Raw genomic sequence first — 55,510 nt, 5'->3', positions numbered from 1 at the left:
TCTCAACCGAAGGACAGCGATCCACGACGTTGTCCACCACTTGCGCGATGGTGCCGATGGAGGTGCAGATGACGGCCTTGATGGAAGCACCGTTCAGGCGATACTCCAGGTCGTGCTCCTTGAGCATGAAGGTAGCCGGCACCATGACGGCGCCGAGCTTGGCAAGCGCGGTGGCCACGAACCAGAACTGATAATGACGGCGCAAGATCACCATGACCATGTCGCCCTTGCCGACACCATGCGCGGCAAGGTAGTTCGCCGTCTTATCCGACCAGATCTTCATGTCGGCGAACGTGAACAGATGTTCCTCGCCTTCGGGGTTGCACCACATCATGGCGCGGCGTTCGGGGTCGTTATCCGCGATGTCGTCCACCACGTCGTAGCCGAAGTTGAAGGTATCGGGGCACTTCACCTTGAAATCGGTGAGCACGCCCTGCTCGTCGTAGGTTTCCTCGCAGTAACGCAGATTGATGTTTCTCATGATGTTGCCGAACTTCCTTGAAATATGGTGCGCGAAACCAGGCCGCGCACGATGCGGTCGATAAGAAGGTTGGTTTTTGGCAAGCAACCCTAGGCGAGCGCTTGCCTAGATAATGTCTTCCTTCGCCTTCAGAACGACAGCCAGGAATTTGCACGGTGCGCCATCGATGGCGATCATGCCGTGCCCACGGCCGGAATCATAGAGCAGCATATCGCCGGGGCCGAGCTCCTCGGTGTGCTCCTCGTACTGGAAGCGCATGCGGCCTTCCAGGATGTAATCGAGCTCCTGTCCGCTGTGATAGGACAGATGGATGGGCTTGTCCTGCAGCTCAGGGCGGTAATCGGCCGTCACGAAGAACGGCTCGCACAGCTTGTTGCGGTAATGCGGGGCCTTGTGCAGGTACTCAAGGCCGCTGCGGCGCTTGACGGCCAGACCCTCATCGGCGCGCGTAAGGGTATAGCCCGTCAGGTGCGGGGTTTCGCCGGTGAGCAGCTCGATGGGGTCGACGCCCAGGTTCGCCGCGCACTTATACAAGAAAGTGAATGAAAGCTCCTCTGCCCCTGATTCCTGCGCCTGGTACTCGGCCAGGCTGCGGCCGGTGGCATCAGCCATCTCCTGCATGGTCAGGCCCATATCCTCGCGCAGCGCGCGGATCCTGTTCGCCACCTCTTGATAATTCGGCTCCATGAAAACCTGACCTCCTCACATGCAATTACGTCAAAATCATAGTAAATAAATGGTACGCGCGAAATTGTTTCCAATATGTTTCATGCCGGCGAAGAAGCCTTCGCCGGCATGAAAACGGGATCTTATATTATTCCTGCGGCTTACGGACGAAGCGCACGGCGAAGTGCGCATCCGACGAGCCGGGGGCAAGGCGGGTTGCAAGGCAGTTGCGACCGCACAGCTGATCGAGCGTGAAGCCGGCGCCCTCCTCGCTGTCCAGGAACGCCTTCACCACACCAGCGTTCTCCTCGCGCGTGACCGTGCACGTGGAATACCCCAGCGCACCGCCCGGGGCCACGTGGCCCGCCGCGGCCTTGAGCATGCCCAGCTGGGTTTCCACGAAACCGGCCAGGTCCTCCTCGCTCGTGCGCCAGCGGATCTCGGGGTGACGACGGAGCGTGCCCATACCCGAACACGGGGCGTCCACGAAGATGAACGAGAACATGCGGTCGGGCATGATGTTGTCCAGCTCGAGCGCATTGCCGGTGAAGGCCTCGGTCACCACGACGCCGTACTGTTCGGCTCGCTTCTCGAGCAGACGCGTCTTGTAGGCGTGGTTGTCGATGGTGACGTACTCCTCGATCTGCGACCCGTACTTGCGGCAGGCGTTGGACTGCAGCAGGATGGTCTTCGTGGCGCGGCCGGCGCCGATCTCGAGCACGCTTTCGGGCTTCTCATCGGGAAGCACGTTGGCGGCCACCATCTGCGCGGCGGCGTCGGAGACCAGGATCTTGCCCTGGTCGAGCTGACGGGCAAGCGCGGGCACCAGCAGAGCACGGCTTTCGGGCACGCGCAGGCAACCCTGCACGTTCATGTCGCCGAGCGCAACCGGCTGCACTTCCTCTTCCGCACGCTCAAAGGCCTTGAGCACATGGTCATCGTCCACCTTGCAGGCGTTGACGGCCACATACAGCGGCGCCTGCTCGTTGGATGCGCGCATGAACTCGATGGCGGCCTGCGGGCCCATCTCCTCCATGAGCTTCTTGGCCATCCACGTGGGGAACGCCTGGGTGCGGGCAAGCGCATCAAGGTCGGTAGCCGGGTTTCCGAACGGGAAATCAATACGCAGGCGCACGATCTTGTGCAGCACGGCATTGGCCACACGTGCCGCGGGGCCCGGGCTGAACGACTTCACCATTTCCACGCCCTGGTCGACCGCCGCATGAGCCTCCTTGCCCAGGAAGATGAGCTCGTACGTGGAGATCTGCAGCGCGTCGCGCGTCTCGCGGAAGATGTCCTCGGGCGTGTCGAGCGCACGGTCGATGATCTCGTCGAGCGTGCCGCGGGCGCTTACCGTGCCAAGGGCGAGCAGCGTGGCGAACGCGCGGTCTTCCACGGACATGGTGGACTTGTCGATCACCTGGGCGATGACGTCCTGCGCGAACGCGTTGCGCTCGCGGACGGTGCGCACCACGTCGAGCGCCGCCAAGCGAGCAGGCGTTGCGTTGGACTTGCGACGCGGGCGTGCCGGCTTGGCAGAACCGCGGAAGCCGCCCTTTTCGCCGCCGCGCGGCGCGCCCTGGGCGCCCTGCTCAGGCTTGCGACGCGGGTCGCGAGCAGTATTACGGCCGCGGAAATCGGGCTTCGGCTCGCGCGCGGGACGATCGGAGCCGGCATGCTGCGCGGCCTCGGGACGCTGGCCGCCCTCGCCGCCCTCGCGCTTGAAGTCGGGCTTGCCGTCGCGCTTGAAATCGCGCTTCGGGCCGCGATCGCCCTTATATCCGCCGCGACGGTCGTCACGGCCGCCGTTGTAGCCGCCGCGGCGCTCGTCGCGCCCGCCGTTGCCGCGATACTCGCGCTTCTCACCGTCGCGACCGCCGTTACCGCGGAAATCCCGCTTCTCGCCGTCACGGCCGCGGTATCCGCCCTTTCCGCCATCGCGGCGCTGGCCATCTCGGCCACTCTGACCGCGATTACCGCCACGACGGTCGTCGCGACCGCCGAAGCCGCCTTTGCCGCCATCGCGGCGCGGGCCGCCCTGGCGATTGCCGTGGCCGCCGTGCTGGCCGCCCTTTCGATAGCCGCCGTTGCCGCCTTCGCGGCGCTGACGCGGCGCGCCTTCGTTGTTATGCTGTTCAGCCACGCGGGCCCTCCCAAGTCTTAGTGTCTTCCTTGATTCCCTGAATGCCTGCGGCAAACGCCTTGGCCGCCATGGCCGCCTTGCCTGCAGGCTTCACTTCCATAAGCTCGATCGCGCCGTCCGCTGCACCCAGATACAAGCGCTTGGCGACGAATCGCACGCTGCCGGGCCCCATGCCCGCGCAAACCGCATCCGCTTGATCTGCGGGTGCCGGACGGACGGCAAGCACGGTCACGTCCTTGCCGGCGATGGTGGCATGCGCCGGATGCGCCGCGCTTGACGCGCGCACCTTGCGGCATGCCTGCTCCACCGTGTCGGCCGGGCTAAGCGATAGCTCGTCCTTGCCGATCTTCTCGGCGTAGGTGACGTGTTCCTCTTCCTGGCGCGTCCAGCGGATGCATCCCGCCTCCAGCTGCGTCAACGCCGTGAGCAACGCATGCGCGCCCAGGTCGGCGAGCAGGTCGGTGAGCAGAGCGACGTCCTTGTCGCCCACCTCAAGCGATCGGCACACGCAGTAATCGCCCGTGTCGAGCCCTTCCTCCATGCGCATGATGCACACGCCGGCCTCCTCGTCGCCGGACAAGATGGCGCGCTCGATGGGAGCGGCGCCACGCCAGCGCGGCAACAGCGAGGCGTGCACGTTCAGGCAGCCATGCTTGGGGATGGACAGCACCTCGGCAGGAAGCAGCATGCCGTAAGCGGCCACGCAGATGACATCGGGCTCGAGCGCCGCAAGCGCATGCTGCTCGTCGGCATCGCGCAGCGTCTTCGGCGTGAACACGGGGATGCCGCGCTCGCACGCCTCCGCCTTCACCGGGCTGGGCACCAGCTGCTTGCCGCGGCCGCGCACGGCGTCGGGGCGCGTATAGACGGCCACCACGTCGTGCTGCGAGGCAAGTTCGGAAAGCACCGATGCGGCGAAGTCGGGCGTGCCCATGAATACGATGCGCATGCCCCCTACGCCTCCACCGAAGTCTCGCCGGGGCGCGCACCGGCTGCCAGGGCGCGCTCGTAATCCTCAAGGGCCTTCAGGCGTGCCATGGGCTCGGCGCGCTCGAACATGGTGACGCCGTCAAGGTGGTCGGTCTCATGCTGCAGGCAGCGACCGAGCAGCCCGTCGCCCTCGATCTCCCAAAGCTGGCCGTCAAGATCGTAGTAACGGCAGCGGGCGAACGGCGGGCGCGCGATGGGCACGGAGATGCCGGGGATGGAAAGGCAGCCCTCGTCCTCCGCGACCGGGTCGCCCTCGCGGGCGACGATGACGGGGTTGAGCATGACGATGGGCTCGCGGGCGCCGTCCTCCTGGTCGCAGTCGATGACCACGAGGCGCTTGAGCACGCCCACCTGGGGCGCGGCAAGGCCGCAGCCGGCGTTCTTGTACATAACGTGGGCCATCTGCTTGGCCAGGCGCTTCAAGCTCTTGTCATTGAAATCGCAGGGCTCGCACACCGTATTGAGCAGCGGGTCGGGCGATTGCACGATTGAAAGCATATGCATTTCCTTTAGCGGGTAGGTATTGTTGGCGGCGGGTGCGCAAAACGCCCGCCTTTCTAATCCGATTATTGTGACATGCGCGCGCACCTAACGCCCTTGCGGGTGCAAAGTTCCACAAAACCCCTGCTCGGCATGAATGGAAACGAAGGTCTCCCAAAGGCGGCCGACAAGAAGGGTCGCACCATGCGAGCGCGACGCAGGGAAGCGCGAAAGCCCTACCTGCCAGAAGCCGCGCTTTCGGCATGGGCCCTTTTGCGGGCGGTCAGCTCGCGCTGCATGGCGGCCACGGTCTCGAACATAAGCTCATAGTCCTCAGGCGACATGGACGCGGGGGCAGACATCTGCGCGCGCATAGCCGCAACGGCCTCTTCGGCATCGCCGATGGAAAGCTCCTCGACCAAAAACGCCGCCAAGTCCTCGGGCACCGCTGATTCGGGAACGCCCCTTGTCAGGAAGCCGGCAGCACGAGGCTCGGCCATGCTCGCCACGCCCACGATGGCGGCCGGCGCCGCCCCGGGATCTTCGGCCAAGGTATCGAGCATGCTGGCGGATACGGCTGCGCACGCCGGATCGTGCCACTGCACCGAGGCAAGGGCGTCGGCGTGGACCAGGGCCAGATCGGTACGTGCGGCGCACAGCGCCAGCAGCTGACGCTCGAACCTGCGCCGGTTCATCTCGGACTGGGGTAGGCGGCGACGCGCCGGGGCCGCAGGGGCTCCGTGATCGACGCGACCGCCGGAAGCAGGCGCTTCCGCATCGAAAACGCGCGGGGGTTTAAGGGCCGCCAACTGCTCCAACACGTCCTTCTCGTCCGCGCGGGCACGGCTGGCGATCTGCCGTGCGTAGTCTTTCGCGAGCAGCGAATCCTTGATGGGCGCAAGCACGCTCAATGCATCGGCGACGGCGCCGGAGCGGCCTTCGGCACGCGAGAGGTCCCAGTTTTCCAACCTTCGGTCGATGCCGTATTCCAGCAAGGGCTTCGCCTGGTCTATCAGGACCTGCAGCTCCTGGCCGCCGTGGGCGTCGATGAACTCGGCAGGGTCGAGGTTGTCGGGCAGCGTGACGGCGAACAGGTCGATGCGCGCCGCACCCGCCTCGGGCGTCATGGAGGAGTCGATGAACTGCAAAGCGCGATCGGCGGCGCGCTGACCTGCGGCATCGCCGTCGAACAGATACACGATGCGGTTGCGGGCATGGCGCGAGAGCACGCGGATGTGCGTGCGGGTGAGCGCCGTTCCCAGGGTGGCGACCGCATTGCGGATGCCGGCCTCGTGCATGGCGATGACGTCGGTGTAGCCCTCCGAAACCACCGCCACGCCCGTGGACGCCATAGCGGCCTTCGCCTTATCAAGCGCATAGAGCATGCGGCCTTTGTGGAACAGGGGCGTTTCCTGGCTGTTCAGGTACTTCGGCTCGCCCTTGCCGATCACGCGACCGCCGAAGGCGATGCATTGCCCCTGCTCATCTTTGATGGGGAACATCACGCGGTTAAAGAATCGGTCGCGCACCCGCCCGTCGGAGCCGACGACGGCCACGTTGGCCTGGATCATCTCGTTGGATTGAAAGCCCTTCGACGCCAGATGGCGCACGAGCGCGCCTTGGCCGGGCGCGAAGCCGAGCATCCAGGTTTTCGGGATATCGCCGCCCAGCCCGCGCTGCGAAAGGTATGCGCGCGCGGCGCCGGCCTGCGGGCTTTTACTGCGCATAAGCTGCATATGGAAGAACTCCGCAGCCTCCGCGCACACGGCGCGCAGCCGTGCTTTTGCGCCCTGCCCCATGCCGGGTCCACGTTTCGCCTGGTCATCGGCGATGTCGATATGGGCGCGCTCTGCCAGGTAGCGCACCGATTCGGGAAACGACAGGTCTTGGGACTTCATGATGAAGGCGAACACGTCGCCGCCTTCGCCGCAGCCGAAGCAATGCCACAGCTGCAGGGCCGGGTCGATCTTGCACGACGGGGTTTTCTCGTTATGGAACGGGCAGCACAGCCAGAAATCGCGGCCGCGCTGCTTGACCGGGCCCGTCTCGCCCATGATGGCCACCAAGTCGCTGGCCTCGCGGACCTTTTGGATATCCTCATCGCTGATCGCCATGGATGTGACCGAACCCCCGCCTTGTGCCCGTGTTCCCGATTCCGGCCGCACAAAGGCGTGCCGGTTGCTTTTCCGAGTAAAGTATACCGCATAGAACCTATGTTCCCGTATGTTACGCGCGTGCGATACAATAAGCCCGTAACATCTCGACATGCGGAAAGGAAGCGCCGTGAGCGAACCCGCATACCTGCAACTTAACCCCGACGTGGAACAGGCAATAGCCGAGAACCTGCGCTCCGGGCGCATGCATCCGCGCAGCTTCCCCGACGAACAGGTGCTCCGACGTGAGGACAACCCTCACGATGCGGCAACGCTGACGCGTCCGGCGTTCTCGCGCGACATCGACAAGATCATGAACATCCCCGCCTACAACCGCTATGCAGGGAAAACGCAGGTGTTCAGCCTGGTGGAGAACGACGACATTTGCCGCCGCGGGCTGCATGTGCAGCTGGTCGGGCGCATCGCGCGAAACATCGGGCGGCTGCTCGGATTGAACTGCCAGCTCATCGAGGCCATCGCGCTTGGCCACGACCTCGGGCACACGCCCTTCGGCCATGCCGGCGAGAAATTCCTCTCGAAGTGCCTGCAAAGCCGCACGGGTCGCCGCTTTCACCACAACGTCCACTCCGTGCGGGTAATGGACCGACTCTATCCTCGCAACATCAGCCTGCAGGTGCTCGACGGTGCGCTGTGCCACAACGGCGAGTTCGCTCAACAGGTGCTTCACCAAGGCGATACGGAATCGTTCGCACAGCTCGATGCGCTGGTCGAGGAATGCGCGCTTGACGAGTCCGCCATCAAGCGCCTGCGCCCCTCAACGCTGGAAGGCTGCGTGGTCCGCCTGGCCGACATGATCGCCTACCTGGGAAAAGACCGTGACGACGCCATGGCCATGGGCGTGCTGCCCTCCCTTGACGGCTTCGAAACCGACGTCATCGGGCGCGACAACGCGCGCATCATCAACAACATCACCGTCGATGTGGTCAACCATAGCCTCGGGCAGGACGATATCCGCATGAGTCGCCAGGTTTTCGAGGACGTCAAGCGCGCAAAACGCCAAAACTACGAGCGCATCTATGATTGCGAAGGCTGGCGCGCCGGAAGCGGCAACGCCGTCGGCGAGATGTTCGAGGACATGTACGACAGGCTTTTGACCGACCTGGAAACCGGTGACGAGCGGTCACCGGTTGTATCGCACCATGCCAAACAGCTGGCGACGAAGTCGCGCAGCATCATCGTGGAGGATTATCTTGCGCATACCGACCGCAATCAGGTGGTTGTGGACTACATGGCGTCCATGACCGACCGGTACTTCATGGAGCTGTACCATTATCTGTTCCCCGACAGCGAAAAGCACATCTTGGCACGAGGCTACTGCGCCGACCTGCCACCTATCGAAAGGAATGACCAGTGAAGTTCGTCATCGCATCCGACCTGCATGGCGCGGCGCCCGCCGTCCGCACTTTGATGGAACGCATCGACCAGGAAACGCCCGACCGCGTGCTCCTGCTCGGCGACCTGCTCTATCACGGCCCACGAAACGACCTGCCCGAGGGATACGCGCCCAAAGAAGTGCTCGCCGACCTTAACGGCATTGCCAAGCACATCGTAGCCGTTCGGGGCAATTGCGATGCGGAAGTCGACCAGATGGTGCTCGATTTCCCCTGCTTGAGCGATTTCTCCCAGGTGTGGGCAGATGGGCATCTGCTGCATCTGAGCCATGGGCACTTGGCAGGCAACTCGCCTGATCAGCCGCCGGCGCTGCCGCAAGGAAGCGCGTTGCTGACCGGCCACACGCACATTAAGCGGCTCGAACTTGTCGACGGCGTGATGTTCGTGAACCCCGGGAGCACCTCCATCCCCAAGGACGGCTGCGCAAGCTATGCCGTCTACGAAAACGGCGCATTCGCACTAAAGTCGCTTGACGGAGAAACGCTGCTGGAAGCGAGCTGGGAATAACGGAAGCATCTGACCGAACCGAAGGTACTGACACCCGGACGGGTTCAGAAGTCGGTACACAGCGGCGTAGCCTTTATGCAAGCCGTCCTTATCTTGTGCCGCAGCTCGCAGCTGCGGCCCTTCTTTCTTTATGCGATTCGCGAGCGCTCGGCTACGACAGCCTTCCGCGCTCAACGGTGTAGGAGACATCGCAGATGGCGGCCGTGGACGCGCGATGGCTCACCAGCACCACCGTCTTGCCCTGACGGGCATCGAGCAACGCCCGCAAAACCGCCGCCTCGTTGAGACTGTCGAGGTTGCTGGTAGGCTCGTCGAGCAGCACGAACGGTGCATCATGCAAGAACATGCGCGCAAGGCCGATGCGCTGGCGCTCGCCGCCCGACAACGTATCGCCCAATTCGCCGACCGGCGTGTCCAGACCTTGCGGCAGACGCTCGATCAAAACGGTCAACGCCGCCTTCCTGCAAGCCTTCGCAAGCTCCTCGGGCGTAGCATCGGGCTTGGCAAGCGCGATGTTGTCCCCCACCGTGCCGGAGAACAGGTGCGTCTCCTGCGTCATATAGCCTTCAATAGCGCGCAGGCTTTCCGTGTTCACACCTCGGATATCCTGCCCGGATACGCGTATGCAACCGTCGCTTGGATCCCAGAACCGCATGAACAGCTTGCAAAGCGTCGATTTCCCCGAACCGCTCTTTCCCGCCAAATGCACGATCGAACCAGGCGTCACCTCAAGGGATACGTCCTTGAGCACCGAACTTGCGCCATACGAGAAGTCGACATGTTCGGCGGCCGCACCCGAGAACGCATCTACCTTGCAGCCGTCCGCCACATCCCGGGTTTGCGGCTGCTCGTCAAGCAGGTCAAGTACGCGCGCTCCGCTGGCCAACGTCTGCTGCAAGCCGCTGCCCAGGTTCGCAACGGCGATCACCGGGCCGAAAGACGACATCAACGCGGCCACGCACACGAACGCCTGCCCGGAATCGATGACGCCATGCGTGCACAGCGCGCAGGCTAGCGCGACCATGGCAACGTCAAGCCCCAACACCAGACCGTTCGTGGCCGCCATGCTGCGCGCCGCACGGCTCTTCAGGCGATGCTCCACCTTCGAAAGCGAATCCATCCGAACATCAAGCTGCTCGGCTCGCGCATGCTCCTGACCGAATTGCAGCGTTTCGCGAAGGCCGCGCAAGCTATCGAGCACGAACGAGTTCATGCCGCCAAGGGCATCGCGCAGCTCCCTGCCGCCATCCCCCGCCGCACGTGATGCAACCCACGGCGCCACAGCTCCAACCAGGACGTATGCGACGAACGCGCCGATGGCAAGCTGCCAGCAGACGCTGCCGATGAAGGCGATCATAACGCCGCAGACCAGCACGGCGATGAGCACCGGGGAGAGGGTGTGCGCATAGAACACCTCGAGCAGCTCAACGTCCGAGGTAACGAGCGACACCAGATCGCCTTTGCTTCGGCCCTCGAGCTTCGCCGGGGCAAGCGTGCGCAGCTTGCCGAACACGCGATCGCGGACAAGCGCCAAGATCTTGAACGCCAGATAGTGATTGCACATCTGCTCGCCATAATGCAAGGGACCGCGCAAAAGGCCGCAAGCGGCGACCAGGGCGATACCCGCGCCCACGCCGATCGCCGGACCGAATCCCGCGATGCCCGTAAGCACCAAAGCGGCGCCTACCGTAAGGAAGATGGCGCACAAAAAGCCGACGACGCCTAAAATCACCGCGGCGATCATAACCGGCACAAGCGGCTTGACCAACTTCACCATACGGCACATGATCGAGATGTTCGACCTACGGCGCGTCTGAGGCTCGCCGACAACCGCGGCAGTTCCATCAGCGCCGGCACCTTGCGCCTCGTCGGCTTCGCCAACTTCAGCGGTATGTTGCTCTGCCCGCGACGCGAACGCCTCGAGTTCCATCTGCCGATCCCATAGCTTCGCGTACGCCCCATCGGCGGCGCGGAGCTGCTCGTGCGAACCGCTTTCAGCCACATGACCGTTTGCCAGCACGAAGATGCGGTCGGCTTTAGAAACCGATGCCAAGCGATGCGAGATCATGATGACGGTGCGGCTTTTCGCCAGCTCATGGATAACGCCGACGATGGCTTGCTCGCTGTCCGCATCCACGTTCGAGGTGGCCTCATCGAAAATGTAGACGGGAGTATCGTGCAAAAGCGCCCGGGCGAGCGCCAAACGCTGGCGCTGCCCGACGGAGAAGTTGCCGCCCTGCTCGGACACAGGGGCATCAAGCCCGCCCGATGCACGAACGAACCCGTCGATGCGGCAGCGCCTCAAAACGTCCCAAAGCTCGTCGTCGGTCGCCTTGGGGCGCGCCATCAGCAAGTTCGAACGCACCGTTCCAGAGAACAGGTAGCTGGAGAACGGGACGACGGTGACCGTTTGGGCCATGCTTTCGCGGGAAACCTGGCCAAGCGGCACGCCACCGATCTCCACATCGCCATCAAAACCAAGATTACGCCCGCACAGGATGCCGGCCAACGTGGATTTGCCCGAACCGCTCTCGCCCACAATGCCGGTGAAGCTACCGGCAGGGGCGGCGAAATCGACATGCTCGAGCACCGTACGCTGCCCGTCATAGGAGTACGAGACATCGCGAACAACGATGCCCGCGCGCTCAGGATCGATGCTGCGCGTCCCCTGCTCGGGCTCGGGCGCATCAAGGATGGCGAACATCTTCTCGGCAACGGCCATGCCGTTCATGGCGGTATGGAAAAACGAACCCAGGGCACGCATGGGGATAAAGAACTCCGCTGACAGGAACACCACGCAAAACGCCGCGTAAAACGGGACCTGGCCGTTGGCGAACTGCACCATCGCCGCGATGATGCCCACGGCAGCGCCGCCGAAAGCGAACACGTCCATCACGGTAATGGAGTTGAGCTGCATGGTCAGCAGCCGCATGGTCGCCCTTCGGAAGCTCTCGGCCTGTTCGTTCATCTGACGGTGGCACGCCTCATCGGCTTGATAGATCTTCAAGGTGGTCAAACCTTGCAGGTTCTCGAGAAACGCACCGCCAAGATCGGTATAGGCGCCCCAATACCTGCCCATGACACGCTTAGCGATCTTCTGCACCGCCACGATGGAAATCGGGATGAGCGGCACGCAAACCAACAAGGCGATGGCGGCAGGCAAACACAGCGGCGTCAGGAACGCGAACACGGTAAGCGGGGCCAGCACGGCGTAAAACAGCTGCGGCAGATACTGGCCGAAGTAGCTTTCCAGCTGCTCGCATCCCTCAACACCGACTTGCACCGCCTCGCTTGTGGCGATGTGCTCGGAATAGCCGGGGCCCATGCGCACCAGCTTGTCGTATACCTCACGGCGAACCGAGCGTTTTGCGGCCATGGCGGCCGCCACCCCCATGCGCTGCGCGAAGGTCAAGCACACCATGCGCACCGCGATAACGGCAACGCCTGCGCACAGAAGCATCGCAACCCAGCCATCCACGGCAACGCCGTCGAAAAGACGCTGTAGGAACAGCCCGATGAGGAGCATGAGCACGATATTCGCCACGAGCGCCACCCATTGCGCCGCCGCATTGCGCACGATATATCGCATAGCCTGCGGCACCATCGATATCAACCGTTTATTGAACACGGAACATGGCTTCCTTTCGAACTCGAAGACGGCACAGCGCCTGCTACGGAGCAGCGCTTCCGTCGATTCAAACAGTCGAATGGTACCATTGGGAAACTTTGATAGCCAGAGCAAACTATCGGATATCGATTATTGTTACACAAGACTAATCTAAGCCGTGAAAAAGCCCGGCGTACGCCGGGCTAACCTGTTCGATATATTATTGCGGTCCGAAAATCCGCTTGCAGAGCAAGCGCGTCCAAGAGGACCTTCTACCGAACCTTCCGATTCTTCTCGTGCAACAAAATCAACCCTTTGAGCGTGAGCTGATCATCGGCAACCTCGATGCGTCGGGAAAGCCCGACCATGGCCTGGGCGTCATCGCCGGTGGCCACAACACGCGTTTCGTAGCCAAGTTCGTCCCATACCGCTTGAATCAAGCCATCGATGCGGGCGACTTCCCCGATCACGATGCCCGCCTGCATGGCATCGCGTGTGGATTTGCCGATCACGCTACGCGGCGCATGCAGCCCGATCACGGGAAGCTGGGCCGCAGCATCGGCCACAGCGCGGGCAGCCAAACGCAGACCCGGAGCGATAAGCCCGCCCTGCACGACGCCCGCATCATCGATGACCTCAAGCGTAGTTGCAGTCCCAAAGTCGACGACGATCAGCGGGAATCCATAGAGCTGCTTTGAGGCGACGCAATCCGCCACACGATCGGCGCCGAAATCGGCAGGGCTGTTCAGATGCAGCTTCAAACCGGATTTCAAACCCGGCCCCACCACCAAAGGGCGCACGCCGCAAAGCGCATACAAGGCTTCAACCCAAGCATCGGTAAGCCCGGGAACCACGGAGGCCACGATGGCGTCGCGAACCTGCCCATCGCAGCCGCGAACCTGCAAAAACGACGTCACGCACATGAGCGCTTCGTCTGCGGTCAAGCGATCGGGGGTGGTCACGCTCCAGGTGAAAACCAAATCCCCTTCGCAAGACAACCCAAGGTTAGTGACGGAATTCCCTACATCGACGGCAAGCACGAAACCCGATCCGCATTGGCCCGATCGCGCCATTACGCAACCGCCTTCCTCGCCTTGAACACCTTGAACGCGACCGCGCCGAGGAAGCCGCCGACAATGGCGAACGGCAGCCAGCTAAAGCCCAGGTCGGTGAAGGGAAGCTGTTTGATGGCGGGCAGCACACCACAGGTGTCGTCAAGCGTGGCGAGCAAACTGATGACGAACGCCCCGAGGGCGGCGCCCTTGATCGGCCACGTGGTGCCCATCCGCTTTTTGAACAGCACCATGACCACGCACACCATGAACGGCGGGCAGACGACGGACAAGATCGGGGCGGCAAACGCCACGATGGCGTTGAGCCCCAAGTTGCAGATGGCGAAGGACACCAACACAGTGACGATGACACCGGTGCGATACGAGATCTTGCCGTGCGTGGTGCGCTCGAAATACGATGCCGATGCGCCGGTAAGGCCGATGGCGGTGGTCAGGCACGCAAGCCCCACGATGATGCCGAGGATGACCACGCCGGTGTTGCCGAGCAGGTGCTTGGTGATCTCCACGATAAGCGTGGAGCGATCCATGCCGGCGCCGAAAGCAAGCGCGCTCGAAGCGCCCAGATAAGTCAACCCGCCGTAGATCACAGCCAGAAGGACACCGGCAACCACGGAAGCACCGGCGATGACCTTAAGCTGATCCTCGCGGCGCGTATAGCCGGCGGTGCGCGCAGCGTTCTCCATGACGATGGCGAAGCCGACGCAGGCGAGCACGTCCATAGCCTGGTAACCGGCCAAGATGCCATCCTGTGCAGCATGGTTGGAAAGCGGGGCCCCGATCTCGCCGAGCGGATGCACGATGCCGACCGCGATGATAACGAACACGCAGATGACCAACAGCGGGGTGAGCACCTTGCCGATGATGTTGACCAAACGCGTTTGGCGAATGGACAGCGCAAGCACCACCGCGAAGAACAGCGCGGAGAACACCAACATGTTCACGGAATCGCCGAACAACGGCACGATGGACATCTCATACGTGGTAGCAGCCGTACGCGGCTCCGCGATGATCATGCCCGTGCACAGGATGACAGCGGTATTGAGCACCAATCCCGGTACTCGGCCCAACGACCCTTCGACCGCCACGTTCGCGCCGCCGGCAGCGTTAAGCGCGAAGATGCCCAAACAGGAAAGCGCCACATCGATCAAGATGAAGCACAGAAAGCCGATCACCCAATCGGTTCCGCTTTCCATGCCCAGAAACGGCGGGAAGATCAGGTTTCCAGCACCGAAGAACATGGCGAACAGCGCCAATCCGGTAACCAAAGTGTTTTTCTTCAAGAATGCTCCTTTATGGATTTTCACTCGAATTTATTATTATGACGCAATCCGTTCGAAAAAAGAAGCAGGTAACTCGCTGCAATACCGAATCGTTGCCGCAAAAAAAGACCTGCAGGAGCAGGTCTTTTCCACTTGGTGCCTAGTTGAACTTGAAAATCCTCTGAGCCACATGGTACCCGGTGATGCCGATCTTGCGCCCCAGATTCGTGGGCAGATTCGTGCCCATATTCAACACGCTGTGCCTCACGCGGCGGTACACGTCGGAGTTGTTCTCCTTCAGATAGCGCCAAATCGCATCGCGCTCATCCTCGGCGTCGACGGTGTTGATCATGCGCAGGAAGATGCTGCAGATGCACATCATCATGGAAAGATAGTTCTCCATGTAGCGCTCCAGGCGCTTCTCGGGAACATCGCCGGGAAGCTGCACGGCGTCGATCATGATGCGCGTGACGCGCAGCTGCTGGTCGATGCGGCCCATCATGACCGACTCGTTGACGCTTTGGTCGTCGCGGCCGATGAAGTAGCGGTACATGTCCACGTCTAGGTAATAGATGGTCTTGACGTGCGGCAGCGGCACGTATACGAAGATGTTATCAACGTAGAAGGTGTGCTTGGGCAGCTGAAGACCCATGCCACGCAGCAGCTCGGTGCGGTAGATGACCGAGTGCATAAGCAGGTATTGGCTGGGGTTGAAATGCCCTACCTCGGACCAACCGAACTCGCGCCCCTCGGGGAACACGTTGCGGTAATGCATGATGGTGCGCGTGCTCTCGTGCACCTTCTCGTACACGTAATTGGCGATGACCAGATCGGTCGGAGCGCTGCGCCCGACTTGGCTGCGCACATATGCCATGACATCTTCCATAGCACGGCGATCAAGCCAGTCATCGGAGTCGACCACCTTGAAGTACAAGCCCGAGGCGTTTGCCAAACCGGTGTTCACCGCTTGCCCATGGCCGCCGTTCTCCTGGTGGACGGCCTTGATGATACCCGGATGGAGCTCCTCCCAGCGATCGGCCTTTTCCGCGGTGTCGTCTTTGACCGACCCATCATCGACGATGATGATCTCGATGTCATCGCAGCCCTTATCGCCCCCGCATGCAAGGATGGACTCGATGCACTTATCCATATATGCCGCGGAGTTATAGCACGGGATGGCGAAGGTGATGCTTTTCATGCCTGTCCTTTCCTGGAAACAACGGCGCGGATGCGGTTGGAAAACGCCGCCGTTCATATGGTTCGCCCGCCATTTTACCGGTAGCAGGCCGCGCAGCTGCCCTATGATGGGACAATATGGATAAAATCCAAGTGAACAGCTCGGGCGCAGCCGAAACCAAGCGCAAATCGAAAGACCGCGCCCGGCACATCGCGAAGAAAGGGTACGAACATGAGCTCGTTTTTGGACACCATGCTTGAGCGCGCCAAAGCCGACAAGCAGACCATCGTGCTACCCGAGGGCGACGACCCGCGCACGCTCGAAGCTGCCGAGACCATCTTGGCCCAAGGCGTCGCAAACCTGATCATCCTGGGCAACGTTGCCGCCATCAAGGAATCCGGCCGCGCGCTCGACGGTGCCACGCTGATCGACCCGCAGGACTCCGATCTGCACGACGAGTTCGCGAACACCCTGTATGAGCTGCGCAAGCACAAGGGCATGACCCTCGAGCAAGCCGCCGAGAAGGTGCGCGACGTGCTGTTCTTCGGCGTGCTCATGGTGAAGACCGGCCGCGCCGACGGCATGGTCTCCGGCGCATGCCACTCCACCGGCGACGTGCTGCGCCCCAGCCTGCAGATTCTCAAAACCGCCCCGGGCGTTAAGCTGGTTAGCAGCTTCTTCATCATGGTGGTGCCCAACTGCGAGTACGGCCAGAACGGCACGTTCCTGTTCAGCGACTGCGGCCTGGAGATCCAGCCCACCGCCGAGAAGCTCGCGCACATCGCCGTGAACTCCGCGCAGTCTTGGAAAACCCTTATCGGCACCGAGCCCGTGGTGGCCATGCTCTCCCACTCCACCTACGGCTCCGCCAAAAACGACGACGCGAACAAGGTGGTCGAGGCTGCCGCCATCGCCCGTGAGCTGGCACCTGAACTGGCGCTCGACGGCGAGCTGCAAGCCGATGCAGCCATGGTGCCCTCCGTGGGCGCATCGAAGGCCCCCGACAGCAAGGTGGCCGGCAAGGCGAACTGCCTGATCTTCCCCGACCTTGACGCAGGCAACATCGGCTACAAGCTGGTACAGCGTCTGGCGCACGCCGAGGCCTTCGGCCCGGTCACCCAGGGAATCGCGGCCCCGGTCAACGACCTATCCCGTGGCTGCAGCGCACATGACATCGTGGGCGTCATCGCCATCACGTGCGTGCAGGCCCAAGCGAAGAAGGCCACCGACGCGCAGTAGCCGAAGCCTGCGCGAAGGGGTTCGAGTAATCGGAACCTAGAACCGAAACCGAAGTGCCCCGCTTCCCGAACCGATCTCGAGGTTCGGGAAGCGGGGCCTTCTTGTCGAATCCGCAGATAGCCAGGCCGCTGAGAGGCTCACGCAAACCCGCATACCCCGAAGGCGCCGATGGCGGCCATCGGCGCATCTATCCGCAAAAGGGCGAACGCTCGTGACGCGCAAGATTCTACACGATGGCAGCCGCTATCCTAAAACGGTCAGTGAAATCAACGCTCAGCGTACGCAACTCTCGACCTGAATCTAAAAGAAAAGCCCTCTGACGAGGGCTTTTCAACAATAGATAAAAGCAGGGCCTTGCTGCTGCGCACGCAGAACGCTTTACGGCTGGATGCCGACCATCTGGTCGTGAACGATCTCGTAGGTATCGCGCGCGATCATGTACTCCTCGTTGGTAGGGATGATGATGATCTGCACCGCAGAATCATCGGTGGAGATGATGCGCTCGAAACCGCGATGACGGTTCTTCTCCTCATCGAGCACGATGCCCAAAGGCTGCAGACCGGAGAAGATCATGCGGCGCATCTTATCGCAGTTCTCGCCGACGCCGGCGGTCAGCACGATGGCATCCACGCCGCCCATGACGGCGATGTACTGGCCGATATACTTCTTCACCGAGTTGGAGAACATGTCGTATGCCAGCATAGCGCGCTCGTTGCCCTCTTCGGAGGCGGTGCGCACACTGCGCAGGTCGTTGGACACGCCGGAAATGCCCAGCAAGCCCGACTGCTTGTTCATGAGGTTGTTCATTTCCTCGGCGGTCAGGTTCTCGTGATCCATGACGAACGGCACGATGGCCGGGTCGATGGCGCCGCAGCGGGTGCCCATCATCAAACCGTCAAGCGGGGTGAGGCCCATGGAGGTATCCACGGCCACACCATGGTCGATCGCCGATGCCGAGCAGCCGTTGCCCAGATGCAGCGTGATCAGCTTCAGATCCTCAAGGGGCTCGTCGAGCACCGCGGCGGCACGCTCGGAAATATAGCGATGCGAAGTGCCGTGCGCACCGTACTTGCGGATGGCATACTTCTCGTACAGCTCATAAGGGAGCGGGTACATGTACGCCTTCGGCGGCAACGTGGTGAAGAACGAGGTATCGAACACGGCAACCATGGGGATGCCGGGCATGTGCTTCATGCAAGCATGGATGCCCATAAGCGCCGCACCGTTGTGCAAAGGCGCCAGCTCGGCAAGCTCGTCGATCTTCGCGATGACATCGTCATCGATGAGAACGGAACGATCGAAGTATTTGCCGCCCTGCACGATGCGGTGACCGACGGCATCGATCTCGGACAGCGAAGCAATAGCGGCGTCCTCGCCCGAGACCAGGGATTCCAGCACGAGCGCCATAGCGTCGTCGTGGTCTGCCATCTTCGCGTCGATGACCACTTCGTTATCGTCAAGACCGTGCTTGTGGAACGCCTCGGCCGAACCGACGCGCTCGCAAATGCCCTTGGCCATGAGCGTATGCGTTTCAACATTGATAAGCTGGTACTTCAGCGAAGATGAACCCGCATTGATAACCAAAACGTTCAACGGCCTGCCTCCTTACACAAAAGATTTCGAGCCCTCATTGTAGTGGCAAAACACGCAGCACGTTGCCGCAAGCGGCCCCCGCGCTGCACTCTGTCGGCAAGCGGCGCTACGAAAGCGTGGTGTCGCGCTGCTCGTCCGACACCTCCGGCTCAAGCTGGCCCATAAGCACGTCGACCTTCTGCTGTGCCGTGGCCAAGCGGCCCTGAAGCGCGCGCAGCAGCGCAACCCCACGCTCATAGCTGGCAAGGCTGTCCTCCAGCTCGAGCGTGTTGGATTCAAGCACGCCGACGATGCCGTCCAGCTCGGCCATGGCCTCGCGAAAGGTCAGGTCCTCGACCGGTTTCAAACTTTCATTGCCCATATCATGATTCCTTCCCTGTAAAGCCATCTTCATCGGCGCGCCGGACCCCCGACACGCCGCACTCGATCACGCCGTCCGATACCGTCACGTCAAGCTTCTGCCCCGCCTGGGCTTGCTCGACCGATTTCACCACGCCACCGTCGCCGTCACGGGCGATCGAGTAACCCCTGCCGAGAACCGCCAGCGGCGATAGCGCATCAAGCTGCGCGGCCGAAAGGCCCGCCTGTCGGCGAAACGGCTCGAGCAGCTGGCAGCCCGCCGCGCGCAAACGCCGCTGTTCGTGATCGAGCGCAACGCGTTGCCGCTCGCATGCCTGCGGCAACGCCCGTATCAGCCGTTCGCGAGCGCGTTGCGTTTGCGTCGTCGGCGCGTCGACGACCTGCGAAAGCGCATGCGTCAAGCGCTCGCGTTGTCGCTGAACGGCGGCTGCATCGAGGGCCAAGACGCTGGGAAGCGCCGAACCCAAACGCTCACGCAAGCGATCGACCTGCGCACGGTCGCGATCCAGGCTAGAGGGCAGCGCCCTTGCCAGCCTGTCGGCGTACAAATCGACACCCTGCGCCGAAGCCGCCAGCAAAGCGTTAGGGTCGCAAAAGACCGGGCGGCTGGCAATGCGTCCAACTTGCGCGGCGCTGCCCTCAAGAGCACGCCGAATGCAGGTATCCAAGCTGCCGCGACGCGCACCGAAGAGCGCATCAAGGTTCTCGCGGGCGGGGCTCACCGCCTCGGCGGCGGCCGTGGGCGTTGAGGCGCGCACATCGGCGACCATGTCGGCGATAGACGTGTCTGGTTCATGTCCGATGCCCGTAACCACCGGCACGGGGCATTTGACGATCATACGGGCCAAGAACTCGTCGTTGAACGGCATAAGGTCCTCATACGATCCGCCGCCGCGCACCACGAGCACCACCTCGGCGCCGGCGTGGACCACGGCGCGCATGCCCTCCACGATGCCGGCCGGGGCCTGCGGACCCTCCACCGCCACGCCGGAGAACAATACCCGCGCCACAGGGAAACGGCGGCGCAACGTGCGCAGCACATCGTGCACCGCATCGCCGCGCGGGCTTGTGACCAAGCCGATGGTAAGCGGATATGCAGGCAAGGGCAGCTTTCGCGCGGGATCCGCAAGGCCTTCGGCTGACAGCTTCCGGGCAAGGTTGGCCACCTGCAAGCGCAATTGGCCCTCGCCCACCGGCGCCAACGAGAACACGTCGAAATTCATGCGACCCTTGGCCGCATACAGCGTGAACCTGCCCGTCAGCTCCACCAGCTGGCCGACCGCCACCTGCACGCCGGCGGCGCGGAAGCGGTTGTTCCACATCATGCACGGAAGGCTTGCCGACTTGTCCTTGACCGTGAAGTACACGGCCTTGTATCCGGGCTTGTTCGACAGCTCGGAAATCTCACCGACCAGGCGCACCGTCACGCCTTCGAGCGCCCCTTTCGCCAGCTGCATGGCAGCGGACACCGATAAGGCGCGCGAAGCGGATCCCTGCGTTGCAGCTCCCCCGTTACGCGAAGCCGCGTTCGCACCCGCCGCCTTATGCGCTCCGAACGCGGCAGCGCAGGCGCGGGCCGCCTCCTCGGCGTTTCGCGCCGAGCCCGAGGAAGTCCCCGAGCTAGCAAAAACGCCGCGGGGTTTGCCCGCGGCGCTGTTATATGATCGATCGTAGGCCACGTTGCTACTCGTCACGAGACTGCAGCAGCCACAGCAGCTGCAGAATGGACGTCAAAGCGGCGGCAACGTAGGTGAGCGCGCAAGCGCGCAGCACGGAATACGCCCCACCCTGCTCGGCCTGCGAGATGCCCTGGGTCTTGAGATACGCAAGGCCGCGACGCGATGCATCGAACTCGACGGGCAGCGTGACCAGCTGGAACAGCACCACCACGGCGTACATGATGATGGCAAGCGTGGTAAGGCCCGACAGCTGCATGAAGATGCCGAACATCAGCAGGAACACCCAGGCGTTGGACGCGAAGTTCACCGCCGGCACCAATGCGCCGCGGATTTTCATGGGAGCATACCCCTGCGCGAACTGGATGGCGTGGCCGGCCTCGTGGCATGCCGTGGCGATGGCGGTGATGGAGGTTCCGCCGAACGCATCAGGGTCCAAGGTGATGGAGTTGCTGCGAGGGTCGAAATGGTCCTGCTGCGGGCCGCCGCGGTAAACCTGCACGCCGTGGACGCCGTTTGCGGCAAGCATCATCTCGGCCATCTGCGCGCCGGTGACGCGCGTGGACGCGGGGACGTGCAGGTATTTGTTGATCTGGCGGTTGACGTACCACGATGCGCCCATGCCGATGACCATGGTAACGACGATCAGACTTAAATAGCTCATGCTCATGTGGGTGATGCAACTCCTATCGAAAGCGTACGGCGCATGCCCTGCGCCCCGGGGCGCGGCCGCAAGGCGGCGCGCTTGGCTCAATGAACCAAAAGTATACCGAAGCGAAACCCCTTGCCCTCGGCTCCACGAATGTTCCCGCGAAACGTTCGCAATCCGTTACCGGAAACGCAACGCGGCGACGCGTTAGCTACTCTTCGCCATCCAGGCGCGTGACGCGCAGATCATGGCCGTTCAAGGACAGCACGAGCTTGCCCTCGAGCAGCTCGATGAGCTCCTCGCCCACGAGCGCCCGGCGCCAGCCGCGCAGAAGGTCGATGCCCTGACGATATCCGCGAGCCATGCGCACCAGGTCATCGTGGCTTGCCAGCGTGGGGAACGCCACGCCGTTCTCCTTGGCGCGCAGGCGCACGAGCGCGCTCATAAGGTCGAGCGGAGCATCCACGTTGGGCTCGTTTCGGCCGCTGCGATCAAGCTCGGGCCAGCTTTGCGGCCCGGATTCCAACGCCTTCTTCATAAGCCCGGCAACCGTTCGGGCATCGCGCGTGTTGAGCTTCTCGCGCATGCCGCGCACCATGAACAGCTCGTCGATGGTGCGGGCCTCGCGCTTGCACGCCTCGACGATCTGCTCGTCGGTGATGACCCATTTGCGCGGAACGTTGCGCTTCTGCGCCGTGACCTCGCGCCATGCGGCCACCTCGCGCGCCGCGGCCAGCTGCTTTCGCGAAAGCTGGCCGACGCGCTTGAGCCTGCGGTAGCGTTCGCGTTCATCGGATTCGAAGCGCGCGGGATCGCGCATCTCGGCGAACTCGGGGTCGAGCCAATGAAGGCGCCCTTGTCGCTCCAATTCTTGCTTCATATGCTCGTACATGCGGGGAAGGTAGATGACATCGTCGGCAGCATAGCGCAGCTGGGATTCCGACAGGGGGCGACGCGACCAGTCGGTGAAGGAATCGACCTTCTTGAGCGCCACGCCGCACTCGGCGCCGACCAGGGCGCCGTAGCCGATCTGCTGCGTGTGCCCCAACAGCGCCGCCGCCACCTGCGTGTCGAACAGCGGCTGCGGAAGCACGCCCACCTCGTGCCACAAGATCTCAAGGTCCTGCCCGCCGGAGTGCAGCACCTTCATGACGCCGGCATCCTCGAGAAGCGGGGCCAGCACATGCAGATCCTCTATGCAAAACGGGTCGACCACCGCCACCTCGTCGTCGGTGGCGAATTGGATCAAGCACAGGCGCGCATAATAGGTCTTCTCGCGTAAAAACTCGGTGTCGATGGCAAGGACGCTTGAGCGGCGTGCTCGCTCGACGAACGCCTCCAGTGCTTCTTGATCTTCGATATACACCCGGTAATTCCTCACGTTCATATCGTTGTGCTTTATGATGTAAGAATACCGCAACGGAAGGGAAAACCGTGAAACTGCTTGTCATCAACAACCTGGCATCGGGATACGGCGAAGGAGCCATCTACGATTTCATGCGCAGCTTCGCCGCGGACGGCGACGACATCTGCATGCGCTGCACCAACGGCACCACCCCGATAAGCACGCTGCTCGACGATGCGAAGGACTTCGATGCCGTGATCGCGTCGGGCGGCGACGGCACCGTGGCCACGGTGTGCTACCTGCTGGCCAACACCGGCATACCCGTGTTGCCCTTCCCCGCAGGCACGGCCAATCTGCTGGCCCTCAACCTTGCAAGCCCGCTCGAGCCCCATGCGCTTGCAAAGATTGTGCGCGCCGGGCAGACCCTTGATTTCGACATGGGCGAGATCTGCGTGGACGGCAAGCGCTTCGGTTTCTCCATCATGGCCGGAGCGGGTTATGACGCCGTCATCATGCGCGGGGCCCAGCGCGGCAAGCGTCTGTTCGGCCCCATGGCCTACCTCCAGTCGGCGGTGGCCAACGCCATGCCGCAGCAGTCGAAGTTCACGCTCACCCTGGACGGCCGTCAGGTGCAAAGCGAGGGCCTCGGAGTGTTGCTGGTGAACTTCAGCAAAATCCAGTTCGATATCACGGTCACGCACGACAACAAGCCGCGAGACGGCGAGTTCGACGTGGTGGTGCTGAAAGCAAAGACCGCATTCGACCTGATACCGGCCGCCATCGCAGGCCTTTTGGATCGAGACGGCGAATTCCCCGACCGCACGGATGCGCTCGAGCTCTTCCGCGCCAAGGAGGTCACGATCGAAGCCGACCCAGCCATGGAAGTCCAATACGACGGCGAGGCCACCGGCCTTTCCACGCCGTTTTCCGCGCGGATCCTGCCCAGGGCCACGCGCCTGTTCATCTCCGATGAAGGCTACTCGCAGTTCAAGAAACAGTAGCGCCGCAAGACGGATGAGGCCCTGCAGGTTCGATCCTGCAGGGCCTCATCCTTTCGGGCTTACCACCCGAAACCACCACGCAGACGCTATCCCGCGAAAGAGCCCGTCGCCCGCACACGGCGGCCGACGGGCGTTCAAGCTTGCCTTGACGCTATCAGGCTAGCCGTTCAGTGCCTCGCCCTTGCGAGGCTCGCCTTCGAGCTCCTCGTTCTTGCCGTGCTCGCTTTCCAGATCCTCGCTCTCACGCTCTTCCTTCCACTTCGCCAGGTTCGAGCTGTAGCGCATTTGGATAAGCTATCTATCACCTACTAACGTTCGCGAACAAGATTTACCTGACATTGCTCCGCAACGAAAAAAAAAAGGCCCCCGCCGAAGCGGGGGCATAAGATTAAGCGGCTTGCAGGCTGAAAGTAGTGACGCGCGAGCCGTTGCCGGCGAAGTCGTCCCAGCTGCCGCCGGTGTCGGTCAGGTCGTGCATGTTGGGCAGGCCGTTGACGTTGTACTCCGCGACCAGCCACCCCGTCTTGTTGGGGTCCTTGGTATCGTAGTAGCATCGCACGGCCGTGATGGGCGAGCCATCGCCAGCGCAGCCGTACATCAGGTCACCCTTGTCGTAGCCGTACACGGGATCAAGCCAGCCGGATGCTTCTGTGCACACCTGGTACCAGCCAGGCATGTCGATGGCAAGCCAACGGATGGGATCATAGCTGTTGCCCGCAAACGTATCGCCGGAGCCGCCGGTGTCCGTGTGGTCCACCATCTCGGGGAGCCACCAGCTGCCGGAGGGGTCAGTGGACGCGGCGTAGGTAATGGCTACGTCGCTCTGGTTGTACTCGGGATGCCAGTTAGTGTTAGACGTATCGCCAGCGCCGGACGGCGTGTAACCGCCGCCGATGTAGGCATTGACCGCCATCTTGAACTCGTCCCATGAGCGGCCATATTCCGCAAAGTAGCCAGTCGGGTCCGTATGGTCGGTGCCGCCCCAAATCCATGCGCAGTCGTTGTGCGACAACAGTCGGTCGATGCCCCAGCCTCGGCTGTTGAGGTAATCTCCCGCCCAGGCTACGGCCTGGTCCCACTGCGCCGAGAAATCCTCCCAGTTTGTCGCATGCGCCAGCTCGATGCCGACAGTGGCATAGTTGCCATTGCCGACATGCCAACAAAGTGCCCAGTCGGGCACCGTGTTGTAGACAACGGAGCCGTCCAGCTCCATGACGTAATGCACCGCATAGGTGTCATCACGCGACCACAGCAGCGTGTGATTGTAGGCGGATGCGCCGGGGTTGGCCGTCTCGTGGATGACAAGATATTGGGCATCGTTATACCCATGGCCATAGCTCACGGTATCTTCTACCTGCTCATACGCCAGAGCAGGAGTGGCGCACGCGATGACCAGCGCGACGGATGCCACGAACGCGGCAAGGCTAGCCTTGATGCTCTTATTCATCGCCGCCACCCACCTTAGCTTTGAGGGCGGACGCGCCGATCGCGGCGCCGATGAGGGCGCCTGCGGCGTTGAGCGTCAACACGATGCCATCGACGTTCGCCAACCCCCAGACGGGTCCGATCGTGCCGACGAACCATGCGCACGCGGGCAAAAGCAGCAGCCCCACCCACTTGAGGACGTCGTACGCCTTATCGGGGATGAGCCAGTCGGGCACGCTCTCGTTTTGGTCTTTAGCCATATGACACTTCCTTCCAAACAAAAAGGCCGCTTTCGCGGCCTGGTCGGTTAACAGATATTCGGTTTCGTCTATTCGTCTATGACGGGCGTTCGCATCGAATCATCGAACATGCGCGTGCCGGTGCCGTTGCCGTCTATGCCGTGGTACGCGCCGTAGACGTTCTCGAGGTGCCTGCGGTTCGCGACCGTCATGCCGCCGTTCGCCATGGCCTCGGCATGGATGTTCTTCAGCTCGCGCCACAGCAGGGCGCGCATGCCGTCTCGCATCGCCTTGTCCTGGTCGATGGCCTTTCGCGACTTCGTGCGGACGGACGCGACCACTGCGGCCACGATCGCCCCGACGACGCCGGACACCGCTGATGTGACTGCGGCGGTGGCCGCGATTGCGTCAACGCTCACCAACCTACTCGCCTGCGCCTTCGCAGGCGGCTGCAAGCTGCTCTTCCAGCTCGTTGATTTTCGCACGATATCCCTGGCGGGCCTTCTCGGTCGGCGCGTACTCCTCATCGCTCAGCGCGCCGTCCGCGTGCTTGAGCGCCTTGTAGTCGGTCTGAGCCAGCAGGTTCTTCAGCGCCGTGATTTCCGCCTCGATTCGGCGTGTCTCTTCGTTCATCGTTACCTCTTTTCGTCGTGAAACAAATACTTGAACAGGGCATCCGTGGAGAGCACCGTATCGTGCGCATCCAGATGCTTCATGCTTCCGCGCCAGCTTTGGTAGCTGCTCGCGGCATCCTCGTACGTCAGCGCGCCCTTGCGGTAAAGCCCGGCCATGCGCTTCATCTTGCGGCGCTCGCGGGTTACGGCATCCCGGGACGGCCTCACGACCACGCGCCCGGTCTCGGAATAGAAGAACCTCTTCTTGAGCCATACGAATCCGCGAGACAGCTTGACTATGCGCGTCTTGGTCGGATGCAGGGTCAGCCCGATCTCTGCGCACTTGCGCTCGATGAGCATCAGGCAAACCTGCAGGTATTCCTTGGATTCGTGTATGCAATAGGAATCGTCCATGTACCGCCCGAACGCGTTTACGCCCAGCATCTCCGCTATGTAATGGTCGATGCCGTTTTGGTAGCACACCGCCAGAACCTGGTCGGGTTCGGAGCCTAGCCCCAGCCCGCGCCCGCCGTGCGCGTCCACGAACAGCCCGGCAAGGGCCACGGCGCCCGCATCGGGGACGGCGTTGGCCACGAGCCGCTTGGCGCAGCCGTGCAGAAGCGAGTCGAAGTACCCCGCATCGTCCATGAGCAGGATGTAGCCATCGCGCCCCCGCTTGCGCCAGTTGGCGGCGAGGTGCCTTTTCATGAGCCTAATTGAGTATTCGGTGCCGCGCCCCTCTATGTTGGCGGCGTTGGAGTATGTGGCGGTAGGCACCAGCGCGGGCGTGAGCACGTTTCTCGTGAGCGATTTCTGCACCACGCGCTCGCTTATCCTCGGCGCGCTGATATGGCGGACCTTTCCGCGCTCCACCACGTCGAACCTTGTAAAGCCGCGCCTGACGTCGCGACCGGCCAGCATGTCGTCGCGCGTCCTGGCGGCGTTGAGCAGATAGTAGGCCATGTAACGCTGCACGGAGTGCTTCCACATGACCCCGCGCGCCGCCCTGCGCGATGCGCTGACGAGAGAATCCATGGATGCAACGTTTGCCAGCGTGCACGATTTCGTGCGCTCTGCCTTGGCGCGGGCGCGCTTCTCCTGACGGCGCTTGCGCCGGGCTTCCCGCCTTTCCTCGGATGTCATAGAGAGCGCCCCGCGCAGCTCGCATTGCGGCTCGCCAGCTGCTTGACGGCAGGCCATGAAACGCAGCCGAGCCGCTGATTGCTGCGCCATGCAAGCAGCGTCCGGCCTCCGTCGCGGGGCGCGTGTTTACGGGCTGCGCCCGATGGTCGCGCCCTCCTTCCTTCACATGCCCTGCGTTCGCTCTCGCTACTTGGTCTGGCTATGGGGGAATCCGACACGGGGACGAATCCAGTCGTTCGAAGCGCCAGCGTAGTTGGCGTTACCGTTGTTGTTGACGTAGCACGCGTTGGCGGAAGAGCCACCGGCTGCGGAGCGCAACCACCAGTTGTACCGACAAACAGGACGTGACCGCCGCCCATTATAGCAACTCCAGCTGCACGGCATGGCCGCTCAACCGAACGGATGGCGCGGATACCTCATCTTGCGTCGCAAGCTGCATATCCTCCGCCTTCTTCGCCTCAAGGCGCTCAAGCTCGGCGGTTGCCGCTGCTATGCGGTCATCGAGCGTCTGCTGGCCCAGGATGCGCACCTTCTTTCGCGCGCCCTTGAGCAGCTTCAGCTCTTCGTCTATGAGCATCATCAGCCGATAGAACCTTGCCGCCGGGCCTTGCGGCTCACCGTCCGGCGCGCTCGGCATGCCTTCCACCACGCCCATATCGAGCAGGCATTGCATGTCTTGCACGAGCTGGTTGCAATCGGCTATGGCAAGCGTCAAGTAGCGGCGGCGCTCCGCCGCGTTGAAGCTGTTGGACGGATAGAACGCATCGGATCGCACTATGTTGTAGACGAGGCTCCTGGCCGTCTCCACGGTCGGCACCGCGTTAAGCAGCCGATACGACTTCGGCACTACTTTCGAGTTTGCCATCAGCTTGTTGGTTTCGGTTCGGATAGCTATCGCTACCGAGAAGAACTTGAACTCGGAAACCTTGCGGTTTCGCTTCAAGACTCCGCTCACGTGGCACCCCCCCTATTCAATGCAGAGAAGAAGCCGCCCGCTTCGCGGGCGGCTCGCCGCCGCGCGAAGGCGGCGGCAGGAACAGCGACCAGTATACGTCTAGCCATGCGGCTAGCCGAACAGGAAGCCGACACGGGGACGAATCCAGTCGCTCGAAGCGCCAGCGTAGCCGGCGTGACCGTTGCCGTTGACGTAGCACGCGTCGGCGGAAGAGCCACCGGCCGCGGAGCGCAACCACCAGTAGCACCGAGTCCCGTTCAGGCGGTGAGCCGTATCATGGAAGATGTCCCACTGGCAATCAAAGCCGACGCTGTATCCCTTGGTGCCCCACACGCACGTTCCGTACACCTCCGTCTCGGACAGCGAAAACACCTTGCCGATATCGGCCCAGCTCCAGGAGTTGGAATCTGTGAGCGCGCCGGACGCGCTATAGCGTTCCTCCAGCAGGACGCGCTGCGTGAGCAGGTACTTCGTGAGGTTTTCGGGCAAGCAGCCCTCGAACGCATTCTCCCAAACCTTGAGGTTGCTCGCGAGGTAGGGGTGCTTCTCGTCGGCGCTGCCCTGGTTTGCGTTCGTCTTGTTCCACTGCACGTAGCTGCTGTTGACCACGTCAGGATACGTTGAGCTTACCGCGATGGGAGCGGACGACACGAACGCCAAATGATGCCCCTTGCTGCGGTCATCGCACCAAAGATAGGGGTCAACGTGCGCGAGCAGAAATCGCACGGACTGCTGCGAGGTGACGGCGGATGCGCTCACCAGGGGGACGTCCAGAAAATCGCCTATGCGAAGCCCGGCGAAGTTATTGTTCGCCACGCGCTTGTGCAGCGCGTCGTACACCGTGCCAGAGCCGATCTCGCCCGCCAGGATGGTGGCGATGTTCTGCCCGCCGTACTTGCCGAGCGCGGATTGGCGGTTGTACTCGGCGTTTGCAAGCGCCGATTGCGCGTTGTCGCGGGCGGTCTTGTCGATGACCTCGTATTCGGTGCCGCCGACCACGAGGGCTTTTGCTTGAGCCATATGTGAGCCTTACTACTTGAGGGTGATTGAGGTACCGGATGCCGTGCAGGTCGACCCGAACGTGAGCGCGCTCCCTGACGCGCTGACCTTCGAGGAGGGGCAGTAAATAACCCCATCGGAATATCTAAAGCCACCGGTGATGTTCGCTATCTCGCCGTACAGTTCGGCTATCTGCTGCTTTTGCTTCGCCATATCGGACGAACCCGCAGCGCCTTGGGCCACGTTGTTGGCGATTTGCAGCGCCGCGCTTGCGGCGGCGTTTGCGCTGGATGCTGCGCCAGATGCACTCGCAGCCGCCTGGTTGGCCCTTTCGCTTGCGGCGTCCGATGTCTCTTTCGCGGCGTTTGCGTCCTTCACGGCCTGCTCCGCCTTTACCGCGCAACCTTCTGCGCTTTCCTTTGCCGCAGCGGCGGAATCTTCGGCTTTTTTGGCCGCGCCTTCGCTTTTGGATGCATCGCTCGCGGATTGCTTCGCGCTGGCGGCGGAGCTGCTTGCCGACTGCTCGGCGGATTCTGCGGACCTTTTGGCAGCTGCTGCGCTAGCAGCAGACTCGTCGGCCGCTCCGGCGGAGGCCTTGGCGGAGGCTTCAGCCGCCGCTGCGCTAGCTTTGGACTCGTTTACCGCCGCAAGGGCATCCATCACGACATCGGGGGACGGGTTTGCAGCGGCGCCGCCATCGACCTCGCCGCTCTCAACCACCAGAAAAGGCCGCGCCATCTTCTGCGTGACGATGCGCGCATTGCCGGAAAGGTAGCCGACGAACGATACATAGAGCGCGCCAGGCCGCTCCAAGCACTCCCATGGGATGGTGACCGTGGCAGCGCCGTTCGTTACGGTCATGGAAATGCGCTTTACCGTGCCGCCGTTAGAGAAAACGGCAATCCAGGAATTCGCGCCTTTCCACTCGTCGTCGAACTCGGCATGGAGCGTATCGGCCTTGACGTTTCGGGCGATTGCCCGCTCGTTGTGGGGATGGTTGATGACGCGCTCGGCAACGGTAACGTTATGCGTCTTCATCTTCGAACTCCAGCATCCACTCCAAATCGAGCATTTCTTTCCCGGTCAGCTGGCCGATAGCGGACTTGGCGGGAATCTTATAGACATCAGGCTCGTGCTCGAGCATCGCCCATTCCGTGATCTCTTTTTCGTATGCCGGCCAGTTCGGCGAATCGAATCGCAGCTCATAGCGGCCGGTCTCGTTTCCATCATCTCCCTTTTCGGGCGTTCCGTATTCCATGACCAAATCATGGCGCAGGTCGCGGTACTCGGTCGTCTCATCCATGAGGATGCGGGTGTTGCGCGCGGCCGCGTACCCAATCAGGTCGTTGCGGCCCAAGAGCGGTTCGAGCTGCGAGATCATCTGCTCCATCTCGATGTTCTTGAACGCTTTACCCATTGAGCTTCACCGCCTCAGGCTCGGGGGCTTGGAACGAACCGCAGATGGCATCGACCGCCGACTGCGCCTCGGCCGAAACGTCTCCTACCGGCTCTTCGACGAGCCTCAGAATGTCGTATCCGTCGTTTGCCAGGCGCTCGATTGAATCCGGCTGCGCGTAGAACTGCACGCCGTCTTTTCGCGCGATGTAAAGCATTTGACCTCCTTATGCAGTTGTCATGAGTCCTTTTGTGAACGTTACCGAGGAACGATTAAGGTTCCAGTTATAGCCGCTGATGTACTCGATTTCCGGGTAGTATTGCCCATTGGTGCATTGCACGTTGTACAGCTTGCTGAACGTGAAATTCATGCTCAGGCTGGTGCCGAACGTAATCGTCTTGCTTTGGCCGACGGTGATGGTGGCGCTATTGCCATACGAATAATACGAGCCGATTCCAAACGGGCCATCCGTGAGGAGAGCGAGGCACCCGCGCCCGGCGAGACGGGCGCCGTATTTGCCCGTATCCGTCCAATAGTTGTTGAATCCAACGTACCCCGTGATATCGTTTGAGTTTCCGCCGCGAAGATAGCCTCCCGCGAGCGCGGCGTATGCCGTTCCGCTTCCGACGCTGATGCCGTCCGTGCCGACATAGACGCCGTATGTGTTGTCAATCAGGCTGCTCTTGCCGTATCTGATGCTGCTTTGCACGATGGTGAACCCGCCGATGGTGCCGCTCGTTGCCGTTATCACACCGGTCTTCGTGACCTTGAAGTAAGTTGAATTGACGACGAACGTATTGCTGTTGAACGTCACCGCACCTGCGCTGATGGTGATTGCGCTCGTATCGTTCTTGAACGCCTCGCGAACGCCGCTCATATCGATAGTCTGTTCCTGCTTGGCTCCGTCGACGCTCATCACGATTGATGCGGTGCCTCCCAGCTTGCCGGAAACCTCGAGCGAGATGCTGTTCGCAAGCTGCTTGATCTTCGATTTCGCTCCGGCGTCTGAGACGTTCCAATAGCTGCCGTCGCACACAAGCGTTGCAACATCGCCCGCGCCCCACCAATAATCCTTGGTCATAAGAGCGCCGTTCACGCGCATATACTTCGCGCCGGTGTCGCTCACGTTAAGCGTCGGGGAGCTTGCGGTATTGGCGTATGAGAACTTAACGCAGACGGTGGCGCCCTTGTACAACCGCTTAAAGCCATCGATGCTCACCAGCTTTGCAGCTGTGGCAGCCGCCGTGGTGCAGGTGCCGTACCCTTGCTCCAGCTGCTCGACCGAAAGCGTTATTCCCTCTGCGGTCTGCTTGATGTCGGATATGGCGGTGGTCACATAGGTAACGTTGCCGTCTTCATCGGTATACGGATAACCTTGCTCGATAGTCGATTTCAGCGAATCGGAAAGCTGCTCGATGCGCGATTTGCTCACGCCATCAGGCCCTTTGTAGTAAACCGCCTCCTCGATTTTTTCGGCGGTCTGCACGATGTCGGAAATCTTGCTCTCGATGGTGATTCCCTTATCGCCGCCGAAGTTATCGAGGCGTTCGCTTACCGTGGACGTGATGGAATCCTCGGCAACCTTGATGGCGGCCTCGGTGTAGCGCACGTAATATGCGATGTTGGCCACGTTGGTTTTGGTCTGCGAGCGCACATATTCAAGCGCGCCGGCAAGTCCGCCAAGCGATGAGACTATAGCCGAATGCGTGGCCTTCGTCTCGCCGAATTCCCACGTCGACTCGGCCGGTTCGCTTACGTTGATAGTCTGCTTCACGACCTCAAGCCGCTCATCAAGCCCAATCAGCGGGTTATAGCATGGGTACCATCCGTGAATCCGGATACGGTGCGCATCATATCCCAGAAGCGATAAGTCGTATCCGGTTATCGTGGTCGATACCGGAAGCTGGTTGTTTTGCTTGAGCCACCGCTCGCCTTTGTCCTTGAGGTTCGCAGGCTCGGTCACATCGTCCCATTCGTTGGTGCCCTCGATGATGCCGTACAGCTTCACCGCATCATCATCGTCTATGTAGGGTTTGCCGGCGTTCACGATTTCGATGCCCAGGCGGTCTTCGGTCTCCACCTCGCGCTCGGTCCCTTTGTCGTCGGTCTCGGTTCTCGTCAGCTTCGCACCTCGCGGGTAGAGACGAGTGATGAGCTGATCGGGCTTCAGCTCGCGCTGAGCCGATTCGATGTTGCGGCCTATGCTGATGCGCTCGAAGTGCTCATCGCCGAGCTTTTCCATGTAATCGAAGTACAGCTTGCCGTCATCGCCGTAGCGCACCTGGGACTCGCCGCCGAAAACGTCTATCAGCTTTTCCTTGATGATGTCGAAGGTGCGCTCGAAGTTCGTTCCCTTGGTGACGTTCTCCGTCGTCTTGAACGTCTGCACGGTGACGTTGCCGCGATAGATGCGCTTTTCCTTTGGCACATGTGCGTTGTGGTTTGCCAGCAGATAGTCGATGAATTCTTGCAGGCCGTTGCGAGACGTATCGCCCGCCCACGTCTTTTCCTCGGTGTATGGCTGCACGGAATCGTTCAAGTATCCGCGAAGCCCCTCGCATGTGACGCTTTTGTACGCAGCGCCGTCCGGGTCCATGGACGCGCCTGCCGAAAGCACGCGCCCCTGGAACACGGCATCACCCGTGCTGACGTCGATGCACTCGATGATTGTGGCGAACTCCACAAGCGCATCGTATCCGGGGTTCCCGGGGTAGATCGTGAACGTCATGGAATCGGTGGCGTTCACCTCCTTGGCAATCTGGCAGTCGGCCACGTGCGCGTAATCGCCGTGAACGACGGTCGGATGCCCGGAGTTGTAAACCGTTATCAGATACACATCACAACCTCCTTTCGCGCCACTTCAGCACCGCCGAGCCGCCGGTGACCGTTATCCGGTTGTCCCCGTGCTCGAGAGGGATGTCGGATACCGTCTCGCCCGAGAACGTCTGATTGAGCGAGCCTGTCTGTATGGTTACCGTGCCGGACGGGACCACCGTGAGCCTCGCCCATGCTCCATCGTTGCGAACGGTGTTTACGCCGGCATTCACCGGCTGCTCGCACCAGTCGTTCGACACCTTATAGGGGTCGACGACGAAAGAAACGGTGACCTCGGAGGAAAGCCCGTATTCGTCCGAGCTTTCCTCCATCTCCGAAAACGACCCGTGATAGTGGAAATACGGCGCATCGTCGTCGTAGATGTCAACGTCGAACGCAAATGCGCAGAACTCGCGCAGGCCGGTGACCTGCCGCTCCAAATCCTGCGGCGTGTCGGCCATGAGGTCGAACGCGAACGAGAGGGTACGTGCCTCGAAGTACGCGCGCCCTCCCAACTGCGAGAAATCGAGCTGGCCGTCCATATAGGGAACGGACTTCACTGCCGTTTTCTTGACGGGCGGACTTATGCTGCGGCTCGCGCAGCACAGCCCCAAATCGCGCCATGTGTGCACGCCGTCGATTTCGAATCCGCTCATACAGCAAGCCCCCTGTCTACGAACGTCTGGCGCGTCCCGTCCACGCTATCGCGGGCGGATGCCGTGCCCTCGGCGATGGCGCGCCCATCGAGGTTGAGCACGGTCTTCCGTTTGGCCAGCCTCTCGATCGCGTCAACGATGGCGCCGGTCCCGCGCAGCTGGGCGCGCTCCGCCGCCGTCTGCACATAGTCGACGAGCGTGGACACCGGCGCTATCGCCTCCGGACCCGCTTCACCGCCAACCATGGCGCGCCCGCCGTTGAATCCGAACAAGGTTGGACGCTTCAGCACGGCGCCTTTCGCGTACCATTCGACGCTGATAGTCTGAGGGTCGGGGATATCTCCAAGCAGGGGCACGTTAATCAGGCTGTATGTGATGTGCGGCAACGGGATGTGCGGCCACGAGACGCGAAAGCTGAAAAAGCCCTTGATTGCATCGATTACGCCTGAAACCGTGTCGCGAGCGTTGCCCATCTTCTCGCCGATCGCGTCGGCAATCCCGGAGAATATGCCGGAGACGACGGACAACACGGAATTGAACACGCCGGAGAACGTCGATGCGATGGCGTTCAGCACGCCGCCGACGGCGGCAAACATGCCGTTCAATATGCCTATGACGATATTAGATAGACCGTTTAGGATTTCCTGCGTGCCCTGCTGGGCCAAAGACCAATCGCCGGTGAAGATGCCGATGATGGCGCCCATCACCAAGTCGATGACGCCCTGCACGACCTCCATGCCTCCCTGGATAATCTGGAGGAGCGAAGCCGCGAATCCTATGGCCCCCTCGACGATGCTTGCAAACGCCATACCGAATCCCTCGGCAAGGGATGCGAGCGCAGGCAAGAGATAATCGAGGAAGAACGATACCAGCATCGAGATGTAAGGCGATGCCGCTTCGACCGCCTGGCCTATGGTCGCGCTCGCGAAGTTCCATACGTTGGTCACCACTTCGCGAAACTGCTCGTTCGTGTTCCAGAGGTAAATCAAGATGGCAACCAATGCGGCTATCGCCAATGCTGCGATGCCTATCGGCGATGACAAGAAGGAAATCCCAGAGCCTAGCGCGCCGACCGCCCCTGTTACGCCGGACACCACGCTTTGGATGTTAGCCACGATCGCGAACGCCGCGATGGCCGCGCCCGCCGCACCGAGCACCGGCGCTATCTGGTCGAAGTTCTCGATAAGCCACGTGATGCCGGGAACGACCGTGCCGGTCACGAACTGGACGGCGCCACGTAAAGGCTCCTGAAACTTGTCGTAAACCTTCAGCCCCGTTTCCTCGAACGCCGATTGCATTGTAGCCAAATCGCCGTTGAGGTTGTCGGTCATGGTGCTCGCCATGTCCTGGGCCGCGCCGTTGGCCCCGTATAGCTGGTTGCGGAAATCGCCAACAGAACCCGCTCCGGCGTTGAGGATGAGGTTGAGTCCCTTGATGGAGTCGGCCGTGAACGTCGACTGCAGGGCGCTCGCCTTCTGGGCATCGCCCATGCCGTCGGTGGCGGATTCGATGTCCTGCACGATGTCCACCATGTCGCGGTAGTTGCCGCTCGCGTCCATGACCGCCACCGATGTATCGCCGATGGCAATCTGGCCGTCCTCCATCTGCGAGGTCATGTCGCGCATGACCGCCGTTAGCGCGGTGCCGGCTTCGGAGCCTTTAAGGCCCTGGTTGGAAAGCTCGGAGATAAACGCCGTAGTTGTCTGCACGTCCATTCCCGCCGCGTTGCAGTTGGCGGCGCAGTTCTTGAACGCCTGCCCTAACTGCTCGGTGTTCGTGTTAGCGTGGCCCTGGGCATATGCCAGCACATCCGCCATCATGGCCGAATCGCTCGCTTGCAGGCCAAACGCCGATAGGTAGTCGGTCAGCAGGTCGGAGGCCGCTGCCAGGTCCATCTCGCCGGCCTGCGCGAGCGTCAAAACGCCCGCGATGCCGTCAAGCGACTGCTGCGTATCCCAACCGGCGAGGGCCATGTAACCGAACGCATCCGCCACTTGGGACGCTGTGAAGTTCGTGCTGCTGCCAAGCTCGCGAGCCTTCGCTTCGAGTTGCGCCATCTGGTCGGCCGACGCGCCGGAAAGCGCGGCAACCTTGGACAGAGACGATTCGAACGTGCTGCCAAGCTCGACGATATCCCCCGCCAGCTCCTTGGTCTTCTGCGCGCCCGTCATGAGCGCATCGGTCGCGAAGTTGCTTATGATGCCCTTCGCGACCGTGAATCCGTCACCGGCCCTCTCGGCGGCGTTTCCCAGGTCTCGCTCTTCGCTGGCAAGGCTCCGCGCGGCGGTTTCGGCCTCGTTCATCTTCGCCTTGTTCTGGGATAGCTCGGTGTTGAGCGAGCGAATCTTGCCTTCGAGCTGCTTGGCCTCGGTCGAGTCCTTCCCCTTCGCTATCACCGCGCTGGCGTATTCGCGCTGCAGCGCAGTCAGCTTCGCCTGCTGCTGGCTTATGGTCTGGGTCAGCTGGGAATACGCCGACTGCGCCTGAGACTGCGCGGCGCGCTGCTGCTCTATGGCCTGGTTGGTCTGCGTTATCTGGCTGCGCACCTTCTCCTGCGCCGTGCGGGCGGCGTTCAGCTGGTTGGTGAGCCGCTGGGATTCGGCGGAGTTCTCGCCGAAGGCGGCATTGGAACGCTCGAGCTGCGCGGTTATTGCCGCTATCTTCTGCTTGAGCGTTTCGTCTTGCTGCTGCAGGATCTTCTGCTTCGCGGTAAGCCCGTCTATGCTCGTGCCCGTGTTCTTCATCTGCGCGGCGTTCAACTTCAGCTCGCCGCGCAGCTGCGTCATGGCCGCGTTGGCCGACTTCATCTCCGCCCTGAATTCATCGGTGTTCGCCGAAAACCTGATTTCGACCTCGTTCTTCGATTTAGCCAATCATCTGACCTCCTCCCTGATTGACTCGCAGACGGCGTTATCCCATTCGTCGTACGCCTGCTTGTTCGCGACAACGGATGCCAGGAACGGCAAGCTCGCGTTCAAAAACACCTGCTCGCTGATGCCGAGAATCAGAACGTAGAGCGTGTAGGCATCGGCGGCGTCCTCTATCGGGAAGTCCGGGGCGCGGGTCTTGCGGGCGCCGCCGCGTTTGCCGCCCCTTAGCTGTCTTGCTCGGCTTTCGAACGCTCTTTGAAAGCCTTGGCTGCTTTTGGGGCGATCAGCTCCATGGCCGCATTGGTGATGACGTTGATGTCGTTGGGCAGGTTTGCTGTGAACTCGTCCTCCGTCAGGCTCCCGTCCGTGCCGCCGTTCTCCGACACATATGCGCACAGGTAGCCGCAATACACGATGGTTACCGCGCTCAGGACGTCTTTCGCGAAGCCGGTGGTGACCAGCTTGCTGAATCGCTTGTACAGGTCCTTGTCCAATGCGCTCATGCGAAGAAGCAGGCCCCAGGTGATAAGGAGCGGCACGGTGGTACCGTTGGCCATCTCGATTTCAGAAGATGCGCCCAGCTGGGCGTTGTTGTTCGGCATATCGTTCCTTTCAAATGGAAAGCGGGGCCGGAAGCCCCGCTTTTGCTACTGCTGCGGCTCGACCTCTCGGATAAGCGAAGGGTCGACGGCCATGATTTCGTCGATGCGTTTGCGCGTGATTTCGATGATCTCGCCCGCATGCTTCGTGCGCTTGCTGTACTTGTCGATGAACGAGCAGAGAACCTCGACCTTGAACTTCTCGGCCGCCATCACGCCATCACCTTCTTGACCAAATCCGGCGTGAACGAGGTCAGCCATTTGCTCTTGATGTTCTCGGCAAGGCCGGCCGACAGTGCTTCGTAGTGGCCGAAGCCGTTGTCATCGGGCGCGAACGCGATTTCGGCTTCGACCTCGGCAACCTCTTCGGAGCCGTTCTCGACCTTGTTTGCCGGGCCTGCGTTCATGACGCACTTCGGCCACGCCTTGAACTTCTCGACGTCATCCTCATCGAATACGTCGGCGGTCAAGCTGAATTCCGGGTGGATTGAGTTGCGGCCATAGCCGTACACTCCATCGGCCAACATATCGGAATCCATGCCCATGAGGGTCATGTACAGCTTCCACGGGATATGCAGCGACACCTTCAGGGTGCCGTTGCCCGTCCCGCGCGTGCGCTTCTTCACGACCACACCTCGGCATTTCTTGCTGGTGGTGATCACATCGGTGGATTCCTCCAGAGAGCCGATGCACTTAACCTCGCACGTGTCCGAGCCTACGGTGGCGTACATCGCGCGCACCTCGTACTCGGAGAACACGGTCTGCTCGATTGCAGCCATATCATTCGCTCCATTCTCTTGTCATTGCGTCTATGCACTTTTGCACGATTTCGGGGGATGCGGCTTGCGCGCCGCGCAGGAAGAAGTGCTGGCCTCCCGCATGGTTTTTCGTGTTCGAGCCGTCATCCGGGAAATAGAGGTAGCGCCAGCGCCTTTTCGTCCCCACGGACACGGCCAGGTTCTCGTCGATGTCGTAACGGGGCCAGTCGGACGCGACCGCCGATGCGCGGTGCCCTTTGAACGTGCGCCCTGACGGGTGTATCAGCGGGTTTATCCGCTGGCTGATAAGCGGCCCCGCCTGCTTGTGCAGGACGTCGTTGATGGCCTTCTCTGCGTTTTCCGGATAGGCTTGAGCCGCTGCCATGAGCCTATCGAACTCTCTCGCGCTCAGACTCACGTTGCCACTCATGATTTGCGGCCTTTCGTGAAGTAGACGCTCATCATCTCCACCACGTCGCGCGTGCCGGGCTTGGCGGTGTACAGATACTCGATATCGCGCGAGCGGTCTAGCTTCATGCCCGGTATCTTCGCCATAGCCTCGATAACGTCTAGATACATGCCCTCGGGCACGTAATTCTCGCGAACGACGGCCACCAGAAACCGCTCGGAATAGCCCGTCAGGTTCTCTTTGGTGCTGGTGTTGTCGCGAGAGAATACCGTGTAGTTCCAGGGGTCTGTTTCCTCGACCTTGGATGCCACGCCGTAGTAAACGGCATCGTCGATGCTCTCGAGCGCGGCCTGGATATCGTCAAGCGTTGCCAAAGGGAGCGCCCCCTTCCAGATAGATGAACATCTCCGTTTTGGACGTGTCTACATGGCGCACCGTGTAGATGTTGGGGCCTATGACGGCCTTGCACCCCGGCTTCACGTCAGGGTGCAGATGCGTGCGCAGCTTCGCGGACACGCTGAAGCCCACCTGTTCGGCGAACTCGTAATCCTGCGCGCGCACGGACGATTCGGCATAGCACAGCTTCACCAGGAATTCGAGATCGTCCAGGGTGGCGGCGTTCACCTTCGCCGCAAACGACGAGGCGCGCTGTTTTTCCGCGTAGAACGCCGCAACGCCGTCGCTATAGCTGGGAAGCGGCCTGTTCTTCTTCAACATACTGTTTCACCAGCCATCTATCTCGGCACTGGGCTATCTTCGTTGCGTAGTTCGCTCCGAAATCGTCCAGCGCATCGTTCCATTCGTAAAAGCAGTAGGCGAGAAACAGAACCTGCTCCGTGCCCGGCTGCTCGAAGCTGAAGCCGTCGTCGTCTATGCCGAGCAGGCCGCGCAAGTCCGCATCGGCCTGCTCCATGATGTCATCGACGCGCTCATCGGTGTCCGGGTCGCTGTACGTGATGCGCAGCTTTCGCCTTACCTGCTCGGCCAGGCCCATACCCGCTCACATCCCCTACGCCACGGGCAGCTGCTCGCCGCCGTCGGCCTGCGTTGCCACCGCATCTACGTTTTTGACGGTGATATAAGCCGGGTCAAGCGCGGAAATGTCGAGCACGATGAAGGAGGTGTTGTCATAGGCGCGACCGGCGGCGTGCTGGACCAGCTTGAACGTGCGCGTGTCGTCCAAGAAGCCGATGGAGTCATCGAACTCGATGTTGCCGTTGCGGGAGCCGCCCACCGCCAGGGTGTAATCCTCGGCGATGCCCAAAACGGCCTTGCCCTCCGGCACCGCATTGCAAACAAGCGGCTCCGTTGGGAACGGGAACAGGTTGTTCACGTAACCCTGGCCGTTGGCGGAGAGCACCGTGGTTGCGGGCATGACCTTGGTGAGGTAATCCTTCATGCAGCACAGCAAAACGACCTCGCTGAAGGTGCGCTGCTTGCCCTTCTCGGTGGTCGCGACCCTGGCAACCAGGGGGCCGTACTCGGCGGGGGCGAAGGAGGTGACCTTGACGGCGGTCTTGTCGGGGTAGCCGGTAGACTGCTCGAAGGCGCCGTTAGGATTCTTCATCATGCCGACGGGCATGCTGATGCCGGTGCCCTTGACGATGGCTTCCTCAAGACCAAGGCCCAACGCTTCGGCCATGGTCGCGCGGACAAAGGCATCCAAGAACTGCGGCCCCATGTCCAAAATGTCAAGAGGGACAATGCAGAACGCGGAATACTTCGCCTGCTTGATGTCGATGACCTTCAAGCTGCCCTTGATTTCACTGATAATCTTGGCATCGATTTCGCCCCAGCCGCCGCGCTGTACGGAGTTGTCGTTGATAATCCATTTCGTGGAGAAGCCAGCGTTCTGAAAGCGAATCTTGCTCAGCAGCGGGCGCGTCTCGACGAGGTAGCGGAGCACATCGTCGATGATGGTCTCCGGCATCAGGTCGTCCTTGTCCTCATGCTTGAGGATGTCGATGAACGCCTGCTTGGTCGTTGAGGACTTGAGTGCGGAGGACACGTTTTTATACCATGCCTGCTCGGCGGAGGTCAGCACGCGATAGCCGCGCTGCGCCAAAACGGAATCGTCCTGGGTCTTCTGGAACAGCTTGTAATCGGCGCGGATGGATTCGGCGGTCTCCTCTTGGAAAGCCTCCCATGCCTCGGTCATCACCTGCTCGTCATCGGACTTCAAGGCAGCGGTCATCTTAGCCGCTGCGCTGTTAGCGGTCAAAAGGCTCATTATTCGTTTTCTCCTGTTCGTTATTCGCGGTCGGTTTTCGCTTCGCGTCTCGCTACGACCTGCAAGAAATTAAGCAGCCCCTCGGACTGCTTGAACGCGCCTCTGTTCTGTTTAGGCTCTGGCGCAGGCTCGGATTCCTGGCCTGCTTGCTGCCCAGGTTCCGGCTCTGGCTCCGGCTCTGGTTCTGGTTCCGGCTCCGATGCCGCAACCGGCTCGCCCTGCTGCGCAGCGCGCGCCGGGGCGATTTCGTTTTGGACCATGCCAACGAGCGCCGCCCTGGCGCACTGGGAAGGCGCATCCGCACTGCCGAAATCCTCGATTTCCGTGGCGAATCCCATTTCGACCGCATCGGCCGGCAAAATCCAGCTTTCGGCGTCCATCAGCTCTGACAGCTTCTCTTCATCGATGGAAACGCGGCTCATGTAGGCGTTTTTGCTGGCCTGCGTGATGGTGTCCATATCGTCGGCCAGCTTGCGCAAATCGGCGGCGTTCGCGCCGTACGCGGATGTCCATGCGTTATGGATCATCAGCAGGGACGCATCCGACATCGCGCGCTCGTCACCTGCCATGAACACCACCGAAGCGATGGAGCAAGCGAATCCATCGCACGTGGTGCGGATTTTGGCGCTGTGGCGGCGCAACGCGTTGTAAATCGCCAAACCTTCGGCCACCTCGCCGCCGTAGCTGTTGATGTGCACGTTGATTTGACTAACTTCGCCAAGCTCCTCAAGCTGCTTGGACAGGCTGCGCGAATCGGTGCGCCCGTCATCGGCCCACCACTTCTCGGCGATATCGCCGTAGATGTCCAGGTCGGCGATATCGCCGTCCTGCACCAGCTGAAAATACTTCTTCATCGTCATTTGTTATCACCTCCTTGCTGCTGCAATTGCCTTAGCACGTCCTCTATAGCGCCCAGATTCTTGGTCATCATCCGGGAGGACGTCGTCTCATCGTTGACGCGTTCGCGGCCCAGGGCCTCAAGCACATCGTCGATGGTTAGAACGCCGCTCGATACCAGGTTCATGACGGCAGGCGCGGCGTCGAAGATATCTATGTGCTTGATGGTGGACGTGTCGACCTTGACGCGGCTCCCCTGGCACACCTCGGAGAGCGAATAGTTCTTGCGCGTCATCTCATCGGAGAGCATCTGCGCCTCGGGGTCTACAGAGAACGTGAGCATGGTGTTCACCAGATCGCCCATGTTGGTCATATCGCCGTACATGATGGACTTCGGGATTTTGAACGCCACGGCGCACGCATCGTAAATCTCCTTGCGAAGCTCAGTGATGTCTGCGGGTTCCGTCTTGTTCTCGATCTTCACAGGCTCCAGGCGCTGGCCCTTCGTCTCCATGTACACGCTGTTTGCGTTGCCGATGAACGTTTTCAGGTTGGCTTTGAGCATTTCCTGCAAATCGCCCTCATCGGCCCTGGTGCCGGTCGGCGCGCGGTCGATGGATACCTTGTACTTCTGGCCGCACGTGTTGCGGTACGCCGTCATCGCCTGGCCCATCATCTGAGCGTACTGGTCGAGCGTCTGTTCGACGTAGCTGGATATGTTGCGGTCGTTCAGCTTGAAGTACATGCAGTTGTTTGCCGAGAACTGCTTGCCGTAGCTGTATCTTTCGACGGATATGTTCGTGAAAAGGTTGTTTCCCAGCTGTCGTTCCTGCTGCGTGAACCCGTCTGCAACGTAGAATCGCCCCCTGATGGGAACCACGAGCGCCTCGCCGGTGCGGCAAAGCCGCTCCATGAAATAGTTCCAAAACTGGCTGGCCGATTGGTTTGGGTTAGGGTCGTAGTTGAGCCGGTACCATAGCTCGTTTCGGGCCTCTTTGCCGTGCTCGTACACGCGTATGGTGCACATGGCTATGGCGTTCGCCTTGTACGATATCGCCGTTTCCAACGCGCACAGCTTGAAGTAGGCGGCAGCGGCAACATCCGCCGAAACCACTCCCCCGCCGCCTGCGGCGGGCTTCATCTCCGGCGTTTTCACGCGCAGGCTCAAAAACTCTAACAGTCCCACGGCATCACCTCCTTTCTTAGAACGTCAGGGGTGCCATGAACTCTATCTCGGAGGTTTCGGGCAGCTGGTCGGCCACCGTGAAGGCGGCGGCAAGCGCCATGAACCCGTCCGTTTTCCTGGATTTTGGCTCGATTTTCTCGTAGCTGTAGTTGCCGTGAGCCGATGCGACCAGCTTCACGTTGTTGGTGTACCAGCGCATCATGGGGTCTTCGCCCCAGGCTATGGTGCCGTTGAGAAACGCCGAGTTGATGACGGGCTGCACCTGCATCAAATCGGACGGACGCGCCAGCTTCACGGTCTTCTCCTTGGCGGAAAACCCGATTTCGCCAAGCGCCCTCATGAACGTGGTGTGACGGTAAAAGTCGATTGCTCCGCCCAGCACGTCGTAATCGGCCATCTGCTCGTAAATCCAATCGCACACAAGCGATGGATGTATCTCCACATCGTCCACGTACTCCAGAATCCCCATCTGCTCCCACTCGTCGAGCGGGGCGCGGATGCGCGGCAGGTCGTTTGACCGTTTGCATACCCACGAATGATGCATCGCCATGTACTCTCCGTTTCGGCGGAACAAAAGCGCCGCCGCCACGAAGTCTTGCGTCTTCGCGAAGTCGATGCCGAACACGCACGGCATGCCGCGAAGATCGGGAAGCGCGCGGCTTGCGGTTCTCAGGTTCTCGTAGTCGGTCACCTGGTAATCAGGGTTTCCGGACGGCAGATTCATTCGCTTCGTCATGAAGTCGGCGTTTCCGGCCGGATTTACCAGGAAATCGGCGTATTCCTCCTCGATTTGCTGCATGAGCACGGGAAGGTACGGCAAAGAAGGGCATGCTTTGGGCCACATGGCCTTGTCGTGCACCTCTTCGGCGGCGTCCAGCTTCCAGATAAGCGGCAAGAAGCCGTTGTCCGGCATCTCGCCCGCCAGGATGCGCCGAGCCTTTTCGAGCAGATTGTCGAGCACGCCGTCGCGAACATCGCCGTCCGTGGTGGTGTAGAGGCGGCGCGGATGCGGCTTCTTGCCCAGGCCGGTCGTGAAGACCTTGATGTTTCGCCAGTCTTGATAGGCATGCACCTCGTCGAAGATGACCATGCCTGAACGCAGGCCGTCCTTCGACTTCGGGTTATCTGTTCGGTACTTGAGAGTCGAGTTCGTCGAGCGGCATGTGATGTGCTCGAGGTTCCACTTGAAGCCCTTCTGGAACTTCGCGCGCTTGCCGGTGTTCTCCAGGATGTTCCACACGTCTGTGAACGACGTCTTGGCTTGCTCCTCCGAGTTTGCGCATATGTCGACGTCGTAATCCCGGATGCCGTTGACCTTGGTGAGCGCGCAGAAAGCAACGAACGAGTCATACCCGTTCTTGCCGCCGCCGCGCCCCATGTAGACAAGCTCCTGCGACCATCGAGGAGTGCCGTCCGCCTTGAAGACGCACATGAACAGCGTGAAGGCGAACCACTCCCACGGAAACAGGTCGAACGGGAAGTATTTCTCGTACGATCGGTACCCTTCGATGCGCTCGTAGTCGATTATGAGCCGCTCGTTGGCGAACACATTGCGCAGATAGGCCATCAGCTGATGCTGCTCCTTGCATGCCGGGACCTTTCCGGTCTCGACCATGCGCATGTATTCGCTTATCTCGGGGCAGGTGATGCGCTTGCGCTTGACGGCGCGGCTAGAATTCGCTCTCGTCATCGTCTTCACCGCCGGAAGGGACGACAAGCCTGCAGCGCGATGTTACCGTAAGACCTAGGGCGGACGCGCTCGTATGAGCCTGCTTGAACGCCTTATCCTGGGCAACCTGCAGGCTTTTGATACCGTCAACATCATCTAGCTTCACCAACTTACTCGTAAACGATTCAAACAAACGTTCTGATACCAGATACCGAGCGAGCAAATCGGCATCCGGCTGGCCGAACTGCTCAGGCATGATGTCGCGGAGCATCTCGGCGTAGCGGTAGAACGCATCGACCAAATCGGGCCACTCGCTGAGGTACTCGGGGGCCTGCACCGCGCGAAGGTGCGGCGGTATGGTCGCTTCCTCGGCTTTGCGGCGCTCCTTCTCGGCTCGCGTCAGATGCGATTTCCCGCGCGCCACGATCACATCAACGGGCTGCTTATGACGTCCTGCCAACGGCCCCACCTCCTATCGATTTTTCCCAAAAACGGAGAAAAAGTCAGCCTGTCGGGTTTCCACCCCCGTTGCCTTCCCCTCCCTTAAAAGGGGGCTATGGGGGGCGGGGGGTATGCCGCTTTCGGCTTCTCCTCGCACCGTGCCGCATGCTCAGTCCCACCGTTCGGCCGTCACGTCTTTCCGTCTGTTTTTCTTCGCGCTCCGACGCTCTCCGTTGCATCTGTCGTGCGCTTCGTTGTGGCATCGGTTGCACAGAGGGTGCAGCACCTCTCGCCGCGTGCCGTCGGGGCCTTGCACCCATCGGGTGAGCGCCAGCCCCGGGAACTTGCGCACCTCCTTCTCGTGATGCACCGTGTCGGCTCGCGTGTACTTGCCCTTGGCGGCGCACGCCTCGCACTCGTTGCCGTGATCGCGCATAACCTGCGCCTTGAGGGCGCGCCATTCCGGCGTCTTGTAGAACGCGTACAGCTTCCCTTGGCTCTCCAGCTCGCGTATCCATGACGCGAGCGGCCTGTCAGTCGGCACGTGCGTTTAGCTCACCTCGTTTCAGGGCATAAGAAAAGCCCCGCTTTCGCAGGGCTTCCCGTGGTACTATGTGCTTGCTTGTTTGCGGGGCCGGGGATTTCTCCCCGGCCTTGTTCGTTTAATCCTTCAGCGTCTCGATGATGGTGTCGAGCTTTCGCTTCCAGGCTTCCGCGTCTCCCTCCAGGCCCTTCAGCTCTTCGAGGTGCAGCACCAGCATCCTCTTGAAGGTTTCGAACTCTTGGTTGTTCATCTCTTCTTGCCTTTCGTCCATGGCTCGGGCCTTTCCCTTGCCGGTGTCTATATTATACTATATAGCCATCAGCAAGTATATAGTAAACTACATAGGTTTTTGGATTTCTTTCCGAATCAGCCGCTTGATCTCGGCGTTCACGTTGCCGCAGTTCTCCAGGTACTCGATGACGTCCTTGTCCGTCTCGTTGTTGCACCTGCAAACGAACGTTCGCATATGGTTCTTGATGTACTTCACCGTGGCTTTCGTCTGAGCCGCCGTTGCCATAGAATCACCCCCTCTCGGCTGCGATTAGTATACTATATACGCGCCTTTGGGATGACGGCATGGAACAGGAAAGCCGCCGGTGCCACTGACGGCGCCGACGGCTTTCCTGCTGCTTACGCATTGCTGTCTATGTCGAACCCGCTACTCGAGCGTCCCACGAGTTTGCACCGACCGCTCTTGTCGCTTTCTCGACGTGTACAAGATAACAGCTTACCCCCGATTAAATGCGATTAAGTTACCGAATCGGCTACATGAACCGCCATGCGCACCTGAGCGCGTTTCGGTGGATGTAACGCTCGTTGCTCTCGGAGTATCCCATGTCGTGAGCGGTGTTCACCGCCCCTTTGCCGTCTATGTATCGGTAATGGAGACATTGGCCCCAGATGTCGTTCGCCTGGCCCACTCGGTTGATGACCCTTCGGACCTCCGCCCTGGCGCGCTCCCATTCGGCTATCTCCTCCGGTATGCGCTCCGATATGTCGCACAGCCTGGCCACGCCTTCGGCCATCTTGTCTCCGACGGCCGAGTTTCCGCCGCCGCCTTCGCCGCCGGTCGATGCCGTGATGGAGTACACCTGGGATTCGATGCGCTCCTTCTCGGCGATGAGGCTCTCGATGTTGCGCGTCGCGCGCTGATAGGATTGCAGGTAGCGGCGAACCTCGGATTCGTTGTAATCGGTCAATCAGTCACCTTCGCTTTCCTTCGCTTCCGGCTCGCAGCCGGTGAGAAGCTTGTACAGCCGAGTAAAATCCGGATCGGAAAGATGCCAGCACCTCCCGCTGAACATCTCCACGGATCGCGTTTCGAGATGAACCGCCTCTATGCGCGACAGGTCAATCACCACAGAGCTCCCGTTTTGGCACGTTGCGCGATACCAGCTGCTATATACCGTCGCTCCCATATGGCTACCTCCCTTCATTGCGTTCGTCTTCGCACGCTCCTGCGGCGGCGCACGCCCATGCGAAGAACGCGAGCGATACGGCAATTCCGCCGAAGAAGCACCCGGCGATGAACCATCCTGCGGCGCTCATTCGCGCACAACCTCTCGCCCGCACTTCGGGCAGCAATTGAACGTCCCCTTGATGCGGTAGCCCTCGTAATCCTCGACGCGGTTGCCGCACTCGCTGCATTCGAAGCCGTTGTCGCAGGCTCCCATCTCGTGCCAGTCGTAGACGTTTCGGCACGTCGGCCTGTCGATGAGGTCGGCCAAACGCGACGGCAGGTTGCTGTAGTCGGCCACGTTCAGCCGCTTCTTGTCGTAAACCATATGTGCGATGAAATCCAGCTGCGATTCGCCGTCTTGCCGATGAAACCGCCTCAGCCTTTCTGCGATCTCTCGGCATTCGCTCCCGCTAATCATCGTTGACCACCTCCGCGCCGCATTGGGGGCAATAGTGCGCGTTGTCGTCAGCAAGGCACATATGGTCGCAGCCGCAGTTGGCACAGCACGCGCGTCCATGCTTGTTAACGTCAATATGCGTCATCGGCCTGTCGATGAGTTCGGCGAAACGCAGAAAGATATATCCGCACGTCACCTTTCCGCGAAGCCCGACGAATACACATAGGTCTTGCATCACCGCCGATACGTCACCTAGGTCGCAGACTGCATCTGGGAACGTGCCACTCCACGCCTGGGCTTCTCTTGCCAGCCTTGCCGCAACCTCTCGGCGCTCCTGGTCGCTAATCACTACTCCCACTCCCTTCCGCAGTTGCCGCAGCACCGCAGCGGGACCACACCGAGACCATCCTTGACCACCGCGTCTTTGCGCGTAAAGGCGCCACAATGCGCGCATCGCCAGTAAGCACCGTTATGCTCTTGCTTCGCAGTCGGCCTATCGATGAGGTCGGCCAGCAAATGGAATATGTCTCCATTGCCGACGACCGCGCGGATTGCGCTGAGCGCCATAGCATTGTGCACTTGCGGTGAGCACATGGGCGGCACCCCGTCAATATGCTCGTCGAGATCGCGCAGCCTTGCCGCAACCTCTCGGCACTCCTCGTCGCTAACGCTCATAAATAACCTCGATTCCGTTGCGCACCGCAATGCTCTGCACCGTGGTGCATTCCTCGTCGTCACGCCATTCGCCGCAAAGGTACAGCCTGCCGCATCTGCTCGGGGAATCGAGGTCCCTGGAGATCCGATACAGCAAAGCGGACTTAATCTCCAACAGCGCCAGCTTATGCTCGGTGATGGTGTCGACCATCCCGTTGACGTTGTGCGTCGGCAGGTAGCCGTCCCTGAAAAGCCTTTCGTTGACGGCTGAAAGCATCTCCTTGTTTTGCTCTCTGGTTTTGCCCATAGTCGGAAAGAGGACGAATACGTCTTTACTCATCTGCATCCTCCTCGTCCCTAATCGGCTCATCGCCGCACCACCCCTCCGGCATATCGTCGACCCTGCGCTTGCTCGTGTACGTGATATCGATGATTCGCTCGAGAATGAACGGCTTCCCGCAACTCGGGCATTCGTACGCATCATCGTATTCGCCCTCGAACTCCCAGCTGTCTGTGTCTACATATCCGCACCAGGGGCACGTGATCTCATCCTTGTGCCACTGCTCGTTTTCCCATGCGTGTTCGCGTTCGAACCGCTTCTCGCAGTCGTCGCACCACGAACGCCCGAGCTTCCCGGCGATGGGGCCGCATGTCCACGGCTTGAAGTTCGGCGTTGGTTTGCCGCATAGATCACATGCGTACATGTCGCTCATGGCAAGCCCCCTACTCGTAATCTTCCAAGGCCCGGCGAGCGACAAGAGCAGAGACCGTCGCTTTGCTCAGGCCGTAATCATCGGCCAGCCGTTCGACCAGGCGGCGGAGCAGCTTCGCGGATTCGTCCTCGTGCTCTCCGGCATCCTCGGCGCACCAGATATCGAGTTGCGCGTCAGCCGCGTATTGAAACCTCTCATCTTGCTTGATAATCATCGAAGCCTCCTCAAGACCTCCACCGTTCCGCCGTCCGGGTCGATTGCCTGCACCCGGACATCTCGGGGCAGGTTCCAATCGGCCTCCTTGTCGGACACGATGCAATGCATGCAGTCTCCGGGCCTCAATCCGTCGTTCATCGGGGACACCTGCCTGCGCTCGTGGAACGCGTACCATCCCTCGTGCACGCATCCGCTCGCGTGGGTGTACCTGATGCGCGGAATCTGCGGCATCGGCTCCGTTTTCGGCAAATCGCCGTCTTTCACGCTCACGACGTCGGCCATCCTGCGGTTCCAATCCCTCGCCGGGTCTTCCGACATGGCCGAGGTCCTGATACCGCAATGCCGGCATTCGGCGATTCGCCACGAGCCGAAACGAATCAGCCGGGGTTCGCCGCCGCAAAACGGGCATGGCTTCAGCTCCATTCCATCCTCCTAACGTTCGGCCAGAACGGCCATCTGAATCGGGGCAATCATCCTTCGTCATCCTCCTCATCGGCAGGAAGCTCCACGCCGCCGCCGAGCACGCAGTGCCCGGCCTCGCGGCAGTTCGTCCATATGGGCCTTCCGGCCAATCCGCACTCGGTCTTGGTGCGGTAACGCCCCATCTCGTGCGGGCAGCTCTCCGGCTCGGGGTCGGCGAACAGGCTGAGCTGCCCGGGAAACTCGCTCTTCATCGGCGCGCCGGGCGGCTCACTTCAGCCACCTTTCCTTGAACCCGCTCAAATCACGGTCACCGCCTTTCACCGACCATGCCAAATCGCTCAGCATGTCGCTTACCGCGATGCTCGTTTTCGTGATTTCGAACGCCGCCATGTCGAGCATGTGGGCCACGTCGCGCGGGTCTGCGCTTGCGTCGCTGGCGGCATCGGGGCCGCAAGCGGCGCGCAGCTGCATCGCCCATCCGCCATCGATCGCATCCACCATTCCCGCCGCATAGGCGGCGCCGATGGGGTCCACGCCGTCCCTGGGCGCGAAATCCCGCATGGCCTCGGTTTCCGCCGCCTCGATTTCATCGGCGACGGCCAGGACCTTCGAAGCGTCCATCACGCATGCACCGCCTTCCGAATCGCATCCGCCCATTCCGCGAAGACGCCATCGCCCATGGCGTCGGCCAACCCGAGCAACGCTTCGCGGTCGACCTCGCGCCGGTTGCCCCTAGCCCTCCACGCCATGCCGTCTTCGATGAGCTGACGCAGCTCGCGATAGCCCTTGGCCGTCATCGCGGCCGAATACGAGCCGCATTGTCCGCGCCTCTCGAACTCATCGGCCTTGTCGTCCGCCCAATCGAGCCAATCTTCGGGCGCTATCTTCGGCGCGCTCATTTGCCCATCCTCTCGCCGCAAACCGGGCAATATGCGGCCCTGGGCGGCACGCCTTTGCGCCATGCCGTGGCGGTCACGTACGAGCCGCACCGCTTGCACGCGCCCTCATGTCGGGATTCGTGCAGCACAGGCGGATTCGAGTTCTGTTTCATGCTCATAGGTACCTCGCCTTCTTCTCGGCCTCGTGGCATTTCCCGCAGTGCATGTCGAACGCGAGCGGGCAGATATCGCCGGGGCACTTGCCCGCGGAGGAAAGCTGCTCGCACTTCGTCTCGATCGCGCATCTGCGGTAATAGTCGCGCTGCTTAATCGCCTCGTTGGCGCGGCGCACCGCCTCCTGGAAGGCGTGACGGTACGCCGCCACCTGCAGCTCGGCGATTTCACGCGGCACGGTGTCGTTATGCTTGACCTTGCGGCGCGCCATGACTCACCTCCGATGCCTTGTACTCGACTTCGTAAACCTCGCTCATCATGCTCGCGTCCCAGTTGCGCATCGCGAGCAAATCGGCCTCATATCGCTCCTCGAACACGGCCACCGGCCCATCGTCGCAGGTGACCACGTATACCGCGCTCATCGGTCCATCCTTACGGGCATGATGCACGCCTGGAAGCCGTCTGCGGTCACGTAGATGGGCTTGACGGGGCTGATGAGCTCTATGCGCACCTCGTCGGCGGGAGCCGCTCCGAGCGCGTCTGCCAGGTACTGGGCCTGCATGCCCACATGGCACTCTCCGTCGTAATCGATCGCCTCCAGCTCCTCCTCGTACGCGCCCGTCTCGTCGTTGCGGGAGAGCAGGCATTCGGGGCCTATCTGCATCCGCACGTATCCCTTGCCGATGGCCTGGGCGCGTTTGACCGCGCTGCGAAGGTATGCGAGGTCGAAGGCGGCGGACGCGATGCGCTCGCCGTCGAAAAGCTGCTTGACGTTCGGGAACTTGCCCTCCACCGTGCGCGTGGTCCACACGCCTGCATCGGTCTTGGCCTTTATCTGTCCCGCCGATGCCGTCAGCACCACGTTGCCGCCGCATTTGACGGACAGCACGCCGTCGAGGAATGCGACGGGCGCGCAGCATTCGAACGGCGAGCCGTCGATGTCCATCCACGCCCGGCCCACGCGGAAAGAGTCCGTGCATTCCATGGTCAGCGTGGCACCGTCCGATGCGATGCGCGCGCACGTGAACACCTTGCGGGCCTCGTCCTTCTTCGCGGCGAACGGCTTGCACGCGGACACCATGGCCGCGAGTGTCGCGAAGTCCAGCACGAGCGAATCGCCCTCGACGTCGGGGAAGCCGGGGAAGTTGCCCGGGTCCAGAGCGGGCAGGTCGAACGCCGTCTTGCCGCACTCGACGATGATTCCGCGCCCTCCGTCCCTCAGGGTGACCGCCTTATCGGGAAGCGTCTTCACGACGCCGGAAAGCGCGAGCGCGGGCACCAGGGCGCATCCCTCTTCCTCGACCAACGCCATGGCGAAGCACCTGACGGACTCGTTCATGTCGGTCGCGGCCGCGTCGAGTCCGTCCCCTCGCGCATCGAGCAGGATGCACGAGAGATAGTCCACCTTCGCCGCGCGCGCCAGCTTAGCGGGAGCGGAAATCGCCTGCTCCAGCGCGTCTTTGCTAATCGTTATGTTCATCTGCGTCCTCCATCATGTCGAAAATCGATACCTCATCGCGCCTGCGCTCCGCTTCGCGCAGGTTTTTGACGGCTTCTCGGAAATACGAGGGCTTCAGCTCGATGCCCACGTACTCGCGCCCCATGAGGATGGACTGGTAGCCCTCCGAGCCGATGCCGCCGAAAGGGGACAGAATCACATCCCCCGGGTTGCTCCACAGCCCCACGCATCGCTCGATGACGTCGAGCTGCAACGGGCAGATGTGGCGCTCATCGTCCGCGTCTTTGGCGTTGCGGCCGTTGAGCGTGTTGGATTGGTCGATGTCCATCCACACCGGCGATGCCCATTCCTGCCACTGGGAAACGGGAAACTCCTCGGACGTGTGGCTGATGGGTTCGGGGTTGTCACCGGGCTTGCGCATGACCACGACGTAATCCGGCACGCCCTGGCGGCTCATGGACGAATCCTTGCGGATAGTCTTGTGCAGCAATCCCAGAGCCTTGGTGCGCTGCATGGCCGTGACCGGGTTCTTCCAGATGGTCACCTCGGAGTGGTAGACAAACCCTGCGCGTTCGAACGCCCGGATGACGTCCCCGCGGAAATCCTTCAGGCCGATGATCCCATCGCGCTGCTTTGATTTCGGCAGGTTCATGCAGTGGATGCAGCAGCTCCGACCGGGCATGAGCGTGCGGTACAGCCCATCAATCAGGAAATCGAACTGCTCCCAGAACTCGGCATCGTCCTTGCAGTTGCCCATGTCGTGCTCGCTGTCGCTGTAGGTGTAGAGGCTGGCGAACGGCGGGCTGAACACGGCCAGCCCGAACAGGTCATCGGGGAATTCCTCCAGGCGCTCCACGCTATCGCCCAGAAGCATCTGCCAGCATTTGCCCTCGGCGTCCGCGTAGGCCGCATCGGGCACGTCCGCCTCGGCGGCGCCTGCAATCTGCCGCTCGGTCTCTTCCGCCATCGCGGCGATCATGCCGCGCTTCGTCTCCTGCATCTGCTCCTCTTTTCGCTTTATCGCGTCCACCGACGACGATTCCTGGACGGTGGTGAACACATGGGCCTCGACGGGCTTTCCCTGGCCGAAGCGCCAGCAGCGGCGCACGGCCTGATAGAACTGCTCGTAGCTGTAGGACAGGCCGCAGAACGCCATCAGGTGGCACTGCTGCCAGTTCATTCCGAACCCGCAGATGCTCGGCTTGCTCACGATGACGCGGTAGCGGCCTTTGGCGAACCCGGTCATGGCGTCCGCCTTGCTCTCGGCGGAATCGCTGCCACGCACCTCGACCGCGTCAGGGATGGCCCCTGCCAGAGCCGCCGATTCGTCGTTGTAATCGCACCATACGCACCATTGCTCGTCCGATGCGTTGACCATGGCCGCGAGGTTCTCCACCTTCCAATCAAGCCCGGCCTTGCGGGCGCGGCGCTGGCCGGCCAACCCCTCCTCGGGCAGGGCGAACAGCACGCCGTCGGGGACGTATCCCGAATCGCCCGTGTGCGTCACGATGTCTAGCGCGGGAAGCTCGTATCCGTCATCGGGGTATCCGATATCGCCGGGGCTGGAGATCATGACGGCCCATGTGGCCATCCATCGGTAGAAGTCCGCAGCCGCATGGTTCTTGAGCCGCCATTTCGACGTGTCCCCGCCGTCGTGGGTGAAGAACATGGCCAGCATCTCCTCGCGCTTCATGGCGCCCACGATTTCGGCGTGCGTGCCGAGTTCCATCTGGTCGTTCGGGGCGGGCGTGGCGGTGCAGCACAGAACATAGGGGACCATGCTCAGCTGCTCGGTCAGCGCCGTGCGGGTCTTGGAGTCGTGGGCCTTGATGATGCTCGATTCGTCCAGGACCACGGCCGCGAAGTCCATGAAGTCGAAGTGGGAAGCCATCTCGTAGTTCGTCACGTAGATGCCCGATTCCCCCGCCTGCGAGCCGTCTCGCACGAACCTCGCGCTCATGCCGAACTTCTCGGCCTCCCCGACGGTCTGCATGCCGACGGTCAGCGGGGCGATGACCAGCGCCCGAGCGCCCGTGTGCTCGACGCATTGGCGCGCCCATTCGAGCTGCATGGCGGTCTTGCCAAGGCCGCAATCCGCGAAGATGGCGGCCTTTCCGCGCCTGCACGCCCATCGCACTATGTCGCGCTGCCACTCGAACAGCATCTCGTTGACGTCGCGAGCTTCGAACCCCTCGGGCGCGACGCTCTCGCGCTTCGCCCGGAGGAACTCCCGATATCCCCGCGCGCTCATGACAGCAACACCGCCGCAAGCCCGAGGAATATCGCGAACGCGGCAAGCCCGCACGCCACGCTAACCACGCCCATGCTCGCCCTCCTGCCCGACGAACGCATGCACGGAGATGTCCCCGCCGCCCAGCTCCTCGGCCACCTCGAGCAGCTGCGCCTTGTCCACGGTCACGGTCATGAGGTCGCTCGCGCTTTGCGGCTTGGGCTTCGCGGACACGAAGCAGCATGCGCCGTCGTGGTTGCAGCACGTCGCGTAATCCACCTCGTACATCTCCGCCCCGACGCACAGCATCACATCGCATCCGGCGACGCACTGCGCGAGTTCGCTCATCAGCTCATGCACTTTCATCTCAAATCTCCTATCTCGGTTCGAACCAATCGCAACCCGAATCGCTCGGCGTTGCCCCTCGCTCGATTTCCTCCGTTCCGTCCGCGTCGCACACCCACACATCGCAGGCGTCGGCGATTGCCTGGCGGGCGTTCTCGATGATCGGCTTCGCCCTGGGAACCCCGCATGCCGGGCGCACAATCAGGCTCGCCATCATCGAGTCGAACGCCCTCATGGCATCGCCGACCCCGCCGTTGAACACGTGGCCGTGGACGCAATCGGCGCACGTGGCGCTCCTGCGCATCGCCTCGTAGGCGGCTTCCCGTTCGGCGCAGTGCCTGTCCCAGGCAAGCGCGCCGCCGTATCGGTCGCACATCACCAGACCGCCTTCCAGCCGTTGCGCGAGAGCGCGTCCATCTCGCCTATAGGCTCGTCCGCCAGCAGGTAGCACCATCGGCCCCGCGAGTGCTGCGGGAGCGCCGGGGCGATATCGGAATCCCTGCCGTCGTTGAACCAGAACCAGAGCCTGTGGCTCTCGACGGCCCCATGGTGCAAAAGCCGCCCGTCGGCATCCCTCAGGTTGTTCCCGAAGCCGCACAGATGGATCACGAGGCCGTCCGCCCCGCCCAGGGAGCGCGGGACGACGTGATGCCCCTCGGGGTGCGGTCTGCCGCAGACGGCGCACCATCCAGGCTTGAGGGAAGGCCCCGCCATGTTGTGCCGGTTGTATCGGCTCATGTACTCGGTCACCGTTTTCCACCGCCTATCTGCTCGTCGGTGAACGTGTCGTAGCACGTCGGGCATTCCCATTTCGCCGTCTGCTTGTTCCGGTACAGCTTCGATTCGCACAGAGGGCAAACCGGGTTTTTCGCCGCAACGGCGGGCGCGGCTCCAGCCGCTGCCGCGCCGCCTGTTGCGGGCAAGGTAGTAGTGCTTTTTAGAGCACTACTACCTTTTGTTTTGTTT

The 55,510-nt window shown here is 61.6% G+C and carries 66 protein-coding genes (1 of these 66 cut by a window edge); 4 read left to right on the top strand and 62 right to left on the bottom strand.

Annotated features, from left to right (window positions below):
* The 6 genes from RDW26_RS05495 to dnaG all read right to left on the bottom strand — a co-directional run.
* Positions 1–481: the start of an AMP-binding protein gene (locus RDW26_RS05495; protein ID WP_307982820.1), read on the bottom strand. 1,313 nt of this gene lie to the left of the window's left edge; only the first 481 of its 1,794 coding nucleotides appear in the window; the start codon lies at positions 479–481; the stop codon falls past the left edge of the window.
* Between the two features lie 105 nt (positions 482–586).
* Positions 587–1,168, bottom strand: coding sequence for a helix-turn-helix domain-containing protein (locus RDW26_RS05490; protein ID WP_294164036.1), 582 nt, complete (start codon positions 1,166–1,168; stop codon positions 587–589).
* A 127-nt stretch (positions 1,169–1,295) separates the two neighbouring features.
* Positions 1,296–3,290: a transcription antitermination factor NusB gene (locus RDW26_RS05485; RefSeq protein ID WP_307982819.1), complete on the bottom strand. Its 1,995-nt coding sequence runs from the start codon at positions 3,288–3,290 to the stop codon at positions 1,296–1,298.
* Positions 3,283–4,239, bottom strand: coding sequence for a methionyl-tRNA formyltransferase (gene fmt, locus RDW26_RS05480; RefSeq protein ID WP_307979443.1), 957 nt, complete (start codon positions 4,237–4,239; stop codon positions 3,283–3,285). Before fmt ends, RDW26_RS05485 begins: the two co-directional genes overlap by 8 nt.
* A gap of 5 nt (positions 4,240–4,244) precedes the next feature.
* Positions 4,245–4,778, bottom strand: a complete 534-nt coding sequence (def, locus tag RDW26_RS05475) for a peptide deformylase (RefSeq protein WP_307979442.1) — start codon at positions 4,776–4,778, stop codon at positions 4,245–4,247.
* Positions 4,779–4,996: 218 nt separating this feature from the next.
* The gene (dnaG, locus tag RDW26_RS05470) at positions 4,997–6,874 is read right to left on the bottom strand and encodes a DNA primase (protein ID WP_307982818.1); all 1,878 of its coding nucleotides are present in this window, start codon (positions 6,872–6,874) and stop codon (positions 4,997–4,999) included.
* A 169-nt stretch (positions 6,875–7,043) separates the two neighbouring features.
* On the opposite strand from dnaG, the gene RDW26_RS05465 reads away from it, so the two are divergent.
* On the top strand, positions 7,044–8,288 hold the full coding sequence (locus tag RDW26_RS05465; RefSeq protein WP_307982817.1) for an HD domain-containing protein: 1,245 nt from the start codon (positions 7,044–7,046) through the stop codon (positions 8,286–8,288).
* On the top strand, positions 8,285–8,833 hold the full coding sequence (gene yfcE, locus RDW26_RS05460; protein WP_307979437.1) for a phosphodiesterase: 549 nt from the start codon (positions 8,285–8,287) through the stop codon (positions 8,831–8,833). The genes RDW26_RS05465 and yfcE overlap by 4 nt, the downstream gene beginning before the upstream one ends.
* Before the next feature lie 151 nt (positions 8,834–8,984).
* On the opposite strand, the gene cydC is transcribed toward yfcE, so the two are convergent.
* The 4 genes from cydC to RDW26_RS05440 form a co-directional block, all read right to left on the bottom strand.
* Positions 8,985–12,422 (bottom strand): thiol reductant ABC exporter subunit CydC, encoded by a 3,438-nt coding sequence (gene cydC / locus RDW26_RS05455; protein WP_307982816.1) that lies wholly within the window; start codon positions 12,420–12,422, stop codon positions 8,985–8,987.
* 290 nt (positions 12,423–12,712) lie between these two features.
* On the bottom strand, positions 12,713–13,513 hold the full coding sequence (locus RDW26_RS05450; RefSeq protein WP_307982815.1) for a type III pantothenate kinase: 801 nt from the start codon (positions 13,511–13,513) through the stop codon (positions 12,713–12,715).
* On the bottom strand, positions 13,513–14,793 hold the full coding sequence (gene brnQ, locus RDW26_RS05445) for a branched-chain amino acid transport system II carrier protein (RefSeq protein WP_307982814.1): 1,281 nt from the start codon (positions 14,791–14,793) through the stop codon (positions 13,513–13,515). The genes RDW26_RS05450 and brnQ overlap by 1 nt, the downstream gene beginning before the upstream one ends.
* Positions 14,794–14,932: 139 nt before the next feature.
* Entirely contained in the window at positions 14,933–15,970 is a 1,038-nt protein-coding gene (locus tag RDW26_RS05440; protein ID WP_294414750.1) for a glycosyltransferase family 2 protein, read from the bottom strand.
* Between the two features lie 210 nt (positions 15,971–16,180).
* On the opposite strand from RDW26_RS05440, the gene pta reads away from it, so the two are divergent.
* On the top strand, positions 16,181–17,188 hold the full coding sequence (gene pta, locus RDW26_RS05435) for a phosphate acetyltransferase (protein ID WP_307982813.1): 1,008 nt from the start codon (positions 16,181–16,183) through the stop codon (positions 17,186–17,188).
* A 378-nt stretch (positions 17,189–17,566) separates the two neighbouring features.
* Here the strand turns inward: pta and RDW26_RS05430 are convergent, their stop codons facing one another.
* From RDW26_RS05430 to rnd, 5 genes are all read right to left on the bottom strand, one after another.
* Positions 17,567–18,781, bottom strand: coding sequence for an acetate kinase (locus RDW26_RS05430; protein WP_307982812.1), 1,215 nt, complete (start codon positions 18,779–18,781; stop codon positions 17,567–17,569).
* A 106-nt stretch (positions 18,782–18,887) separates the two neighbouring features.
* Positions 18,888–19,142: an exodeoxyribonuclease VII small subunit gene (xseB, locus tag RDW26_RS05425; RefSeq protein WP_294414753.1), complete on the bottom strand. Its 255-nt coding sequence runs from the start codon at positions 19,140–19,142 to the stop codon at positions 18,888–18,890.
* A gap of 1 nt (position 19,143) precedes the next feature.
* The gene (gene xseA / locus RDW26_RS05420; protein WP_307982826.1) at positions 19,144–20,610 is read right to left on the bottom strand and encodes an exodeoxyribonuclease VII large subunit; all 1,467 of its coding nucleotides are present in this window, start codon (positions 20,608–20,610) and stop codon (positions 19,144–19,146) included.
* 214 nt (positions 20,611–20,824) lie between these two features.
* Positions 20,825–21,487 carry a zinc metallopeptidase gene (locus tag RDW26_RS05415; protein ID WP_294165428.1) on the bottom strand — a complete coding sequence of 221 codons (663 nt, stop codon included), beginning with the start codon at positions 21,485–21,487 and terminating at the stop codon, positions 20,825–20,827.
* Positions 21,488–21,677: 190 nt separating this feature from the next.
* On the bottom strand, positions 21,678–22,832 hold the full coding sequence (gene rnd / locus RDW26_RS05410) for a ribonuclease D (protein WP_307982811.1): 1,155 nt from the start codon (positions 22,830–22,832) through the stop codon (positions 21,678–21,680).
* 68 nt (positions 22,833–22,900) lie between these two features.
* Here rnd and RDW26_RS05405 point away from each other — a divergent pair, with 68 nt between their 5' ends.
* Positions 22,901–23,812: a diacylglycerol kinase family protein gene (locus tag RDW26_RS05405; RefSeq protein ID WP_307982810.1), complete on the top strand. Its 912-nt coding sequence runs from the start codon at positions 22,901–22,903 to the stop codon at positions 23,810–23,812.
* A 159-nt stretch (positions 23,813–23,971) separates the two neighbouring features.
* Here RDW26_RS05405 and RDW26_RS05400 read toward each other — a convergent pair whose 3' ends face one another.
* The 47 genes from RDW26_RS05400 to RDW26_RS05175 form a co-directional block, all read right to left on the bottom strand.
* Positions 23,972–24,097, bottom strand: a complete 126-nt coding sequence (locus tag RDW26_RS05400; RefSeq protein ID WP_307982809.1) for a hypothetical protein — start codon at positions 24,095–24,097, stop codon at positions 23,972–23,974.
* 103 nt (positions 24,098–24,200) lie between these two features.
* Positions 24,201–25,259, bottom strand: coding sequence for a peptidoglycan recognition family protein (locus RDW26_RS05395; RefSeq protein WP_307982808.1), 1,059 nt, complete (start codon positions 25,257–25,259; stop codon positions 24,201–24,203).
* Positions 25,252–25,497, bottom strand: coding sequence for a phage holin (locus RDW26_RS05390; RefSeq protein WP_288577758.1), 246 nt, complete (start codon positions 25,495–25,497; stop codon positions 25,252–25,254). Before RDW26_RS05390 ends, RDW26_RS05395 begins: the two co-directional genes overlap by 8 nt.
* 68 nt (positions 25,498–25,565) lie before the next feature.
* Positions 25,566–25,895 (bottom strand): hypothetical protein, encoded by a 330-nt coding sequence (locus RDW26_RS05385; protein ID WP_307979946.1) that lies wholly within the window; start codon positions 25,893–25,895, stop codon positions 25,566–25,568.
* A gap of 4 nt (positions 25,896–25,899) precedes the next feature.
* Complete coding sequence (locus RDW26_RS05380; RefSeq protein WP_307979947.1) at positions 25,900–26,109, bottom strand: hypothetical protein; 210 nt, start codon at positions 26,107–26,109, stop codon at positions 25,900–25,902.
* 2 nt (positions 26,110–26,111) lie between these two features.
* Positions 26,112–27,323: an RNA-directed DNA polymerase gene (locus RDW26_RS05375; RefSeq protein ID WP_307982807.1), complete on the bottom strand. Its 1,212-nt coding sequence runs from the start codon at positions 27,321–27,323 to the stop codon at positions 26,112–26,114.
* 96 nt (positions 27,324–27,419) lie between these two features.
* The gene (locus RDW26_RS09130; RefSeq protein WP_374110310.1) at positions 27,420–27,617 is read right to left on the bottom strand and encodes a DUF6273 domain-containing protein; all 198 of its coding nucleotides are present in this window, start codon (positions 27,615–27,617) and stop codon (positions 27,420–27,422) included.
* A complete protein-coding gene (locus tag RDW26_RS05370; RefSeq protein WP_307979950.1) occupies positions 27,592–28,188 on the bottom strand; it encodes a hypothetical protein in 597 nt (198 codons plus the stop codon). Before RDW26_RS05370 ends, RDW26_RS09130 begins: the two co-directional genes overlap by 26 nt.
* A 111-nt stretch (positions 28,189–28,299) precedes the next feature.
* Positions 28,300–29,208 (bottom strand): DUF6273 domain-containing protein, encoded by a 909-nt coding sequence (locus RDW26_RS05365; protein ID WP_307982806.1) that lies wholly within the window; start codon positions 29,206–29,208, stop codon positions 28,300–28,302.
* Between the two features lie 12 nt (positions 29,209–29,220).
* Positions 29,221–30,225, bottom strand: coding sequence for a hypothetical protein (locus RDW26_RS05360; protein ID WP_307979952.1), 1,005 nt, complete (start codon positions 30,223–30,225; stop codon positions 29,221–29,223).
* Entirely contained in the window at positions 30,212–30,604 is a 393-nt protein-coding gene (locus RDW26_RS05355; protein ID WP_307982805.1) for a hypothetical protein, read from the bottom strand. Before RDW26_RS05355 ends, RDW26_RS05360 begins: the two co-directional genes overlap by 14 nt.
* Positions 30,597–30,800 carry a hypothetical protein gene (locus RDW26_RS05350; protein ID WP_307982804.1) on the bottom strand — a complete coding sequence of 68 codons (204 nt, stop codon included), beginning with the start codon at positions 30,798–30,800 and terminating at the stop codon, positions 30,597–30,599. The genes RDW26_RS05355 and RDW26_RS05350 overlap by 8 nt, the downstream gene beginning before the upstream one ends.
* Positions 30,801–30,809: 9 nt before the next feature.
* Positions 30,810–33,419: a phage tail spike protein gene (locus tag RDW26_RS05345; protein ID WP_307982803.1), complete on the bottom strand. Its 2,610-nt coding sequence runs from the start codon at positions 33,417–33,419 to the stop codon at positions 30,810–30,812.
* 1 nt (position 33,420) lies between these two features.
* Positions 33,421–34,053, bottom strand: a complete 633-nt coding sequence (locus tag RDW26_RS05340; protein WP_307982802.1) for a hypothetical protein — start codon at positions 34,051–34,053, stop codon at positions 33,421–33,423.
* Positions 34,050–36,926 (bottom strand): phage tail tape measure protein, encoded by a 2,877-nt coding sequence (locus RDW26_RS05335; protein WP_307982801.1) that lies wholly within the window; start codon positions 36,924–36,926, stop codon positions 34,050–34,052. The genes RDW26_RS05340 and RDW26_RS05335 overlap by 4 nt, the downstream gene beginning before the upstream one ends.
* 221 nt (positions 36,927–37,147) lie before the next feature.
* Positions 37,148–37,525, bottom strand: coding sequence for a hypothetical protein (locus RDW26_RS05330; RefSeq protein WP_307979963.1), 378 nt, complete (start codon positions 37,523–37,525; stop codon positions 37,148–37,150).
* A gap of 45 nt (positions 37,526–37,570) precedes the next feature.
* Positions 37,571–37,735: a hypothetical protein gene (locus tag RDW26_RS05325; RefSeq protein WP_307979965.1), complete on the bottom strand. Its 165-nt coding sequence runs from the start codon at positions 37,733–37,735 to the stop codon at positions 37,571–37,573.
* On the bottom strand, positions 37,735–38,301 hold the full coding sequence (locus tag RDW26_RS05320) for a hypothetical protein (protein WP_288577772.1): 567 nt from the start codon (positions 38,299–38,301) through the stop codon (positions 37,735–37,737). The genes RDW26_RS05325 and RDW26_RS05320 overlap by 1 nt, the downstream gene beginning before the upstream one ends.
* A gap of 1 nt (position 38,302) precedes the next feature.
* The gene (locus RDW26_RS05315) at positions 38,303–38,710 is read right to left on the bottom strand and encodes a hypothetical protein (protein ID WP_307982800.1); all 408 of its coding nucleotides are present in this window, start codon (positions 38,708–38,710) and stop codon (positions 38,303–38,305) included.
* Positions 38,707–39,063 carry a hypothetical protein gene (locus RDW26_RS05310; protein ID WP_307982799.1) on the bottom strand — a complete coding sequence of 119 codons (357 nt, stop codon included), beginning with the start codon at positions 39,061–39,063 and terminating at the stop codon, positions 38,707–38,709. Before RDW26_RS05310 ends, RDW26_RS05315 begins: the two co-directional genes overlap by 4 nt.
* Positions 39,050–39,406, bottom strand: a complete 357-nt coding sequence (locus RDW26_RS05305) for a hypothetical protein (protein WP_307982798.1) — start codon at positions 39,404–39,406, stop codon at positions 39,050–39,052. The genes RDW26_RS05310 and RDW26_RS05305 overlap by 14 nt, the downstream gene beginning before the upstream one ends.
* On the bottom strand, positions 39,372–39,683 hold the full coding sequence (locus RDW26_RS05300) for a hypothetical protein (RefSeq protein WP_307982797.1): 312 nt from the start codon (positions 39,681–39,683) through the stop codon (positions 39,372–39,374). Before RDW26_RS05300 ends, RDW26_RS05305 begins: the two co-directional genes overlap by 35 nt.
* Before the next feature lie 15 nt (positions 39,684–39,698).
* Positions 39,699–40,919 (bottom strand): phage major capsid protein, encoded by a 1,221-nt coding sequence (locus tag RDW26_RS05295; RefSeq protein WP_307982796.1) that lies wholly within the window; start codon positions 40,917–40,919, stop codon positions 39,699–39,701.
* A 20-nt stretch (positions 40,920–40,939) separates the two neighbouring features.
* A complete protein-coding gene (locus tag RDW26_RS05290) occupies positions 40,940–41,779 on the bottom strand; it encodes a head maturation protease, ClpP-related (RefSeq protein WP_307982795.1) in 840 nt (279 codons plus the stop codon).
* Entirely contained in the window at positions 41,776–42,942 is a 1,167-nt protein-coding gene (locus tag RDW26_RS05285; RefSeq protein ID WP_307979978.1) for a phage portal protein, read from the bottom strand. The genes RDW26_RS05290 and RDW26_RS05285 overlap by 4 nt, the downstream gene beginning before the upstream one ends.
* Before the next feature lie 16 nt (positions 42,943–42,958).
* Positions 42,959–44,632, bottom strand: a complete 1,674-nt coding sequence (locus RDW26_RS05280; protein WP_307979979.1) for a terminase TerL endonuclease subunit — start codon at positions 44,630–44,632, stop codon at positions 42,959–42,961.
* Entirely contained in the window at positions 44,613–45,071 is a 459-nt protein-coding gene (locus tag RDW26_RS05275; RefSeq protein WP_307982794.1) for a hypothetical protein, read from the bottom strand. The genes RDW26_RS05280 and RDW26_RS05275 overlap by 20 nt, the downstream gene beginning before the upstream one ends.
* 150 nt (positions 45,072–45,221) lie before the next feature.
* On the bottom strand, positions 45,222–45,596 hold the full coding sequence (locus tag RDW26_RS05270; RefSeq protein ID WP_307982793.1) for a hypothetical protein: 375 nt from the start codon (positions 45,594–45,596) through the stop codon (positions 45,222–45,224).
* Positions 45,597–45,714: 118 nt separating this feature from the next.
* Complete coding sequence (locus tag RDW26_RS05265) at positions 45,715–45,867, bottom strand: hypothetical protein (protein ID WP_307979983.1); 153 nt, start codon at positions 45,865–45,867, stop codon at positions 45,715–45,717.
* A 66-nt stretch (positions 45,868–45,933) separates the two neighbouring features.
* A complete protein-coding gene (locus RDW26_RS05260; RefSeq protein ID WP_288577784.1) occupies positions 45,934–46,113 on the bottom strand; it encodes a hypothetical protein in 180 nt (59 codons plus the stop codon).
* Between the two features lie 247 nt (positions 46,114–46,360).
* Complete coding sequence (locus RDW26_RS05255) at positions 46,361–46,795, bottom strand: hypothetical protein (RefSeq protein WP_307982792.1); 435 nt, start codon at positions 46,793–46,795, stop codon at positions 46,361–46,363.
* A 345-nt stretch (positions 46,796–47,140) separates the two neighbouring features.
* Positions 47,141–47,380 (bottom strand): hypothetical protein, encoded by a 240-nt coding sequence (locus RDW26_RS05250; RefSeq protein WP_307982791.1) that lies wholly within the window; start codon positions 47,378–47,380, stop codon positions 47,141–47,143.
* A gap of 736 nt (positions 47,381–48,116) precedes the next feature.
* On the bottom strand, positions 48,117–48,446 hold the full coding sequence (locus RDW26_RS05245; protein WP_307982790.1) for a hypothetical protein: 330 nt from the start codon (positions 48,444–48,446) through the stop codon (positions 48,117–48,119).
* Positions 48,439–48,819 carry a hypothetical protein gene (locus tag RDW26_RS05240; RefSeq protein WP_307982789.1) on the bottom strand — a complete coding sequence of 127 codons (381 nt, stop codon included), beginning with the start codon at positions 48,817–48,819 and terminating at the stop codon, positions 48,439–48,441. The genes RDW26_RS05245 and RDW26_RS05240 overlap by 8 nt, the downstream gene beginning before the upstream one ends.
* Positions 48,820–48,829: 10 nt before the next feature.
* Complete coding sequence (locus RDW26_RS05235) at positions 48,830–49,033, bottom strand: hypothetical protein (protein ID WP_307982788.1); 204 nt, start codon at positions 49,031–49,033, stop codon at positions 48,830–48,832.
* Positions 49,030–49,458, bottom strand: coding sequence for a Lar family restriction alleviation protein (locus RDW26_RS05230; RefSeq protein WP_307982787.1), 429 nt, complete (start codon positions 49,456–49,458; stop codon positions 49,030–49,032). The genes RDW26_RS05235 and RDW26_RS05230 overlap by 4 nt, the downstream gene beginning before the upstream one ends.
* Before the next feature lie 47 nt (positions 49,459–49,505).
* On the bottom strand, positions 49,506–49,709 hold the full coding sequence (locus RDW26_RS05225) for a hypothetical protein (RefSeq protein WP_307982786.1): 204 nt from the start codon (positions 49,707–49,709) through the stop codon (positions 49,506–49,508).
* Positions 49,710–49,725: 16 nt separating this feature from the next.
* On the bottom strand, positions 49,726–50,079 hold the full coding sequence (locus RDW26_RS05220) for a hypothetical protein (protein WP_307982785.1): 354 nt from the start codon (positions 50,077–50,079) through the stop codon (positions 49,726–49,728).
* Entirely contained in the window at positions 50,079–50,357 is a 279-nt protein-coding gene (locus RDW26_RS05215) for a hypothetical protein (protein ID WP_307982784.1), read from the bottom strand. The genes RDW26_RS05220 and RDW26_RS05215 overlap by 1 nt, the downstream gene beginning before the upstream one ends.
* Positions 50,354–50,515, bottom strand: a complete 162-nt coding sequence (locus RDW26_RS05210) for a hypothetical protein (protein ID WP_307982783.1) — start codon at positions 50,513–50,515, stop codon at positions 50,354–50,356. The genes RDW26_RS05215 and RDW26_RS05210 overlap by 4 nt, the downstream gene beginning before the upstream one ends.
* Complete coding sequence (locus RDW26_RS05205) at positions 50,512–50,781, bottom strand: hypothetical protein (RefSeq protein ID WP_288579471.1); 270 nt, start codon at positions 50,779–50,781, stop codon at positions 50,512–50,514. The genes RDW26_RS05210 and RDW26_RS05205 overlap by 4 nt, the downstream gene beginning before the upstream one ends.
* Entirely contained in the window at positions 50,756–50,932 is a 177-nt protein-coding gene (locus tag RDW26_RS05200) for a hypothetical protein (protein WP_307982782.1), read from the bottom strand. Before RDW26_RS05200 ends, RDW26_RS05205 begins: the two co-directional genes overlap by 26 nt.
* The gene (gene dnaN / locus RDW26_RS05195; protein WP_307982781.1) at positions 50,929–51,990 is read right to left on the bottom strand and encodes a DNA polymerase III subunit beta; all 1,062 of its coding nucleotides are present in this window, start codon (positions 51,988–51,990) and stop codon (positions 50,929–50,931) included. The genes RDW26_RS05200 and dnaN overlap by 4 nt, the downstream gene beginning before the upstream one ends.
* Positions 51,974–54,220: a DNA methyltransferase gene (locus RDW26_RS05190; RefSeq protein ID WP_307982780.1), complete on the bottom strand. Its 2,247-nt coding sequence runs from the start codon at positions 54,218–54,220 to the stop codon at positions 51,974–51,976. Before RDW26_RS05190 ends, dnaN begins: the two co-directional genes overlap by 17 nt.
* A 60-nt stretch (positions 54,221–54,280) precedes the next feature.
* Positions 54,281–54,565, bottom strand: a complete 285-nt coding sequence (locus RDW26_RS05185; RefSeq protein ID WP_288579463.1) for a hypothetical protein — start codon at positions 54,563–54,565, stop codon at positions 54,281–54,283.
* Between the two features lie 10 nt (positions 54,566–54,575).
* Entirely contained in the window at positions 54,576–54,920 is a 345-nt protein-coding gene (locus RDW26_RS05180; RefSeq protein ID WP_294363171.1) for a hypothetical protein, read from the bottom strand.
* Positions 54,920–55,294 carry a hypothetical protein gene (locus RDW26_RS05175; RefSeq protein WP_307982779.1) on the bottom strand — a complete coding sequence of 125 codons (375 nt, stop codon included), beginning with the start codon at positions 55,292–55,294 and terminating at the stop codon, positions 54,920–54,922. The genes RDW26_RS05180 and RDW26_RS05175 overlap by 1 nt, the downstream gene beginning before the upstream one ends.
* Positions 55,295–55,510 lie beyond the last annotated feature (216 nt).

This window comes from uncultured Senegalimassilia sp. (genome assembly GCF_902464545.1).
GTDB lineage: Bacteria > Actinomycetota > Coriobacteriia > Coriobacteriales > Eggerthellaceae > Senegalimassilia.
The sequence above is the reverse complement of the archived record's forward strand: the minus strand, read 5'-3'. Positions and strand labels throughout refer to the sequence as shown.

Excerpts from the sequence above, each read along its gene's own strand:
- RDW26_RS05490 (WP_294164036.1), bottom strand. The coding sequence starts at position 1,168 with ATGGAGCCGAATTATCAAGAGGTGGCGAACAGGATCCGCGCGCTGCGC.
- fmt (WP_307979443.1), bottom strand. The coding sequence starts at position 4,239 with ATGCGCATCGTATTCATGGGCACGCCCGACTTCGCCGCATCGGTGCTT.
- def (WP_307979442.1), bottom strand. The coding sequence starts at position 4,778 with ATGCTTTCAATCGTGCAATCGCCCGACCCGCTGCTCAATACGGTGTGC.
- dnaG (WP_307982818.1), bottom strand. The coding sequence starts at position 6,874 with ATGGCGATCAGCGATGAGGATATCCAAAAGGTCCGCGAGGCCAGCGAC.
- cydC (WP_307982816.1), bottom strand. The coding sequence starts at position 12,422 with ATGCGATATATCGTGCGCAATGCGGCGGCGCAATGGGTGGCGCTCGTG.
- RDW26_RS05450 (WP_307982815.1), bottom strand. The coding sequence starts at position 13,513 with ATGGCGCGATCGGGCCAATGCGGATCGGGTTTCGTGCTTGCCGTCGAT.
- RDW26_RS05440 (WP_294414750.1), bottom strand. The coding sequence starts at position 15,970 with ATGAAAAGCATCACCTTCGCCATCCCGTGCTATAACTCCGCGGCATAT.
- pta (WP_307982813.1), top strand. The coding sequence starts at position 16,181 with ATGAGCTCGTTTTTGGACACCATGCTTGAGCGCGCCAAAGCCGACAAG.
- xseB (WP_294414753.1), bottom strand. The coding sequence starts at position 19,142 with ATGGGCAATGAAAGTTTGAAACCGGTCGAGGACCTGACCTTTCGCGAG.
- RDW26_RS05415 (WP_294165428.1), bottom strand. The coding sequence starts at position 21,487 with ATGAGCATGAGCTATTTAAGTCTGATCGTCGTTACCATGGTCATCGGC.
- RDW26_RS05400 (WP_307982809.1), bottom strand. The coding sequence starts at position 24,097 with ATGCGCTACAGCTCGAACCTGGCGAAGTGGAAGGAAGAGCGTGAGAGC.
- RDW26_RS05395 (WP_307982808.1), bottom strand. The coding sequence starts at position 25,259 with ATGAATAAGAGCATCAAGGCTAGCCTTGCCGCGTTCGTGGCATCCGTC.
- RDW26_RS05390 (WP_288577758.1), bottom strand. The coding sequence starts at position 25,497 with ATGGCTAAAGACCAAAACGAGAGCGTGCCCGACTGGCTCATCCCCGAT.
- RDW26_RS05380 (WP_307979947.1), bottom strand. The coding sequence starts at position 26,109 with ATGAACGAAGAGACACGCCGAATCGAGGCGGAAATCACGGCGCTGAAG.
- RDW26_RS05375 (WP_307982807.1), bottom strand. The coding sequence starts at position 27,323 with ATGGCGCAGCAATCAGCGGCTCGGCTGCGTTTCATGGCCTGCCGTCAA.
- RDW26_RS09130 (WP_374110310.1), bottom strand. The coding sequence starts at position 27,617 with ATGCCGTGCAGCTGGAGTTGCTATAATGGGCGGCGGTCACGTCCTGTT.
- RDW26_RS05365 (WP_307982806.1), bottom strand. The coding sequence starts at position 29,208 with ATGGCTCAAGCAAAAGCCCTCGTGGTCGGCGGCACCGAATACGAGGTC.
- RDW26_RS05360 (WP_307979952.1), bottom strand. The coding sequence starts at position 30,225 with ATGAAGACGCATAACGTTACCGTTGCCGAGCGCGTCATCAACCATCCC.
- RDW26_RS05355 (WP_307982805.1), bottom strand. The coding sequence starts at position 30,604 with ATGGGTAAAGCGTTCAAGAACATCGAGATGGAGCAGATGATCTCGCAG.
- RDW26_RS05350 (WP_307982804.1), bottom strand. The coding sequence starts at position 30,800 with ATGCTTTACATCGCGCGAAAAGACGGCGTGCAGTTCTACGCGCAGCCG.
- RDW26_RS05340 (WP_307982802.1), bottom strand. The coding sequence starts at position 34,053 with ATGAGCGGATTCGAAATCGACGGCGTGCACACATGGCGCGATTTGGGG.
- RDW26_RS05330 (WP_307979963.1), bottom strand. The coding sequence starts at position 37,525 with ATGCCGAACAACAACGCCCAGCTGGGCGCATCTTCTGAAATCGAGATG.
- RDW26_RS05325 (WP_307979965.1), bottom strand. The coding sequence starts at position 37,735 with ATGGCGGCCGAGAAGTTCAAGGTCGAGGTTCTCTGCTCGTTCATCGAC.
- RDW26_RS05320 (WP_288577772.1), bottom strand. The coding sequence starts at position 38,301 with ATGGCTGCAATCGAGCAGACCGTGTTCTCCGAGTACGAGGTGCGCGCG.
- RDW26_RS05315 (WP_307982800.1), bottom strand. The coding sequence starts at position 38,710 with ATGAGTGGCAACGTGAGTCTGAGCGCGAGAGAGTTCGATAGGCTCATG.
- RDW26_RS05305 (WP_307982798.1), bottom strand. The coding sequence starts at position 39,406 with ATGTTGAAGAAGAACAGGCCGCTTCCCAGCTATAGCGACGGCGTTGCG.
- RDW26_RS05300 (WP_307982797.1), bottom strand. The coding sequence starts at position 39,683 with ATGGGCCTGGCCGAGCAGGTAAGGCGAAAGCTGCGCATCACGTACAGC.
- RDW26_RS05295 (WP_307982796.1), bottom strand. The coding sequence starts at position 40,919 with ATGAGCCTTTTGACCGCTAACAGCGCAGCGGCTAAGATGACCGCTGCC.
- RDW26_RS05290 (WP_307982795.1), bottom strand. The coding sequence starts at position 41,779 with ATGACGATGAAGAAGTATTTTCAGCTGGTGCAGGACGGCGATATCGCC.
- RDW26_RS05280 (WP_307979979.1), bottom strand. The coding sequence starts at position 44,632 with ATGACGAGAGCGAATTCTAGCCGCGCCGTCAAGCGCAAGCGCATCACC.
- RDW26_RS05265 (WP_307979983.1), bottom strand. The coding sequence starts at position 45,867 with ATGGACGAAAGGCAAGAAGAGATGAACAACCAAGAGTTCGAAACCTTC.
- RDW26_RS05260 (WP_288577784.1), bottom strand. The coding sequence starts at position 46,113 with ATGGCAACGGCGGCTCAGACGAAAGCCACGGTGAAGTACATCAAGAAC.
- RDW26_RS05250 (WP_307982791.1), bottom strand. The coding sequence starts at position 47,380 with ATGGTTTACGACAAGAAGCGGCTGAACGTGGCCGACTACAGCAACCTG.
- RDW26_RS05245 (WP_307982790.1), bottom strand. The coding sequence starts at position 48,446 with ATGAGTAAAGACGTATTCGTCCTCTTTCCGACTATGGGCAAAACCAGA.
- RDW26_RS05240 (WP_307982789.1), bottom strand. The coding sequence starts at position 48,819 with ATGAGCGACATGTACGCATGTGATCTATGCGGCAAACCAACGCCGAAC.
- RDW26_RS05235 (WP_307982788.1), bottom strand. The coding sequence starts at position 49,033 with ATGATTATCAAGCAAGATGAGAGGTTTCAATACGCGGCTGACGCGCAA.
- RDW26_RS05230 (WP_307982787.1), bottom strand. The coding sequence starts at position 49,458 with ATGGAGCTGAAGCCATGCCCGTTTTGCGGCGGCGAACCCCGGCTGATT.
- RDW26_RS05225 (WP_307982786.1), bottom strand. The coding sequence starts at position 49,709 with ATGAAGAGCGAGTTTCCCGGGCAGCTCAGCCTGTTCGCCGACCCCGAG.
- RDW26_RS05220 (WP_307982785.1), bottom strand. The coding sequence starts at position 50,079 with ATGGACGCTTCGAAGGTCCTGGCCGTCGCCGATGAAATCGAGGCGGCG.
- RDW26_RS05215 (WP_307982784.1), bottom strand. The coding sequence starts at position 50,357 with ATGAGCGCGCCGAAGATAGCGCCCGAAGATTGGCTCGATTGGGCGGAC.
- RDW26_RS05210 (WP_307982783.1), bottom strand. The coding sequence starts at position 50,515 with ATGAGCATGAAACAGAACTCGAATCCGCCTGTGCTGCACGAATCCCGA.
- RDW26_RS05205 (WP_288579471.1), bottom strand. The coding sequence starts at position 50,781 with ATGGCGCGCCGCAAGGTCAAGCATAACGACACCGTGCCGCGTGAAATC.
- RDW26_RS05200 (WP_307982782.1), bottom strand. The coding sequence starts at position 50,932 with ATGAGCGCGGTATACGTGGTCACCTGCGACGATGGGCCGGTGGCCGTG.
- dnaN (WP_307982781.1), bottom strand. The coding sequence starts at position 51,990 with ATGAACATAACGATTAGCAAAGACGCGCTGGAGCAGGCGATTTCCGCT.
- RDW26_RS05190 (WP_307982780.1), bottom strand. The coding sequence starts at position 54,220 with ATGAGCGCGCGGGGATATCGGGAGTTCCTCCGGGCGAAGCGCGAGAGC.
- RDW26_RS05185 (WP_288579463.1), bottom strand. The coding sequence starts at position 54,565 with ATGAAAGTGCATGAGCTGATGAGCGAACTCGCGCAGTGCGTCGCCGGA.
- RDW26_RS05180 (WP_294363171.1), bottom strand. The coding sequence starts at position 54,920 with ATGTGCGACCGATACGGCGGCGCGCTTGCCTGGGACAGGCACTGCGCC.